This is a genomic window from Streptomyces sp. NPDC050619 (assembly GCF_040654815.1).
Lineage (GTDB): Bacteria > Actinomycetota > Actinomycetes > Streptomycetales > Streptomycetaceae > Streptomyces.
Window position 1 is genome coordinate 282474 of the sequence record NZ_JBFAIR010000005.1, and the last position, 56780, is coordinate 339253.

The 56780-nt window shown below is 71.5% G+C and carries 49 protein-coding genes and 4 pseudogenes (2 of these 53 cut by a window edge); 26 read left to right on the forward strand and 27 right to left on the reverse strand.

Features of this window, described 5'->3' with window-relative positions; genetic code table 11:
- A protein-coding gene (locus tag AB0I77_RS12070; RefSeq protein WP_363282340.1) for a pseudouridine-5'-phosphate glycosidase crosses the window boundary here: on the forward strand, positions 1–869 show its 3' portion. 40 nt of this gene lie to the left of the window's left edge; the window shows 869 of its 909 coding nt (coding positions 41–909); its start codon lies off the left edge, out of view; it ends in the stop codon at positions 867–869.
- A gap of 77 nt (positions 870–946) precedes the next feature.
- Positions 947–1837 carry a sugar kinase gene (locus AB0I77_RS12075; RefSeq protein WP_363282416.1) on the forward strand — a complete coding sequence of 297 codons (891 nt, stop codon included), beginning with the start codon at positions 947–949 and terminating at the stop codon, positions 1835–1837.
- An 89-nt stretch (positions 1838–1926) separates the two neighbouring features.
- Here the strand turns inward: AB0I77_RS12075 and AB0I77_RS12080 are convergent, their stop codons facing one another.
- A complete protein-coding gene (locus tag AB0I77_RS12080) occupies positions 1927–2721 on the reverse strand; it encodes a methyltransferase domain-containing protein (protein ID WP_363282341.1) in 795 nt (264 codons plus the stop codon).
- Positions 2722–3061: 340 nt separating this feature from the next.
- Here AB0I77_RS12080 and AB0I77_RS12085 point away from each other — a divergent pair, with 340 nt between their 5' ends.
- Positions 3062–4189 (forward strand): magnesium and cobalt transport protein CorA, encoded by a 1128-nt coding sequence (locus AB0I77_RS12085; protein WP_363282342.1) that lies wholly within the window; start codon positions 3062–3064, stop codon positions 4187–4189.
- Positions 4190–4269: 80 nt separating this feature from the next.
- Here AB0I77_RS12085 and AB0I77_RS12090 read toward each other — a convergent pair whose 3' ends face one another.
- From AB0I77_RS12090 to AB0I77_RS12100, 3 genes are all read right to left on the reverse strand, one after another.
- Positions 4270–4701, reverse strand: a complete 432-nt coding sequence (locus tag AB0I77_RS12090) for a CBS domain-containing protein (RefSeq protein WP_363282343.1) — start codon at positions 4699–4701, stop codon at positions 4270–4272.
- A 181-nt stretch (positions 4702–4882) separates the two neighbouring features.
- Positions 4883–5524: a uridine kinase gene (locus AB0I77_RS12095; RefSeq protein ID WP_363282344.1), complete on the reverse strand. Its 642-nt coding sequence runs from the start codon at positions 5522–5524 to the stop codon at positions 4883–4885.
- Positions 5525–5541: 17 nt separating this feature from the next.
- Complete coding sequence (locus tag AB0I77_RS12100; RefSeq protein WP_363282345.1) at positions 5542–5937, reverse strand: helix-turn-helix domain-containing protein; 396 nt, start codon at positions 5935–5937, stop codon at positions 5542–5544.
- 99 nt (positions 5938–6036) lie between these two features.
- Here AB0I77_RS12100 and AB0I77_RS12105 point away from each other — a divergent pair, with 99 nt between their 5' ends.
- From AB0I77_RS12105 to AB0I77_RS12140, 8 genes and pseudogenes are all read left to right on the forward strand, one after another.
- The gene (locus tag AB0I77_RS12105; protein ID WP_363282346.1) at positions 6037–6765 is read left to right on the forward strand and encodes an NAD(P)H-binding protein; all 729 of its coding nucleotides are present in this window, start codon (positions 6037–6039) and stop codon (positions 6763–6765) included.
- Positions 6766–6801: 36 nt separating this feature from the next.
- The gene (locus tag AB0I77_RS12110; RefSeq protein ID WP_363282347.1) at positions 6802–7515 is read left to right on the forward strand and encodes a DUF2293 domain-containing protein; all 714 of its coding nucleotides are present in this window, start codon (positions 6802–6804) and stop codon (positions 7513–7515) included.
- Positions 7516–7527: 12 nt separating this feature from the next.
- A pseudogene (locus AB0I77_RS12115) lies at positions 7528–7728 on the forward strand (MarR family transcriptional regulator); the annotation flags it as partial.
- 133 nt (positions 7729–7861) lie between these two features.
- Positions 7862–8341, forward strand: a complete 480-nt coding sequence (locus AB0I77_RS12120; RefSeq protein ID WP_363282348.1) for an anthrone oxygenase family protein — start codon at positions 7862–7864, stop codon at positions 8339–8341.
- Positions 8342–8489: 148 nt separating this feature from the next.
- Positions 8490–9977: a glutamate synthase subunit beta gene (locus AB0I77_RS12125; RefSeq protein WP_363282349.1), complete on the forward strand. Its 1488-nt coding sequence runs from the start codon at positions 8490–8492 to the stop codon at positions 9975–9977.
- Between the two features lie 256 nt (positions 9978–10233).
- Complete coding sequence (locus AB0I77_RS12130) at positions 10234–12915, forward strand: PEP/pyruvate-binding domain-containing protein (protein ID WP_363282350.1); 2682 nt, start codon at positions 10234–10236, stop codon at positions 12913–12915.
- Entirely contained in the window at positions 12912–13844 is a 933-nt protein-coding gene (locus tag AB0I77_RS12135; RefSeq protein ID WP_363282351.1) for a hypothetical protein, read from the forward strand. Before AB0I77_RS12130 ends, AB0I77_RS12135 begins: the two co-directional genes overlap by 4 nt.
- A 163-nt stretch (positions 13845–14007) precedes the next feature.
- Positions 14008–14712, forward strand: a complete 705-nt coding sequence (locus tag AB0I77_RS12140) for a dual specificity protein phosphatase family protein (RefSeq protein WP_363282352.1) — start codon at positions 14008–14010, stop codon at positions 14710–14712.
- Between the two features lie 62 nt (positions 14713–14774).
- Here the strand turns inward: AB0I77_RS12140 and AB0I77_RS12145 are convergent, their stop codons facing one another.
- The 3 genes from AB0I77_RS12145 to AB0I77_RS12155 are packed head-to-tail and all read right to left on the reverse strand — an operon-like array spanning position 14775 to position 16740.
- Positions 14775–15578, reverse strand: a complete 804-nt coding sequence (locus tag AB0I77_RS12145; protein ID WP_363282353.1) for an SAM-dependent methyltransferase — start codon at positions 15576–15578, stop codon at positions 14775–14777.
- Between the two features lie 46 nt (positions 15579–15624).
- A complete protein-coding gene (locus tag AB0I77_RS12150) occupies positions 15625–15879 on the reverse strand; it encodes a DUF397 domain-containing protein (RefSeq protein WP_363282354.1) in 255 nt (84 codons plus the stop codon).
- Positions 15880–16740, reverse strand: coding sequence for a helix-turn-helix transcriptional regulator (locus AB0I77_RS12155; protein WP_363282355.1), 861 nt, complete (start codon positions 16738–16740; stop codon positions 15880–15882).
- A 299-nt stretch (positions 16741–17039) separates the two neighbouring features.
- Between AB0I77_RS12155 and AB0I77_RS12160 the strand changes: the two genes are divergently transcribed.
- The 3 genes from AB0I77_RS12160 (at position 17040) to AB0I77_RS12170 (ending at position 20327) form a co-directional block, all read left to right on the forward strand.
- Positions 17040–17789 (forward strand): ATP-binding protein, encoded by a 750-nt coding sequence (locus AB0I77_RS12160; protein WP_363282356.1) that lies wholly within the window; start codon positions 17040–17042, stop codon positions 17787–17789.
- Positions 17786–18223 (forward strand): hypothetical protein, encoded by a 438-nt coding sequence (locus AB0I77_RS12165; RefSeq protein WP_363282357.1) that lies wholly within the window; start codon positions 17786–17788, stop codon positions 18221–18223. The genes AB0I77_RS12160 and AB0I77_RS12165 overlap by 4 nt, the downstream gene beginning before the upstream one ends.
- 136 nt (positions 18224–18359) lie before the next feature.
- Complete coding sequence (locus AB0I77_RS12170) at positions 18360–20327, forward strand: ABC transporter ATP-binding protein (RefSeq protein WP_363282358.1); 1968 nt, start codon at positions 18360–18362, stop codon at positions 20325–20327.
- 6 nt (positions 20328–20333) lie between these two features.
- On the opposite strand, the gene AB0I77_RS12175 is transcribed toward AB0I77_RS12170, so the two are convergent.
- The 3 genes from AB0I77_RS12175 to AB0I77_RS12185 form a co-directional block, all read right to left on the reverse strand.
- On the reverse strand, positions 20334–20519 hold the full coding sequence (locus AB0I77_RS12175) for a hypothetical protein (RefSeq protein WP_363282359.1): 186 nt from the start codon (positions 20517–20519) through the stop codon (positions 20334–20336).
- 170 nt (positions 20520–20689) lie between these two features.
- Entirely contained in the window at positions 20690–21379 is a 690-nt protein-coding gene (locus AB0I77_RS12180) for a DUF899 domain-containing protein (protein WP_363282360.1), read from the reverse strand.
- A gap of 94 nt (positions 21380–21473) precedes the next feature.
- Entirely contained in the window at positions 21474–22835 is a 1362-nt protein-coding gene (locus AB0I77_RS12185) for an amidohydrolase (RefSeq protein WP_363282361.1), read from the reverse strand.
- 136 nt (positions 22836–22971) lie between these two features.
- On the opposite strand from AB0I77_RS12185, the pseudogene AB0I77_RS12190 reads away from it, so the two are divergent.
- Positions 22972–23265 (forward strand): annotated as a pseudogene (locus tag AB0I77_RS12190) (hypothetical protein); the annotation flags it as partial.
- On the opposite strand, the gene AB0I77_RS12195 reads toward AB0I77_RS12190, so the two are convergent.
- Positions 23233–25461 (reverse strand): FUSC family protein, encoded by a 2229-nt coding sequence (locus AB0I77_RS12195; protein ID WP_363282362.1) that lies wholly within the window; start codon positions 25459–25461, stop codon positions 23233–23235. The pseudogene AB0I77_RS12190 and the gene AB0I77_RS12195 sit on opposite strands and share 33 nt — an antisense overlap.
- Before the next feature lie 392 nt (positions 25462–25853).
- Here AB0I77_RS12195 and AB0I77_RS12200 point away from each other — a divergent pair, with 392 nt between their 5' ends.
- The 3 genes and pseudogenes from AB0I77_RS12200 to AB0I77_RS12210 form a co-directional block, all read left to right on the forward strand.
- Positions 25854–29195 (forward strand): AAA domain-containing protein, encoded by a 3342-nt coding sequence (locus AB0I77_RS12200; RefSeq protein ID WP_363282363.1) that lies wholly within the window; start codon positions 25854–25856, stop codon positions 29193–29195.
- A 189-nt stretch (positions 29196–29384) separates the two neighbouring features.
- Positions 29385–30079 (forward strand): annotated as a pseudogene (locus AB0I77_RS12205) (helix-turn-helix transcriptional regulator); the annotation flags it as partial.
- Positions 30076–30222: pseudogene (locus AB0I77_RS12210) on the forward strand (DUF397 domain-containing protein); the annotation flags it as partial. The pseudogenes AB0I77_RS12205 and AB0I77_RS12210, both read left to right, overlap by 4 nt.
- A 14-nt stretch (positions 30223–30236) precedes the next feature.
- Here the strand turns inward: AB0I77_RS12210 and AB0I77_RS12215 are convergent.
- On the reverse strand, positions 30237–31013 hold the full coding sequence (locus AB0I77_RS12215) for a nucleotidyltransferase domain-containing protein (protein ID WP_363282364.1): 777 nt from the start codon (positions 31011–31013) through the stop codon (positions 30237–30239).
- Positions 31014–31172: 159 nt separating this feature from the next.
- On the opposite strand from AB0I77_RS12215, the gene AB0I77_RS12220 reads away from it, so the two are divergent.
- Positions 31173–31607: a Rid family hydrolase gene (locus tag AB0I77_RS12220; RefSeq protein ID WP_363282365.1), complete on the forward strand. Its 435-nt coding sequence runs from the start codon at positions 31173–31175 to the stop codon at positions 31605–31607.
- A gap of 59 nt (positions 31608–31666) precedes the next feature.
- Here the strand turns inward: AB0I77_RS12220 and AB0I77_RS12225 are convergent, their stop codons facing one another.
- Together AB0I77_RS12225 and AB0I77_RS12230 are read right to left on the reverse strand one after the other, a co-directional pair.
- Positions 31667–32386, reverse strand: coding sequence for an aspartate/glutamate racemase family protein (locus AB0I77_RS12225; protein WP_363282367.1), 720 nt, complete (start codon positions 32384–32386; stop codon positions 31667–31669).
- Positions 32387–32391: 5 nt separating this feature from the next.
- On the reverse strand, positions 32392–33870 hold the full coding sequence (locus AB0I77_RS12230; protein WP_363282368.1) for an NCS1 family nucleobase:cation symporter-1: 1479 nt from the start codon (positions 33868–33870) through the stop codon (positions 32392–32394).
- Between the two features lie 166 nt (positions 33871–34036).
- Here AB0I77_RS12230 and AB0I77_RS12235 point away from each other — a divergent pair, with 166 nt between their 5' ends.
- Positions 34037–34702: a GntR family transcriptional regulator gene (locus tag AB0I77_RS12235; protein WP_363282370.1), complete on the forward strand. Its 666-nt coding sequence runs from the start codon at positions 34037–34039 to the stop codon at positions 34700–34702.
- A 118-nt stretch (positions 34703–34820) separates the two neighbouring features.
- Here the strand turns inward: AB0I77_RS12235 and AB0I77_RS12240 are convergent, their stop codons facing one another.
- Positions 34821–35561: a uracil-DNA glycosylase gene (locus AB0I77_RS12240; protein ID WP_363282371.1), complete on the reverse strand. Its 741-nt coding sequence runs from the start codon at positions 35559–35561 to the stop codon at positions 34821–34823.
- Between the two features lie 103 nt (positions 35562–35664).
- Here AB0I77_RS12240 and AB0I77_RS12245 point away from each other — a divergent pair, with 103 nt between their 5' ends.
- Entirely contained in the window at positions 35665–36330 is a 666-nt protein-coding gene (locus tag AB0I77_RS12245) for an RNA-binding S4 domain-containing protein (RefSeq protein ID WP_363282372.1), read from the forward strand.
- 81 nt (positions 36331–36411) lie between these two features.
- Here AB0I77_RS12245 and AB0I77_RS12250 read toward each other — a convergent pair whose 3' ends face one another.
- The 3 genes from AB0I77_RS12250 to AB0I77_RS12260 all read right to left on the reverse strand — a co-directional run bounded on the left by AB0I77_RS12250 (position 36412) and on the right by AB0I77_RS12260 (position 38738).
- On the reverse strand, positions 36412–36876 hold the full coding sequence (locus AB0I77_RS12250; protein WP_363282373.1) for a DoxX family protein: 465 nt from the start codon (positions 36874–36876) through the stop codon (positions 36412–36414).
- A 119-nt stretch (positions 36877–36995) separates the two neighbouring features.
- On the reverse strand, positions 36996–37676 hold the full coding sequence (locus AB0I77_RS12255) for a class I SAM-dependent methyltransferase (protein ID WP_363282374.1): 681 nt from the start codon (positions 37674–37676) through the stop codon (positions 36996–36998).
- Between the two features lie 162 nt (positions 37677–37838).
- Positions 37839–38738 (reverse strand): acyltransferase domain-containing protein, encoded by a 900-nt coding sequence (locus AB0I77_RS12260; RefSeq protein WP_363282375.1) that lies wholly within the window; start codon positions 38736–38738, stop codon positions 37839–37841.
- 68 nt (positions 38739–38806) lie between these two features.
- Between AB0I77_RS12260 and AB0I77_RS12265 the strand changes: the two genes are divergently transcribed.
- Positions 38807–39082, forward strand: coding sequence for a DUF6343 family protein (locus AB0I77_RS12265; protein ID WP_363282376.1), 276 nt, complete (start codon positions 38807–38809; stop codon positions 39080–39082).
- Positions 39083–39153: 71 nt separating this feature from the next.
- Here the strand turns inward: AB0I77_RS12265 and AB0I77_RS12270 are convergent, their stop codons facing one another.
- The 5 genes from AB0I77_RS12270 to rpsA form a co-directional block, all read right to left on the reverse strand.
- On the reverse strand, positions 39154–39534 hold the full coding sequence (locus AB0I77_RS12270; RefSeq protein ID WP_363282377.1) for a tetratricopeptide repeat protein: 381 nt from the start codon (positions 39532–39534) through the stop codon (positions 39154–39156).
- A gap of 50 nt (positions 39535–39584) precedes the next feature.
- On the reverse strand, positions 39585–40214 hold the full coding sequence (gene coaE / locus AB0I77_RS12275) for a dephospho-CoA kinase (RefSeq protein WP_363282378.1): 630 nt from the start codon (positions 40212–40214) through the stop codon (positions 39585–39587).
- A 106-nt stretch (positions 40215–40320) separates the two neighbouring features.
- The gene (locus AB0I77_RS12280; protein ID WP_363282380.1) at positions 40321–41259 is read right to left on the reverse strand and encodes a PAC2 family protein; all 939 of its coding nucleotides are present in this window, start codon (positions 41257–41259) and stop codon (positions 40321–40323) included.
- Between the two features lie 123 nt (positions 41260–41382).
- Positions 41383–42990 (reverse strand): NAD(P)/FAD-dependent oxidoreductase, encoded by a 1608-nt coding sequence (locus AB0I77_RS12285; protein WP_363282381.1) that lies wholly within the window; start codon positions 42988–42990, stop codon positions 41383–41385.
- A 182-nt stretch (positions 42991–43172) separates the two neighbouring features.
- Positions 43173–44684, reverse strand: coding sequence for a 30S ribosomal protein S1 (gene rpsA / locus AB0I77_RS12290; protein WP_363282382.1), 1512 nt, complete (start codon positions 44682–44684; stop codon positions 43173–43175).
- A gap of 380 nt (positions 44685–45064) precedes the next feature.
- Here rpsA and AB0I77_RS12295 point away from each other — a divergent pair, with 380 nt between their 5' ends.
- On the forward strand, positions 45065–45886 hold the full coding sequence (locus AB0I77_RS12295) for a class I SAM-dependent methyltransferase (RefSeq protein WP_363282417.1): 822 nt from the start codon (positions 45065–45067) through the stop codon (positions 45884–45886).
- Between the two features lie 4 nt (positions 45887–45890).
- Entirely contained in the window at positions 45891–48401 is a 2511-nt protein-coding gene (gene hrpB, locus AB0I77_RS12300; protein WP_363282383.1) for an ATP-dependent helicase HrpB, read from the forward strand.
- Here hrpB and AB0I77_RS12305 read toward each other — a convergent pair.
- The 3 genes from AB0I77_RS12305 to AB0I77_RS12315 all read right to left on the reverse strand — a co-directional run bounded on the left by AB0I77_RS12305 (position 48391) and on the right by AB0I77_RS12315 (position 51464).
- Positions 48391–49380 carry a DUF3068 domain-containing protein gene (locus AB0I77_RS12305; protein WP_363282384.1) on the reverse strand — a complete coding sequence of 330 codons (990 nt, stop codon included), beginning with the start codon at positions 49378–49380 and terminating at the stop codon, positions 48391–48393. The genes hrpB and AB0I77_RS12305 overlap by 11 nt on opposite strands.
- Before the next feature lie 21 nt (positions 49381–49401).
- Positions 49402–49536: an SPW_0924 family protein gene (locus AB0I77_RS12310; protein WP_363282418.1), complete on the reverse strand. Its 135-nt coding sequence runs from the start codon at positions 49534–49536 to the stop codon at positions 49402–49404.
- 158 nt (positions 49537–49694) lie between these two features.
- Complete coding sequence (locus AB0I77_RS12315; protein ID WP_363282385.1) at positions 49695–51464, reverse strand: lytic transglycosylase domain-containing protein; 1770 nt, start codon at positions 51462–51464, stop codon at positions 49695–49697.
- A gap of 272 nt (positions 51465–51736) precedes the next feature.
- On the opposite strand from AB0I77_RS12315, the gene AB0I77_RS12320 reads away from it, so the two are divergent.
- Together AB0I77_RS12320 and AB0I77_RS12325 are read left to right on the forward strand one after the other, a co-directional pair.
- Positions 51737–52600 (forward strand): DUF4184 family protein, encoded by an 864-nt coding sequence (locus AB0I77_RS12320; protein ID WP_363282386.1) that lies wholly within the window; start codon positions 51737–51739, stop codon positions 52598–52600.
- Between the two features lie 17 nt (positions 52601–52617).
- Positions 52618–52872 carry a hypothetical protein gene (locus AB0I77_RS12325; RefSeq protein ID WP_363282388.1) on the forward strand — a complete coding sequence of 85 codons (255 nt, stop codon included), beginning with the start codon at positions 52618–52620 and terminating at the stop codon, positions 52870–52872.
- 1548 nt (positions 52873–54420) lie between these two features.
- Here the strand turns inward: AB0I77_RS12325 and polA are convergent.
- Positions 54421–56780 carry the 3' portion of a DNA polymerase I gene (gene polA / locus AB0I77_RS12330; RefSeq protein WP_363282390.1) on the reverse strand. 367 nt of this gene lie beyond the right edge of the window, so only the last 2360 of its 2727 coding nucleotides appear in the window; its start codon lies beyond the right edge, outside the window; the stop codon is at positions 54421–54423.

A 56780-nucleotide genomic window follows, 5' to 3' on the forward strand; every position in this document is an offset into this window, starting at 1 on the left:
ACGCGCGTCGACCCGTGGTGGCCCTGGAGTCCACGATCATCGCGCACGGCCTGCCGCGCCCGCGGAATCTACAGGTGGCGCTGGAGCTGGAGAACGTCGTACGGCAGGAGGGCGCCGTGCCCGCGACGATCGCCGTGCTGGACGGGCGGCCTCATGTCGGCCTGGACAAGGAACAGCTGGAGCGGGTCGCGAACGAGGACGGGATCCGCAAGCTGGGTCACCGGGATCTGCCCCTCGCGGTGGCCTCCGGGGCGAGCGGGGCGACCACGGTGTCGGCGACCGCGCAGCTGGCGGCTCTGGCGGGCGTACGGGTGTTCGCGACCGGTGGGCTCGGCGGGGTGCACCGGGAGTGGACGGTGACGCAGGACGAGTCGGCCGACCTGGGGCTGCTGGCGCGTACACGGATCACCGTGGTGTGCGCGGGCGTGAAGTCCATCCTGGATGTGCCGGCGACGCTCCAGCGGCTGGAGACACTGGGCGTCGCGGTGGCCGGGTACGGCACGGACCGCTTCCCGGGCTTCTATCTCTCCGACTCGGGACATCCCGTGGACTGGACGCTGGACAGCCCGCGGCAGGTGGCGGACGTGATGAGGGCTCAGGACGCGCTCGACGGGCCCGAGTCGGCGCTGATCGTCGCCAACCCGGTGCCCGAGGAGGAGCAGTTGGATCCCGGGCTGCACGCACGCGTGCTCGCCGAGGCGCTGCACGCGTGCGAGGAGGAGGGGGTCACCGGTCAGGCGGTCACGCCGTTTCTGCTCGACTACCTGGTGCGGCACACCGACGGCGCCTCGCTGAGCGCCAATCTGGCGGCGGTGCGCGGCAACGTACGGCTGGCGGGGCGGATCGCGGCGGCCTGGGCGGGGGCGTGACGGCGGGGCCGCCCCGGCATCGAGGCGCGGACACCTCGACGGATCACCGGCGAAGCCGAGTTCACCCGGGCGGCGCGCTGCTGGTCGTCGGGGACGTCGTCACAGATGTCGTCGCCCGGCACCGAGGGCCGCTCGCCGCGGGCACGGACACCGCCGCTGCCATCCGGACGGTCCCGGGCGGCGCGGGTGCCAATGTGGCGTGCTGGGCCGCTCACGGCGGCTGCGCGGACGTGCGGCTGCTCGGACGGGTGGGCACGGACGCGGCCACCTGGCACGAGCGGGAGCTGGTCGCCTGCGGGGTACGGCCCCGGCTCGTCGTCGACCCGCAGGCGCCGACCGGGACGGTGATCTGCCTCGTCGACGCGGGGGCGGCCGCCGAGCGGACGTTTCTCACCGACAGCGGCGCGTCGTTGCGGCTCGAGCCCGACGACTGGTCGGACGCACTGCTCGACGGGGTCGCACGGCTGCACCTGTCGGGATATCTGCTGTTCTCCGAACCGAGCCGTGCGCTGGTGACGGTGGCCCTGGAGGCGGCACGCGCGCGTGGGGTGCCGGTGAGCCTGGATCCCGCGTCGGCCGGTTTTCTCGTGGAGTTGGGCGTGGACCGTTTCCTGGGGCTCGTCGAGGGCGTGGACGTCCTGCTGCCGAGCCGGGACGAGGCCTGCCTGCTCACCGGGTTGCCCGATCCGGAGGACGCGGCGGCCAAGCTCAGCCGCCACGTTCCGCTGGTGGTCGCCAAGCAGGGCGCGGAGGGTGCGCTGGTGGCCCGGTCCGGCACCGTGTGCGCCCGCGTCCCCGCCCTATCAGCGACGCCCCGGGACACCACGGGCGCCGGGGACGCCTTCACCGGCGCGTTTCTCGCCGCCCTGCTCGCGGGCGCCGAGCCCGAGGACGCGGCGGCGCAGGGGTGCCGGGCGGGGGCGCTGGCGGTGGAGCGGGTGGGGGGCCGACCGCCGGGGCGGGGCTGACCGCCGGCGAGGAGCTGACCGCCGGGGCGAAGCTGACGTCAACTCCCGTTTCCCTCCTTGCCGCCTCTCGCCTCTCGCCTCTACCACTTCTATCCCTTGCGTCCCCACGCCGAGATCATCGGGGCCGTGGCCAAGTCCATACCGCCGGATGCGACGTTCGCGAGGTGGCGGTCGATGTCCTGGTCCGTGGCGAGGCCCGCGGCGACGAGTTGGTCGCGGATCTGCCGGATCGTGGCGGACTCCAGGGCGGCGCAGGCGGGCGAGGTGACCGGGAAGTACGCGTCGGCCTCCACCCGGCACAGACCGGCCTCGCGCAACAGGCGCGGAAGCCTGCGCCCGTAGGCGAGGTCGGCGCCCCGGTCCGCGAGCAGTCGGCGGAAGCCCTGCCGCAGCCGGTTCGCGAGCTGCTGCTCGGGCCCGTGCTCGTCAGGGCAGAGCAGGGGCTGGAGGGCGGGATCGGCGTCCTCGACCAGGAGCCGTCCGCCGGGCCGCAGGGCCTTGCCCATCGACCGCAACGCCCTTTCCCGGTCCGGCACATGAACGAGGACGAGCCGGGCGTGCACCAGGTCGAATCCCTCCCCCGGCGGTTCGTGCGCGCCGACGTCGTGGGTCCGCACCTCGACCGGCGGACGGGCGGCCACGGCGACCCGCGACGTGTCAATGTCGGTCGCGACGACCCGTCCGGTCGGGCCGACCTTCTTCGCCAGCCAGGACACCACGGACGTGCCGCCGGCCCCGACCTCCCAGCAGCGCCAGCCCGGTCCGACGCCGAACGCTTCGAGGTGCCGGAAGGTCGTGGGGTCGAAGAGGGCGGCGAAGGCGTCGAAACGCTCCCCCGCCTCGGTCTGCCGGTTGTCGAGGAGATACCCGTCGGTTCGCGTCATGCCGCGATCATCCCAGTTGCCCGGCTTGTGCGAAGCGGTCGACGCGACACCCACGCGAGATGCGCGACACCTGCGACGAGATGTGCGACACCCACGCGAGGTGCCCGACGCCTGCGACGAGACGCGTGACACCTGCCACGAGAAGGCCCACGTCCCGTCCCCCAGGTCCCTTCGTCCGGGCCCACTGCCCGCGGCCGGGAAAGGATCCGCTGTCCACAGCCGGGAACAAAGCGGAACGCCCTGTTCCCACAGGCTTACCCGCCCCTCACGCCGAGCTGGCAAACTGGCTCGCCAGGGCGCGGCAAGACGGCGCGGGGGAGTTCCACGCAAGGAGATCCAGATGTCCATGGCAGGGAATCTGCGGAAGGTCACGAGCCTCGGCAGGGTCGGCGGCCTCCGCAGGGTGGCACGGCTGGCCCGACGGCGCCCCCGCGTCGACCTGAGTCACCCGGCCCGGTCCCCCCTGGGTTCCTCGGTGGTGAACTGCGTGACGTACCAGGAGGGCGTCCGGGTCCCCTTGGACGGCGATCTGGTCGACGCCGTGGAACGGGTGCGCAAGAGCCGCGAGGGTTTCGTCTGGCTCGGCCTGCACGAGCCGACGAACCAGGAGTTCGCGGGCATCGCCGACCTCTTCGACCTGCATCCGCTGGCGGTCGAGGACGCGGTCGAGGCCCACCAGCGCCCGAAGCTGGAGCGCTACGGCGAAACGCTGTTCGCGGTGTTCAAGACGGTCTGTTACGTCGAGCACGAGGAGCTCACGGCGACCAGCGAGGTGGTCAACACCGGCGAGATCATGGTGTTCGTCGGCCAGGACTTCGTGATCACGGTGCGCCACGGACGGCACGGCTCCCTGGGTCCGTTGCGCGAGGACCTGGAGTCCGCCCCCGAGCAACTCGCCAAGGGACCGTCCGCGGTTCTGCACGCGCTCGCGGACCATGTGGTCGACGACTATCTGAACGTCACCGACTCGGTGCAGGAGGACATCGACGCGGTCGAGACGGCCGTCTTCGCGGAGAACGGCGCCCGGGTCGACGCGGGCCGCATCTACCAGCTCAAGCGCGAACTGCTGGAGCTGAAACGTGCGGTGGTCCCGCTCGGCCGCCCGCTCGAGGAACTCCACACCCGGCCGATCCGTGTGGTGGATCCGGAGATACAGGCCTACTTCCGCGACGTCTCCGACCACCTGCTGCGCGCCAAGGAGCAGATCGCCGCCTTCGACGAACTGCTCAACTCCATCCTCCAGGCGCACCTCGCGCAGGTGACGGTCGCGCAGAACGAGGACATGCGGAAGATCACGGCATGGGCCGCGGTGATCGCCGTACCGACGATGGTGTGCGGGGTGTACGGCATGAACTTCGACAACATGCCGGAGCTGCACTGGCGATACGGCTATCCCCTGATCATCGGCGTCATAGCCGTGGCCTGTCTGGTGCTGTACCGCGGTTTCAGGCGCAACGGCTGGCTCTGACCGGATCCGCGTCCGGCAGGCACGAGGATCCGCGGCGGGGATTGGTGACGGGGATCAGTGGCAGGGATCGGTGACGGGGATCAATGGCGGCCAGGGGTGCGGGCGTAGACGCTCTCGGCCCAGGTCCCGATCTGGTCCTCCGGCAGGTGCCGGGCCAGGTCGGCCTCGCTGATGATGCCGACCAGGCGCTTGTTCTCGATCACGGGAAGCCGCCGGATCTGGTGCTCCTGCATCTCCCGGAGCACATCGCCGACATCGGCGCTCGCTTCGATCCAGCGCGGGGTGCCCTGGGCCATCTCGCCCGCGGTCACCTGGGCCGGGTTGTGGCCCATGGCCACACAGCCGATGACGATGTCGCGGTCGGTGAGGATGCCGCAGAGCCGTTCGTTCGCGTCGCTGATGGGCAGGGCGCCGACGCCCAGCTCGCGCATCAGCTGGGCGGCGCGGTCCAGGGTCTCGTGGGCGGGGATCCACTGGGCGCCACGGTGCATGATGTCTCCGGCGGTGGTCATGGAGTACCTCCCGGTGCCGGACGGCCGGCGCGGCGCGGGGAAGCACCGCAAGTCCCGGCGTCCTTCATTCTCGCGGCGACGCCGGGCGCCCGCACCCGGAGTGAGGTCGGCGCGCGAGATCACGCGCGGATAAAACGCGTATACAAAACATACGAAAGCGGTTTGATCACATCGGATCGCGTCAGCCGTTCCAGGCCGGGTGGCGCGGGTCGTCGGCGCGGACCAGGACGTCGGCGGTGCCGGCCGGGTCGGTCTCGTCCGCGTAGCGCTCGAAGGCGGCGAGGGTCCATTGCTCGGACTCGGGGGTGCGGCGGCGCAGGGCGCCGGGTGAGAGGAGGACGTGGACGGTCAGGTCGAAGGGGAACCAGTGCCGCAGCAGGAAGGGACCATGCAGCAACAGGAAGCCGCCGGGCGGGAGTTGGACGTACGGGCTGCGGGTGGCGCGGTCGGTGTCCGGGTCCCACAGATCGGGCAGGACGCGGCCGTCGCCGCCGGGGTCGAGGGGGCCGAAGACCTCCCGCCACAGGGCACCGGTGTCGAACCAGCCGTCGTAGTAGGCCTCCACGTCCTGGTGGCCGTACTCCAGGCGGAGCGAGGCGGGGCGCAGGAAGCCGTGGCTGCCGACGACCAGCGAGGAACGTCCGCGTATGCGCAGCGCCTCAGAGACGCGCTCGGCGAGGTCCCCCGGGCGGGCGGCCGGGGCGCCGTCGAAAGCGATGCGCGGCCAAGGGCTGCCGTCGGCCGGCTTCAGGTCGAGCAGTCGCTCGGCCAGGAGGTCGCCGAGCCGGTCCCAGGTGATCGCTTCGAGTCGCACACGGCCCATGATGCGTCAGACCCCGGTCAGGATGCGTTCCGCTCGTGCGCGCGGCGGGCGGCGAGCAGGTGTGGGAGGTGGGTGTCGCTCCAGGTGCGGGCGGCGTCGAGGAGGGGGACCAGTGTGCGGCCGAGAGGGGTGAGGGCGTATTCGACGCGGGGCGGGTTCTCGTCGTAGGGGGTGCGGGTGAGCAGGCCGTCGCGTTCCATCGCGCGCAGGGTCTCGCTGAGCACCTTGGGGGTGACGGCCCTGAGCGGGACGCGGAGTTCGGTGAAGCGACGCGGGCCGCCTTCGAGGCACCGGATGACCATTCCCGTCCATTTGTCACCGACCCGGAAGGGCATCTCGGAGGAAGGACAGACCGGGTGGAACATGTCGGGATCCAGAGGGGCGAGCCGTGCGCCGTCCGTGGGGTCGGTCATCGGTCGAGGGTAGCGCCGATACCGTTGAAGTAACCGGGCATTCGGCGTCTAGCGTCCAGGTCAGGCCGTGAACGGCGGCTCCGGACAAGGAGGTTGGGCATGACTGGCGTGGAGGGCACCGGCGGCATCGTCGTCTTCGGAGCGGGCGGGCGGGCCGGGCGCGCGGTGACGGCGGAGGCACGTCGGCGTGGGTACCGGGTGACGGCCGTGGTGCGGGATCCCGGGCGGTATCCGGATCTCGGAGCGGAGGACGTCACGGTAGTACGCGGTGACGTCACCGATCCCGGGTCGGTCGCCGGGGCATCGGGCGAGGCGGTCGCCGGGGCCGCGGGCGGAGCGGTCGCCGCCGTGCACGCCGTTTCGCCCTTCAGCGGGCCGGAGCAGGGCTTCGACTCGCTCGACCCGGAGTTCTTCGTCAAGGCGGCGGACGCACTGCTGGGCGGGCTCGCCGCCGCAGGGGTGGGGCGCCTCGTCGCCATCGGGCTGGGCGCGAATCTCCTCGGGGCGGACGGCCGGCCCCTGATGGACGATCCCGCGATGCTGCCGCCGGAGATACGGCCCTTCGCGCTGGCACACACCGCCGGGCTGCGGCGGCTGTGCGAGGCGGAGGACACGACGATCGACTGGGTGATGCTCACACCGGCCGCGCAGCTGGAGCACGGCGGCCCGCGCACCGGGCGCTACCGCTTCGGCGGCGAGTCCCTGCCCGCGGGGGCGGCGAGTCTGTCGTATGCGGACCTCGCCGTGGCCGTGGTCGACGAGATCGGGACTCCGACGCGGCATCGCAGACGAGTGTCGGTGTTCATCCCGGCGGCGTGGCCGGCATGAAGTGGTCCGGGACCTCATCCAGGGAATGATCCCCGTATGGCGCACCTCGCGACTCCCGCTCCCCGGACCGGACTTCTCGTCATCCAGCCCCTCAAACGACGGCACTGCGCCAAGTGCCACGGCGGGCCGCTGTCGCTGCTCGTCGTCGAGGACGGCGCGCCACGGTGCCTAGACTGTGCCGACCTGGGGCACCTGGTGTTCCTGCCACGCGGCGACACGGCACTGACACGCCGGTCACGGGAGGAGAGTGCGCTGTCGGCGGTGGTCATACGGTTCAACCGGCGCCGGGGGCGGTACGAGCGACAGGGCGTCCTCGTCGAGGAGGCGGGGCTCGCCCGGGCCGAGGCGCGGTGTCTGGCGGACGCCGAGGCGCGGCGCCGGCGCCGGGTACGGGACGCGCGGCGGCGGGCGGCCGAGGACGTGCGGTTCACGGACGCGTTCGCGGAGGAGATACGGCGGCTGTTCCCCGGCTGCCCGGCGGAGCGGGCGCGGGCGATCGCCGCGCATGCGTCGGCGCGGGGCAGCGGGCGGGTGGGGCGGAGTGCGGCGGGGCGGGCGTTGTCCGAAGGGGCGGTGATATCGGCGGTCGTGGCGTCCATACGGCACGCGGACACGCCGTACGACCAGCTGTTGATGAGCGGGGTGCCGAGGCACGAGGCGCGGCGGCGGATCGCGGCGGCCGTGGAGACGGTGCTGAGGGGATGGCGGACGGCGGGGGTGAAAGCGGAGGCAGAGGCGGAGGCCGGTTGAGCGCGGGCCGAGGGTGTCACGGCGAGTGAGGTTGCCTCCGTCGAAGGAGTGCGGCATCAGTCGATGACGGCGACGGTCGCATCGCTTGCCGCGAGAGGGCCGGTGGAGCGGAGCCCCGACCCGGACGACGGGCGGCGCCTGCTGATCGCGCCGACCGCGGAGGGCCACCGTCGGGTGGAGGAGGGGCGGCAGGCCCGGGCGGAATGGCTCGCCGGCCAGGGGTCACCGTCCTGGCCGCAGAAGGTATGGCATGGTCGCCGTACTCGTGCGGGAATTCACTGGTGGTGACGGTGGTGACGGCGGCGCCGGGCAGGGGTCTCGGCTCGATGCGGGAGTTGGTGTGGGCATGATCGAGGGACCGTACTTCGTACTGACGGTGCTGGGTGTGCTCGGGACCGGGCTGGTGGCCGGGGTCTTCTGCGGGTTCTCGACCTTCGTGATGCGCGGGCTCGCCGCGTTGCCGCCCGCTCAGGGCGTCGCCGCGATGAACGCGATCAACGTGACCGCCGTGCGGCCGGCGTTCATGCTCGTGTTCGCGGGGTCGGCGGTGGTGTGCGCGGTGATCGCGGTGGTGACGTTCGTGTTGTGGCCGGACGAGGGGACGGTGGAGCTGCTGGTGGGCAGCGCGCTGTACCTGTTCGGCGTGTTCGGGCTGACCATCGCGGCGAACGTGCCGCGCAACGAGGCGCTGGGCAGGCTGGACCCGGGCACCCCGGAGGCGGCCGCGTACTGGCCGACGTACGTGCGTGAATGGACGATGTGGAACCACGTCCGCACGGTCGCCTCGGCCGCCGCGGCGGTGGCGTACGTGCTGGCCCTCACCTGAGGAACATGTGCTGTCCCAGCCCGCGAAAAAGCGCTGTCGGGCGCTCTGCACAAGGGGCCTTCGGGACGTATCGTGGCCGGAAGAAGTGCCCGAGGAGTGCCGCCCGATGACGCACGGCCTGTCGTACGCGTAGGCAAGGAAGACGGCCATGGCCGATCCCAAGGGATTCATGACCACGCCTCGCCAGGACTGGCCTCGCAGGCCGGTAGAGGAGCGGGTCCGGGACTGGGACGAGGTGTATGTCCCCGGGGCGCTGCTGCCTATCATCGGCAAGCAGGCCGACCGCTGCATGGACTGCGGCATACCCTTCTGTCACGAGGCCTGTCCGCTCGGCAACTTGATCCCCGAGTGGAACGATCTGGTGTCCAGGGAGGACTGGCGGACGGCCGCCGACCGGCTGCACGCCACCAACAACTTCCCAGACTTCACGGGCCGGTTGTGCCCGGCACCCTGCGAGTCGGGGTGTGTGCTCGCCATCAACCAGCCCGCGGTCACCATCAAGAACGTCGAGGTCGCCATCGCCGACCGCGCCTGGGAACTCGGGTTCGCGCCGCCGAGCCCGCCGGAGCGGCTGTCCGGGCGGACGGTCGCGGTGATCGGATCGGGACCCACGGGGCTCGCCGCCGCTCAACAGCTGACCCGGGCAGGGCACACGGTCGCCGTGTACGAGAAGGACGACCGGCTCGGCGGGCTGATGCGGTACGGCATCCCCGAGTTCAAGATGGAGAAGCACCATCTGGAGCGGCGGATCGAGCAGATGCGGGCGGAGGGCACGAAGTTCCGCACCTCGACCGCCGTCGGAAGGGACATCGGCGCCGCCGAACTGCGGGCGCGCTACGACGCCGTGGTGATCGCCACCGGGGCGACGGCGTGGCGTGATCTCGCCGTCCCGGGGCGGGAGTTGACCGGCATCCAGCAGGCGATGGAGTACCTGCCGCTGGCCAACCGGGTGTGTGAAGGGGATCTGGACGCCTCGCCCCTGTCCGCCGCCGGGAAGCATGTCGTCATCGTGGGCGGCGGTGATACGGGGGCCGACTGTCTGGGCACGGCTGTTCGGGAGGGCGCCGCGTCCGTGACCCAGCTGGACATCTACGCCCAGCCGGGCACGGAGCGTGACGAGGACACCGAGCCCTGGCCGACGTATCCGAAGATCTACCGGCTGTCGGCCGCGCACGAGGAGGCCCGCGACCTGCGGACCTCGTCGGCGGCGGACGCGGACGCGCGGCTGTTCGCGGCGTCCACGCTCCGCTTCACCGGTGACGCCGACGGCCATGTGCGCTCGCTGCACCTCGTCGAGGTGGACGCGGAGCGCCGGCCGGTGCCGGGCACCGGGCGGACACTCCCCGCCGACCTCGTGCTGCTCGCCCTCGGCTTCTCCGGGCCCGACCGCGAGGACGGGCTCATGGACCAGCTGGGGCTGGAGCTGGAACCCCGCGGGACGATCACGCGGGACGCCGGATTCGCGACGAACGCCTCCGGCGTGTTCGCCGCGGGGGACGCCGCTCGCGGGCAGTCGCTGATCGTCTGGGCGATCGCCGAGGGGCGTGCGGTGGCGGCGGCCGTCGACCGGTACCTGACGGGAAGCTCCCGGCTGCCGGCGCCCATCGGGCCGTACGACCAGCCGATGACCATGTAAACGCGGGGCATCGCCCTGGGTACCATCGCCTGATTTTTTCTCATCTACCCGAAAAGTGGCTTACGGGCTACATGGAACTGAACTGTGGTGGGATCATCGAATCAGGAGGCGTGCTGTCGTCGTATCCAGATCCAGATCCAGATCCAGATCCAGATCCGGGTCGGCAGCGGCCCGCCCCATCCTTCGTTCCGCCGTCAGGCGTAGGGCCACTCCCGCGCGTCCCCCCTGGTTGGCGGTCGGTCCGGGAGGGTGTTCGATGACGACGCTCGACGAATGTCATGGAGAAGGTGCGCGAGACGGGGGCGAGCTCCCGGGCGAGGTCTCTCTCGGCCTGGTCGAGTCGGCCGGCCCGGCCGTCGTCCCGCTGGATCAGCCCGGCGCCGCGCTGCCCCGACTGGCAGGCTCCAAGGCCGCGAACCTCGCCCGCGCGGCCCGCGCCGGACTGCCGGTGCTTCCTGGGTTCGTGATCCCGCACCAAGAGGGCGGCGACCTGGTCGCCCTGCGGCGCGCCTGGCACGAGCTCTCCGACGGCGGCGCCCGCCCGCTCGTCGTCCGCTCCTCGTCGCCACAGGAGGACACGGACGAGTCATCCCTGGCGGGCCAGTTCGCCTCCGTGCTCGACGTACGCGACTGGCGGGACTTCCGTACGGCAGTACGGACCGTGCTCGACTCCGCGCACCGGCCCGACGGGTCCACGGCTCCCATGGCGGTGCTTGTCCAGCCGATGCTCACGGCCCGTGTCGGCGGGGTGATGTTCGGTGCCGATCCCGTCGAGGGGCGGGCCGACCGGATGCTGGTGAGCGCGGTCCGCGGTGGTCCGGACAGCCTGGTCAGCGGGGAACAGGCGGGGACCAACTACTGGCTGAGCGAACGCGGCCGGGTCCTGCGGACGGAGCCGCCGGAGACCGGCGCACCGTCCCGCCCTGCCGGGCCCTCGGAGGCCCGCGCGCTGTCCCACCTTGCCGAGCCCTCAGAGGCCCGCGCGCTGACCCACCTTGCCGAGCCCTCGGAGGCCCGCGCGCTGACCCACCTTGCCGAGCCCTCGAAGGCCGGCGCGCTGACCCACCTTGCCGAGCCCTCGGAGGCCGGCGCGCTGACCCACCTTGCCGAGCCCTCGGAGGCCCGCGCAGCGGCCGTCCGTGCCAGGCATCCGGAGGCCGGAGGGCCGCCCTTCCCCGCCGAACACCTGGAGGAGGCCGGAGCACCGCCCAACCTCGCGGGGCACCCGGAGGCCGACGCACCGCACTCCCCCGCCAAACACTTCCCCGCCAAACACCCGAAGGCCGGAACGCCGCCCGACCTCGCCGAGCACCCGGAGCCCGGCGCGCAGGCCGCCGCCCGCACCGCGCCGCCGGAAACCGGCTCGCTCCTCACCCGTACCGAACTGTTCCGGCTGGCGCGTCTCGCGCGGCATGGCCGGCGGATCTTCGGCGGGCCGCAGGACATGGAGTTCGGGTTCGACGAGGACGGACGGCTGTGGCTGTTCCAGAGCCGTCCGATCACGGCGATGGCGGCGCGGCCCGCGCGCAGGGCACGGCTGCTCGGGCCCGGCCCGGTCGCGGAGACGCTGCCGGAGCAGCTCCAGCCACTGGAGGAGGACCTGTGGGTGGCACCCATGGCCCGCGGGATCGCGACCGCGCTCGACATCGGGGGCACCGTGCCACGCCGGCTGCTGCGGACGGTGCCGGTGGTGACCACGGTCGGCGGGCGGGCCGCCGCCGATCTGCTCCTCCTCGGCGCCGTCGCGCCCCGGCACAGGTGGCTCGCGCTGCTCAACCCGGCGCCAGGGGCGCGCAGGCTCGGCGCGGCCTGGCGGGTGGGCCGCCTCAGGGGGGCGCTGCCCGGCCTGGCGACGGACCTGGTGGCTGACGTCGACCGCCGGCTGACGGAGATCCCGCCGCCGGCCGGACTCGCCGGTCCCGACCTGGCGGCGGAGCTCCGCTGGACCCGCACCCTCCTGGTCTCCCTGCACGCCCAGGAGGCACTCGCGGGCGCCCTGCTCAGCGACGAGCCGCAGCACAGCCGTACGGCGGCGGGTGCGGCCCTGGCGGCCCTTGCGGAGGCCCGCACCCAGGGCATCCCCGACGACCGGGTGGTCGCCGCGAACCCCCTGGTCCTGGCCCTCACCGCGCCGAGCCTGCGGGGGCGGGGGCGGCTGCCGCAGGCGGTCGCGCCCAGCCGGGACGGTGTCGCAGCGGATCGGGCGGCGGCCATCGTCGACGAGTCCGGTCTACGCACCACCGGCACCCACCTTGGCGCCACCGCGACCGCCACCAACCGATCCGCTACCCCCACCCCTATCTCCACCCCCGCCACCGAGCACCCCGCCCCCCGTCGGTCCCCCACCGCAGCGACCGCCGCCCTTCCGCCCCGGGAAGCCCTCCGTCTACGTATCCGCTGGGTTCAGGAGCTTCAGGTGCGGCTCGTGCGGGAGGTGGCGCGGCGAGTGGGCCTGGACGTGGAGCGCGTCGGGCTGCTGCGCTGGCGGGAGCTCGTTGCCGTACTCGAAGGGGGCGCGCTGCCCGGCGATCTGCACGCGCGCGTGCCGCAGGCCGAGTCGGCTCCGTTGCCGGACACCTTCCGGCTCGCGGAGGGCAAGGTCGTCGTCGCCGAGCGGGACGGCGATCGCGGCGACGGGGTGCGAGGCGTGTCCGGTGGGCGTGCGGTCGGGACCGTCTGGGACGGGAGTGGTCGGCGGCCGGCGGACGCGGTGCTCGTCGTGCGCAGCCTCGATCCCGCGCTCGCCCCGCTGCTGCCCCGCCTCACCGGCCTGGTCGCCCAGACCGGCAGTCCGTTGTCCCATCTCGCCGTACTGGCCCGGGAGTTCGGTCTGCCCGCGGTCGTCGGCGCCAAGGACGCCGTACGCCGTTTCCCGTCCGGCTCCCGCCTCACCATCGACGGGACCACCGGTGACATACGGCTGGGGGATGCGCCATGAGGAAGATCGCCTTCGTCTTCGGGAGCCTCGCCGCCGCCGGGGCGGGGACCTACCTCGTCGTCTATCTGTACCGGTGGCAGTGGCAGCGGGCCCTGCTGTGCGGGGTGCTGCTGCTGGTCGTCGAGGTGTTGCTGCTCGGACTCGTGCTGCTGGGACGGCTGGCGCGGATCGAGGGGCGGCTGCGCGACTCCGACCGGCGGCAGCGGGAGCTGGCCGCGCGGCAGGACGACGTGCTGGCCCGGCTGCGTACCGCACCCGAGCCGGAGCCCAGCGGCGGCGCCCGGTTCCGTTGGCTGGAGGAAACGGCGGAACGTACGTATGTCTTCGTGCCGGTCCTCATGGTCACCGGTGTGCTGCTGTCCGGGCTCGCCTGGGTGGTGCAGCGCGTCGCGTCGGCGACGTCCCGGCCGGCCGAGCGGCGGCTCGCCGGGCGGCTGACGGTCCTCGCGGCACCCGACCCGACCGCACCCGGCACCCAGGACGACCTGGACGACCTGCCGCCGCTGGGCGCCTGGCGCTCGCGGGGCCGCACCGCGCGCGGGGCCGCCGTCGGCGTGGTCGGCGTCGCCCTGGTCGGCGGGCTCGTCGTGGGGCTCGCCGATCTCACCCAGACCCGCGCGGAGGGTCCGAACGAGAGCGCGGCGACCTCCGTGGTCGTCCAGGTCGACCTGCGGGGCACGGAGATGACGGCCGAGCGGCGGTCACTGGCGGCGCAGCAGGTCTGGGAGCGGTGCCGGGACTCCACGTCCGTGCCGCTGAGCCACGCGGCCCTCGGTGACCTGGGAGACGGCTTGTACGCCGGGGTAGTCCGGCCCGCCCTCACCAGCCACGACCAGTTGCGGCTGCGCGGCTGCCTCGAGGACGCGACCCTCGAACGCGCCCACCTCACGGTGGTCGGCATCGGTGACGCGGACATGGATGACAACTGACAACTGCCGACTCGTGATTCACGACGACTGACGCGGACTGACTCGACGAACGAGACCAACGCGACCGTAGGATTCGCATATACACACGTACACGGACAAGACCGCCATACACACCCCGGGTTACGATGCGAGAAGCCCCGTCCCCTAGACCGTCTGGTCGCCCATGGCTGTCGTCACCGCAACCCTGCCCCCTCCTGCCCTTCGCAAGCGCACCGCACCGCGGCGCGCACTGCGGATCCTCATCGCGGTGGCCATCGGCTACCTCGCCCTGTGGGCCTGCGGCGCACTGGGCATCCTGGCCCTGTCCTACTGGGCGCGCGAGGAGACAGCGGCGCCCGCGGGGACCCGTACGGTGCAGGGTGTGCACCACTTCCAGCCGGTGGACGACGACGGACGGCTGTGGCGCGGCGCCGCACCCTCCCCCGCCGGATACCGGGCACTGGCGAGCATGGGATTCGCCACGGTCGTCGACCTGCGCGCCGAGGACCTGAGCTCGGCGCAGCTGGCCGAACCGCGGCAGGCCGGACTGGACGTCATCCACCTGCCCATCCGTGATGGGCAGACGCCGAAGCCGGAGCAGGTGCAGCGTTTCTTCGACATCGTCGCCCGGTCGTCCGGACCGGTGTTCGTGCACTGCGGTGCGGGCGTCGGGCGTACGGGCACGGTGGCGGCGGCGTACCTCGTGAAGTCCGGGGAGGAGTCGTCGTTGACAGCGGTCCGGCGCAACCTCGCGGTCGGACCGCCGTCGATCGAGCAGATCTACTACGGGCTGAACCTCAGCCCCAGCAAGGCGGAGCAGCCGCCGCTCCCGGTGGTCGTGGTGAGCCGGCTGGTGGATGCTCCGCGGCGGATGTTGTCCTGGGTGTAATTACTGGGTGCAACTACTGGGTGCAACTACTGGATGTAACTAACGGACTGTGATGCCTGCCCTCAGGGCTTGCGCCCCACCGCCCCGTAGCCGGGAATGACCCCGTCGTCCTGTCCCGGGATGGGTTCGCCCAGCTCGGGGTGCCATTGGTGGGGCACCGCGACGCCGGGCTCGACGAGTTCCAGGCCGTCGAAGAAGCGGGTGAACTCCTCGCGGGAGCGCAGCGCCAGTGTGACGCCGGCGGCCTTGAGCTTCTCGGTGGCCGCCTTCGACTCCTCGGGCGTGAAGTCGGCCGTGGCGTGGCTGACCACCAGGTGGCTGCCGGAGGGCAGCTCGGCGAGCAGTCGGCGGACCAGCTCGTGCGCGCCGTCCCCGTCGGGAACGAAGTGCAGCAGCGCGACGAGCGAGAGCGCGACCGGCCGGTTGAAGTCCAGGACCTTCCTGGCGCCTTCGAGGATGGTGTCGGGCTCCCGCACGTCGGCCTGGAGGTACTCGGTGACCCCCGCGTCCGTGCCGCGCAGCAGGGCGGCCGCGTGGGCGAGCACGATGGGGTCGTTGTCGCAGTAGACGACGCGTGCGTCGGGCGCGGTTTCCTGGGCGACCTGGTGCAGGTTCGGCTCGGTCGGGATGCCGGTGCCGATGTCCAGGAACTGGCGTACTCCGTGCTCGGCGAGCCAGCGCGTGGCCCGCTGCATGAACGCCCGGTTCACCCGCGCCATCACCGGCACACGCGGGTCGAGGGTGAGCATCTGGCGGCCCATCGCCTCGTCGACGGGGTAGTTGTCCTTGCCGCCGAGGTACCAGTCGTACATCCGCGCGGGGTGGGGCTTGCTGGTGTCGATCTCAACCATTAATTCAGTACCCATCAATGCAGCCAACACAGCCAATTCAGTTAATTCAGCCAATTCAGTATCAAGACAACAGGAAGTCGGCCTCCCCCGATTTCGCACCTTCGATGAACGCGGTCATCTCGTCCGTGGTGTAGATCAGCGCCGGACCGTCCGGGTCGGTGGACTGGCGGACGGCGATCCGGCCGTCGGCGAGCTTCATCGCCTCCAGGCAGTTGCCGCCGTTGCCGCCGCTCCACGGCTTGTGCCAGCCTTCGCTGCCCAGTTCCCGCGCGGGCATGCCGTTGTAGACAGGTATGCGCGGCTTGATGCGATCCATTCACAACTCCTTGCGGAGACCCCGGAGGATCTCCTTCGTGCGATGTGCTGTAGCGGCCTGCGCCGCCATGCGGTCCATGACCTCGAGGTGGGTCGCCACCTCGGCACGCGCGTCCAGATAGACGGCGCCGGTCAGGTACTCGCTGTAGACCATGTCCGGAAGTTCCGGCATGGCGAATCGGAACAGCACGAAAGGCCCGTACGTGCCCGGGTGCGGCCCGTTCTCGAACGGGGCGACCTGCAAGGTCACGTTGGGCAGCTTCGTGGCGTCGAGCAGTTTGTCGATCTGCGCACGCATCACCTCGGGGCCGCCGACGGGGCGGCGCAGCACGGTCTCGTCCATCACGACCCACAGCCGGGGCGCTTCCTCACGGGTGAGCAGGTCCTGGCGCCGCATGCGCAGGTCGACGTGGCGCTCGATGTCGTCGGGGCTGGTCTGGCCGACGGCGCCCGAGCGCAGGACCCCGCGCGCGTAGTCCTCGGTCTGAAGCAACCCCGGGACGAAGTGCGGCTCATACTGGCGGATGAGGGCGGCCGCGCCTTCGAGGCTGACGTGCATCGAGAACCAGCCGGGCAGGACATCGTGGAAACGCTGCCACCATCCGGGCTGGTTGGCCTCCTCCGCCAGTTGGACGAAGGCCTCGGCCTCCTGGTCGGAGATTCCATAGGCCTTCAGGAGGAGTTGGAGGTACGGGATCTTGAGGCCGACCTCGGCCATCTCCATACGGCGGACCGTGGCCGGGGCGACGCGAAGTATGCGGGCGGCCTCCTCACGCTTGAGCCCCGCGCGTTCGCGCAGGTCCAACAAGCGCCTGCCGAGGACGACCTGACCGACCGTCGGCGCCGACCGCGGTTCGCTCACCCTCCACCTCCACAAAGGTCCCTGACCGGACGGCCGCAGGGAATTCGGGCCGGCCACCGAAGCACGCCGACGGCCCGACGACAGCGTCATGAAGCGTCATGACCGGCCTGCGGCAGCATGCTGACAGCCCTGCGGCGCCGTTCGAAGACCTCTTCGAAGATCTGTACGGATCTCCGTCGATCCCAATTGGCGCCGCTCGACGTGCTGTTGCGAGCAGTGTGCCACGGCCCTTCACCGCGTCACACAGCACTCTGCATTTTTCAGAGTGACTCTTGCCAAGTGTTCATGGCGGGGCGATAGTGGCAAGCGTGATTCCGTCCGCGCCCTTAGGAACAGACGCTGCCGCAGGCCGCCCCCTCGGTCTCGGCGCCGCCGCGGCAGTCGAGCCCGACAGGGCCGCTGCGGAGCGCCGGTTCCGCTTCGAGCTGGCCGCCCATCCGGGTTCTCCCGCGCAGGCCAGACGCCTGACGCGGGCTCGGCTGGCCGGCTGGTCGGTCGGCGCGGACACCTGCGACTCGGCGGCTGTGGTGGTCTCCGAGCTGGTCACCAACGCCATCGTGCACACCGTGAGCAGCCGCGTCGTGTGCGAGCTGCACGACGAGGACGACTTGGTGCGCATAGCCGTTCGTGACGAGGGTTGCGCGCCGGGTGAGCCCCACCCGTCGCCGCAGCGGCCCGAGGAGGAGCACGGGAGGGGACTGCTCCTCGTCGACGCCCTGTGTCACGCCTGGGGTGCCCACGAACACGGCCCCGGACTGCTGGTCTGGGCCGAGCTGCCGCGCCAGGCCGCGTTCACGGGCACCCCGGGCGCGGACGCCCTCCCCCGCAACGACCTGGGCTGGGGATCCCGCCCGAAGCCCGGCCCGACCGGCACCCCGGGCGATGAGGACGACGCGGAAGCGCACCACGAGGGGGGAGCGCGCCAGCGGCCCGAAGCGCACCACGCGGCGGAAGCGCACCACCAGGCCGAAGCGCACCACGAGGGCACGGGCGCGGGCGCCATGGGAATCCTGCCGATCGGGCGGAGCCGGGATCGGGGGAGGGTGTGAGGGCAGGCTCCGGCAGCCGTCAGGTACTGAACCTGGACACGCTGGTCCGCCTTCGGCGCGGGCTGCGCGCTCCGGGAACCCCCCGGCGACTGCCCGTGCCCGACGACATGGCGGTCCCGCTGGGCTGCGACGCGGTGGCGGTGCCCGCCCGGTTCGGCCCGCTGCTGATGCCGCGACTGCCGCGCGTGGGGTGCGTCTACGCCGATGAGGCCTACTGGTGGTGGATCGTTCCGTCCGACTCGGACTACGCCCTGGAGTGGCCCGCCCCCGCGCAGTACGCCACCGGGGCGGTCGTCCCGGACGCCCCGCACGCCCCGGACCTGATCCACCGGCCGGACGGCATGCTTCCGTACACCCCGCCGATACCGCTGTATCTGGCCGTGTGCCGGCTGACGGGCACCCCTCCGACATGGTCGAGGCCGGTCAGCGCGTAAACCCGCCCCCTGTCGACCGGTGCGCGCCCGTCTCCATCGGTGTGCGCCCGCGCGCTTCGACCGCTCCGGCCTGCGCCCTGCCCGCGACGAGTCCGCCCCGCGATAGTGGCCGTTCGTCGACGATCGGAGGGCCAGGGTGCGGAAGAAGCGCGAGGCGGGCACACCGGAGGTCTCCGAGTCCGAGCGGCTGCTCTTCGGCGGCCCCCTGCGCTACGACACCGGCTGGAACTCGCACTCGGACGCGTTCCTGGAGCTGAACTTCCGGGCCATGGTGACCCGGCTGCCCGCCTTGCTGACGGCCAGCTTCCAGCTCGCCTGGCAGGCCGACCGGCGGGCCGCGCGGACCGTACTGGCCGCCGAGGTGGGCCGGGGCCTCACCCAGGCCGTGAGCCTGCTCGCGGTCAACAGCGTGCTGGGCCGGCTGATCGGCGGCGGCGCCATCGAGGACCGGCTGCGCGACGCCGCCCCCGCGCTCACCGTCATGGCCGCCGTCATGCTGGTCGGGGCGCTGCTGCGGGCCGCGTCGACGTACGCCACCGGGCGTCTGGAGCCCAAGGTGGAGCGGGTGGCGACCGAGCGCTATCTGGAGCGGGCGGCGAGCGTGGAGCTGGCCGCGATCGAGGACCACACCTTCCACAAACTGCTGGACACCGCGCAGTACGGCGCCGTCTCCGCCCGTCGGATGATCGCGTACTCCACACGCGTGGTGAACGCGATGATCTCGCTGATCGCGGCGGCGGGCGTGCTGACCGTGCTGCATCCGGCGCTGCTGCCGCTGCTGGTGACGATGACCCTGCCGAGCGCCTGGGGCGCGCTGACGAACGCGCGCCGCCGCTACGAGTCGTTCCACACGTGGGTGCAGCACGTGCGCGCGGGCCGCCTGCTCGGCGCCCTGCTGATCGAGCCCGAGGCGGCTCCGGAGATCCGGGTGCACGGAGTGGGCCCGTTCCTGCTGCGCCACTTCCGCGCGATGTCCGAGACGGCGGAGGCGGAGCAGGCCCGCCTGGCCCGGCTGGCCGCCCGTACGGGCCTGATCGCGGCGGCCTGGACGGGGCTGGCGACGGCGGCGACGTACGCGACGCTGGCCGGGTTGCTGATGGCGGGCGCGATGGCGCTGGCGGTGGCGGGGACGGCCGTGATCGCCATCCGCACGGGTTCGCAGAGCCTCGACACCCTCGTCGTGGAAGTGAACTCCCTGCACGAGGAGGCGCTGTTCGTGGGCGATCTCCAGCGGCTCTACACGGAGGCGGCCGAGTGGGCGATTCCGGTGGGCGGAGCGGCGCTGCCCGAGGATCCGCGCGAGATCCGGTTCGAGAACGTCACCTTCACCTACCCGGGTGACGCGACCCGGCCCGCCCTCGACGACGTGACGCTCACCGTCCCGCTCGGCAAGATCGTCGCGCTGGTCGGCGAGAACGGCTCCGGCAAGACGACGCTGGTGAAGCTGCTGGCCGGCCTGTACGCGCCCGACAGCGGCCGGATCCTGTGGGACGACGTGGACGCGGCGACCGCGGACCGGCACCGCCTCGCCGAGCGCATCGCGATGGTGGCCCAGGACTTCAAGCGGTGGCCGTTCACGGCCCGCGTCAATGTGGCGGTCGGCCGCTCCTCGGCGCCGCTCACCGACGAGCGGGTGAGCGGCGCGGTAGCGGAGGCCGGGGCCGAGGACGTGGTCGTGGACCTGCCGCGCGGTCTGGACACGCTGCTGGCCCGCAACTTCAGCGGCGGGCACGAGCTGTCCGGTGGGCAGTGGCAGCGGCTGGGGATCGCCCGGGCCGCGTACCGGCACGGGCGCATCCTGATCGTGGACGAGCCGACGGCGGCGCTGGACGCACGGGCCGAGCTGGAGGTCTTCGAGAAGATCCGCGCCCTGGCCGGCACCGGTCAGACGGTCATCCTCATCACCCACCGGCTGGCGTCCGTACGCCACGCGGACCTGGTGCACGTCCTGGACCAGGGCCGGCTCGTGGAGTCCGGCACCCCCGACGAACTGCTGGCGACCGGCGGGGTCTACGCGGAGCTGTACTCACTCCAGGCGGAACAGTTCACGACGAAGGTGCCTGCGAAGGTGCCGACACAGGTGCCCGCCCCGAAGGCGGGCTGACGGACGTCACGCCGCGGCGTCCGCGGCTGCCTCCCCGCTGCGGACGATCACCAGGAACATGTCCGTCGCGAGGTCCATGACGACCTCCGCGGGCAGGCCCTCCAGACGCCGAGCCGTCGCGAACTCCTCCGCCGGCCAGGATCCGCGCGGCCCGCCGGCGGGAAAGCGCTCAAGCACCGTTCGCCCGTTCACCCTGTTACCTCCATGTGGCGCTGCACTCGTCGATGAGTACTCACTGAGTTAAACGCCAACCATGGGGTGAACGCCTCGCGAAGTGACGGTACTGAGACGTAGTTGACACTCGTTCACCCGTTGAGTGTGAGGAGGCTCTCAGCTTTCAGGGGTTTTGGTCACTCTCCGCGTCAGTCCTCGTACTCGTCGTGATAAAGGACGCGCTCGCTGCCCGCAGGCGCACCAAGAGCCGACGCGCGCCCCTTGGGTTCCTCCCACTCCTCCTGCCGGCCCAGCGCGGTGAGGTCCAGCAGGCTGGTGGTCGAGCCGAGCCCGTCCAGACCGCGTTCGTACGTCGAGTAGGTGTGGAAGACCCGGTCGCGGTCCCGCAGGAAGCAGCTGACGCCCGGCCGCTCGACGAGCTCCCCCTCGTGTTCCAGCGTCACCTGGAAGTCGTGGTTGAAGTCGCTCGCGTACGACGAGTACCAGGGCACCGTCCAGCCCATCCGCGCCTTGAACGGCAGGATCTTCGTGTACGGCGCCCGGGACACGGCGGCGAACGTCGTCCCCCGTGCGTTCAGATGGGCGAGGTGCCCGATCTGGTCCAGGAAGCCCGAGCAGCTGCGGCAGCCCGCGTTCCACTCAGGCGCGAACATGAAGTGGTGGACGACGAGCTGGAGACGTCCCTCGAAGAGGTCGAGCAGCGTGGTCTTCCCGTCGCCGCCCTCGAACACGTACTCCGTGTCGACCTCGACCATGGGCAGCCTGCGCCGCTCGGCATTGAGCACGTCCCGCGCGCGCGTGACCGCCTTCTCCTTGAGCAGCAGCTCCTCACGCGCCGCACGCCACTGCGCACGCGAGACGATCTCCGGAAGCGACATGGGCCCCTCCTGTGTGACGGTCCGTTATGGGTGGTGACCGACGGGCGGGGCGGAACTCATCGCTGTCCCGGAAGATCTCTTCGCGGACGGCGGCTCAGGTGTCGTACTCCTGGATGCGCCTGCCGTGGCCGCGGTCGACGAGTGCGGGCAGCCGCTCGCCCAACTCCCCCACCACCGCGGGCACATCGATGGTCAGCAGCTCGCGGTCGCGCATCAGGATCCGCCCGTCGACGATCGTCGTGCGGACGTCGGAAGATCGGGCGCTGTGCACGAGGGTCGCGGCGAGGTCGTGGACGGGCTGGGTGTGCGGGCCGGTGAGGTCGACGAGGACGAGGTCGGCTCGCCGGCCCGGCGCGATGGAGCCGACGGCGTCGCCGAGGCCGACCGCGCGGGCGCTCTGCAGCATGGCGTGGTGCAGCGCTTGACGGGACGTCAGCCAGCGCGGGTCGCCCGTCGTGGACTTCTGGACCAGGGCGGTGAGCGCCATCGACTCCCATACGTCGAGGGAGTTGTTGGAGGCGGCGCCGTCCGTGGCGAGTCCGACGGGGATGCCGATGTCGTGCAGGGCGCGGAGGGGTGTGGTGGTGGGCCAGGCGAACTTGAGGTATCCGCGGGGCGCGGTGGCGACGGCCGTACGACCGCCCGCCCGCTGGAGGACGGGCAGGTCGCGGTCGAGGATGCCGGTGCCGTGCGCGATGAGGACGTCGGTGTCCAGGATCCCGGTGCGCTCCAGGACGTCGATCGGCGTGACGCCGTGCCGGGCGAGGCTGGTGTCGGCCTGGTCGCGGTTCTCGGAGGCGTGGATGTGCACGGGCAGGCCGTGGTCGCGGGCGAGTTCGGCGGTGGCGGCGAGGTCGGCGTCGTCCACGGTGTAGGGGGCGTGCGGGGCGAGGGCGGTGGTGATGCGGCCGTCGGCGCCACCACGGTGCCGTAGTGCGAACTCCACGGATTTCTCCCGGCCTTGGGGACCCTGCGAGGAGAAGTAGGCCTCCCCCAGGTGGGCGCGGATGCCGCACTCGGCGACGACGGCGGCGACCGCGTCCATGGAGAAGTAGTGGTCCGCGAAGCAGGTGACCCCGCCACGGATCATCTCGGCGCAGGCGAGCCGGGCCCCCAACTCGACGTCCTTCTCGGTGAGGTTGGACTCGACGGGCCAGACGACGTCGTTGAACCACTCCTCGGTCGGCAGGTCCTCGGCGAGTCCGCGCAGGGCCACCATCGGCGCGTGCGTATGGCAGTTGATGAGCCCGGGCAGCGCGACCTGGCCGCGCGCGTCGAGGCGTTCGGCGGCGGGCAGGTCCACGACCGCGGCGGCGGTCGTCACGGACTCGACGACTCCGTCCCGTACGACGATCGCGGCGTCCTCCTCGAACCCGATGGACCCGATCCGCTCCTGATCGTCGTGCACGAGGACGGTGCAGCCGGTGATGACGAGATCGGCGGGGGGCTGGGGCACGGGCGGCTCAGTCACGGGAGAGCGAGTCATCCCGCCAACGTACGACGGGGTCGTCGGGTGGCGTGAGCCGAACCGCGCATCCCCTCGCGGCTCTGTCGGGGGGCGGCCGGCGCGGGCACCCTGGATTGTGCCTGATCCGCCGGACAGGCCCTACTCGCGCGTCAACTCCGGGCGCCGCGAGCTGATCGACCACATCCTGGTGAGCCACCGCCTGATCCACCGGGTGACACAGGCGGGGACGGGGCTGCCGGGCGGCGGGACACCGCGGCTGCCGTCGGTGGGGACGGATCCGGCGGAGCGGCGGGGGGCGGCGGGGTCGGCGGGGTCGGATCACGCGCCGGTGTGGGTGCGGGTGGGACAGGTCCGGGCCCCCATGGGGACCGGGCAGCTCGGCGGGCTACACGGCGAGGGGCAGTTCGGGCAGCCGTAGCCCCACGCGCTCGCGTTCCTTGGCGAGTTCGTCCAGCAGTTCGTTGAGCCGCTCGGTGTGCCGACGCGTGAGCCGGCCGGAGTCGTCGAGGTGCACGGCGCACGCGGTGGTCGTGTCGACGAGCCGTTCGAGGAGGACGACGACCTCGTCCGCTCCTTCCGAATGCCGGGCCAGCGCGGGGAGTTCGGCCGCGGCGAGGGCGATGGCGGTACGGGCCTCGGCGAGGGTGCGGTAGGCCTCCCGGCGGAGGGTCCAGCGGACGGCGCGGGCGTCGGAGGCAGAGGCGAAACCGGTGCGGGTGCCGGTGCCGGAGCTGGAGCTGGTGCCGGAGGCGGAGGCGGAGTTGGTGCCGGAGCTGGTGCCGGAGGCGGAGGCGGAGTTGGTGCCGGAGGCGGAGGCGGAGTTGGTGCCGGAGCCGGAGCTGATGCCGGAGCCTGAGCCGGAGGCGAAACCAGAGCCGGAGCCTGAGCCGGAGGCGAAACCGGTGCGGGTGCCGGAGCCGGAGGCGAAACCGGTGCCGGTGCCGGTGCCGGCGCTGGCGCTGGTGCTGGTGCTGGTGCTGGTGCTGGTGCTGGTGCCGGCCCCGGCGCCGGTGCCGATGTTGACGCCGGTGCGCAGGACATAGCCGTCGGATTCGCGCAGGACGTGTGCGAGGTAGGCGTGCGCGGCGCCGCTCGCCGCGGCGAGCCGGGCGCGGACGCCCCCGCCCCGCTGCCCCGGCATCGGCAGATGCCCCACGATCAGCACGATCGCGCAGGCCAGCAGGGTCTCGCCGATACGGCCGGCGGAGGCCTGCGGCTCACCTCCCACCATCACCAGGGCCAGGACGAGGACGGTGACGACGGCGGTCTGGGCCGCGAAGTGCCGGGTGGCGACGGGGATGAGGGCGCCACTGAGGGCCACGAGCGCGATGAGCCCCTCCGGCCGGGGCAGGACGGTGGCGAACCCGGCGAAGACAAGGGCCCCCAGCACGGTCCCGGCGGCACGGCACAGCACGCGCGAGACGAGCGGCCCGAGGTCGGGCTTGACGAGGAAAACGGCGGTGGCGGGCAGCCAGTACCAGTGCTCGTGCTGCCCGTACCAGCGGGTGTGGTGCAGCGCCTGGGCGACGGCCGCGCTGGCCCCGAAGCAGAGGGCGACGCGCAGCCCGTACTCGCGCCCGCCGGTCCCGAAGACCGAGCGGAGCACATCCCTGGCCGCACGCGGACGGGTGTGCAGGTCGCTCGCGTTGCCCCGGTCGAAGGCCTCGGCGGCGTGCAGGAGTGCGTCGTCGAGGGCGCGCAGTCCGGGCGCGGAGCGGGCGGGAGCGGGCAGTGGCCCGGTGTGGCTGCCCCCGCGCACGGCGTCGGCGAGCCGCCGCGGCCCCTCGGACGCCCGCCCGGAGACCACCTCTCCCGCCCAGGCGAGCGCGGTCGCTGCCTCGGCGAGCGGCAGCGCGGCGGCGTACTGCGCGTGCAGCCGCCGCTCCGCCGCGGAGCTGGCGTACCGCCGCAGCCGGGGCCCGGCGAGGGCGTCCTGCGCGTGATCGAGCGCGGCGGTGAGCGCGGCGCGCCGGGAGGTGGCCTGCGGGGTGCCCGCTGCGTCGAGAAGCTCCGCCACGGCGTCGTAGACGGCGGCGACGGCGGCCCGCTCCCCGTCGAACCGGAAGTCACCGGCCCGGAAGTCCCCGGCGAAGGCACCGGGCGTGGGAAGGACCAGCCGCAGCCCGAGCAACCACCCGGCCCCCGCGACGAAGGCGAGAGCGCGCAGCCACCCCGGCTCGGGCAACGGCATCCCGGCCCCGATCGCGGAGGCGACGAGCAACTGCGTACCGGCCCCGGAGGCGACGGGCCCGACAGCGCTGACACTCCCGGCGACCAGCCCGACCAGCGTGAGCAGCAAGGTCAGCGTCACCGCCCCGACATGCTCCCCGGCATACGTCCCGAGGAGCAGCCCACCCGCCCCCGCGAGCGCGGGCACCCCGAGCCGCCGGACGGAGGCCCGCCGGCTGCCGGGCCGGTCGTTGATCCCGGCGAGCATGGCGGCGATGGCGGCGACGACACCGAGGTGCGTACGCCCGACAAGGACGGCGACAAGGAGTAGCGGCCCGGCCGACAGAGCCCCCCGCACGACCGCGTTCCAGGGCACGGGCCCGCGCTGGGCACGCAGGGTGTGGGCAAGCCAGGGCGGAAGGGTCAGGGCGGCGGGGCGTGACACGGGGCTCCTGTCGTCTGTGCGAGGCGGGGGTGTGCCTTCGGGCGACGGTGGCCGGGCTGTGGGCTGTGTGTCCACGGTAGATCGCGTTCTTGGAGGCGATGGAACCGTCGTATTTCAGAGATGTGACGGTTCGCGGGAGGGGTGGGTTCTTTATGAACGCAATCGCGATGAACGCAATCGCGCCAATGCATCGATGCGCTCTGGACATCCCATGCTCCGCAAACCGATCATGCTCATCTCACGGGGAGCGGGGAGTGGGGGAGCGGGGAGAGCGGGGAGGCCGCATGGCGCGCTGGCTCGAAGAGATGACACAGGCCGTCTCACGTCTCTTCGGCGACCGGACCGCTGCCTCATCCTCTTCTGCCGAGGGGAAGTTCAAGTACCACGGCGATGTGAGCCACCTCGAAGACGGCTGGTACGCCCTGCCCACCTACGAGCGGTCGGTCAACCCCGATGACCTGACAGACCTCTGTCTGGCACCTCGGACCGCCTCGCCGGGCACCGACGGCACGAGCTACCGGGTGATCTCGTACACGGTGGAGCCGGAGCGTCTGAAACTCCAGGTCGGCGCACACGCGCCGAGGACCGGGCTCGGGCTGTGGGCGATCGGCCGTCCACCTGACTTTCTGGAGAGGTCCCTCCACGAGGCGCTGACCGCGATGGGTGACCCCGGCCTCGCGGAGCGCCTTGTCACCGGCCGTCTCGACCCGGTCGCTCCACCCACCAGCACCGCGTGTGAAGGAGTGCTCCAGGGAGCACAGGCGCAGGCCTATCTGGCCTGCACCACCCCGGGCGTCCGGATGGTCTGGGGCCCGCCGGGCACCGGCAAGACGACCGTCCTCAAGCGTGCGCTGGACGATCTGGTGACCAGGGGCAAACGGGTGCTTCTGGTCTCCGGTACGAACATCGCCGTGGACAACGCGCTCGAGGGTGCCGTCCGGACCAGGGCAGGCCTGAAGCCCGGGGAGATGGTCAGGGTCGGCACGGCCCATCTGGCTTCCGTGGCCGAGGACGCGCGGGTGTCGCTGCCGTTGCTGGTGCGTGCGCGCTTGGAGGAGACCGAGAGCAGGCGTGCCGCAGCCGAGGCCGAGCTGATCGAGCTCACGAACTCGCCTCTGCTCACCCGGCTCCGCGACCTCGGCCACCTCCTTTCCGGCTATGACCCCGATGCCTACCGCCAGGCTCGGCAGCGGCTGGCGAACGGCCGTCTTCTCGACGAACTCGCCGAGAAGACCGAGGACATACGAACGGCGGTGACCGCCGCCGCAGATGTCCACGACCGTTGTGCCGCCGTCACGCGCCAGCGCCTGGAGGCGCTGGAGGCCCTTGCCCCGCAGCGAGCGCTGCTCGACGAGGCGGCGCGGCTGCGGAGTGTCCTCGACGGCATGGAGAGCGAGACCCTTCAAGCCCAGTCCGCTGCCCGCAGCGCCGAGCGCCGGCTGAGTGAGGCCCGACTCGAACTCGGCGCACTGGAGCAGGAGAAGGGTCTACGTGCCCGGCGCCGCACCAAGGCGCGTCGCAATGAGCTCGGCCGACTGGTCTCGGCCCTGGACACCGACTGGCAGCAGGTCGGCGCCTCGGCATCCCAGGCGGTGGCGCAGTACGAGCGGCAGCACAGCCTCCTTCAGCCGCAGATCCAGGCGGCGCGCGCGGCCGCCCGCCCTGTCGACGAGGCCCGGGTGGCACGCCACATTGACGCCGTGGAACTGGCGCGCAAGGAGGAAGGCAACGCGCTCACGCGGCTGTCGGCCGAGAAACGCGAGCTGGCAGGGGCGGCCGCCGAACTCGCCACGGCCCAGGAGCGGTACCCGCGCCCCTCACCGGACGACCGGGCCACGGTCGACGCGGCGGGGCGAGCGGGTCTGCCCGGACTCGACGAGGAGAGGCGGAGGCTGACGCGGGAGGCCGAGCCGTTCGTCGAGCAGTGCCGAGGCCTGGAGCGGCGCCATGAGCAACTCCTCAAGGAACTGGACCGGTTGCGGGCACGGGCCGAGCCGGACATCATCCGCGGGGCCCGTGTCGTGGCGACCACTCTGGCCCGGACGCGCATCCACAAGACGGTGGCCGAGGGACCCTACGACGTGGTCCTGGTGGACGAGGCAGCGGCAGCGGCGCTGCCGGACATCGTCGTGGCAGTCGCCAAGGCCGAGGAAACAGCCGTACTGCTGGGCGACTTCTGCCAGTTGGGTGCCGTCAAGCACAAGCGGACACCCAAGGAGGAGCACCTCGCCCGCTGGCTGACGCGCGACTGCTTCGAACTCGTGGGCATCCGTACACCGGACGAGGCCCGGGCACACCACGGTTGCGCGGCGCTGCTGACCACGCACCGCTTCGGCCCGGACGTGACGGAGCTGGTCAACCGCATCGCATACGGCAGCGATCGCGCGGACGGTCCGCGGCTCGTGTCCGCAGTGGCCGCACGGGATCGAGACACGGATCCCGAGATCGTGTTGATCACCACGGATCAGCTCGACGACGGCGGACTCGGTCTCGTCCGTACGCCCAGGAAGGGAACGGGCCGCTGGTGGACCGTGGGCAGCGTGATCGCGCAGGCGCTGGCCGAGCGCCACCGTGACCAGGGTGAGTCCGTGGGCATCGTGACTCCTTACAAGGCACAAGCGGACATCACTCATGACTGGCTGGCCGATCAGGACAGCCTGAACCGCTCACCGGCGGTCGAGGTGGGTACGGCCCACCGCTTCCAGGGACGCGAGTTCGACGTGGTGGTCCTCGACCTCGTCGAGGACGGTCGGCGTCCCGGCTGGACCGTCAAGGGGCGGATGGACGACGCCGACGCCTTCAATCGGGACGGCGCCCGTTTGTTCAACGTCGGGGCGACCAGGGCCAGGCGACGCGTTTACATCATCGCTTCCTGGGCCGCCATATCCCGCGCGGATCACGGCACGGTCCTCGCTCATGTGCGCGAGCTGGCCACGCCCGGCCCGGAGCGGCGCGTCCTGGGCGTACGGGCGGCCCAGTTGCTGGGCCTCGACGAGCTGGACGTGCCCGAGGAGTTCACGCCTGTCCAGCACGAGATCTGGCAGGCGTTCGACGGCCATGTGCGATGGGACGCGATCTACGACGAACACAGTTACTTCCCCGCCGCACTCGAAGCGATCGACAGTGCCCGGCACACCGTGTGGCTGTGGGCACCGTGGTACTACAAGCGCCTGTGGGAGGTCCTCCCCCATCTGCACGCGGCGCGTCAACGGGGCGTACACGTCGTCGTGTTCGTGGTCGAGGACTCCGACAAGGGGCTGCGGCAGCAACTGCACGATCCCCGGACCGCGCAGGACGCCCAGCGGCGGCTGCCCGAACTGATCGCGGCCGTGAGCCGGGTGGTCCGTATCCGCACCATGCACCAGAAGATCCTGGTCGTGGACGACCGGACGACCTTCCTCGGCAGCCTCAACACCCTTTCCACTCCCACGGGAGGCGGCGCGCGGCGCGAGGTCATGGTCCGCTTCCGCGGCTCCCGCTTCGCCCGTTCCCTCCTGGAGCACGAGCACGCCGAGGAGTTCTCGCGCCCGGTGCGCTGTCCCAAGTGCCACGTCGACATGGAGCTCAGGAAATACAGCGCCAAGGGCAAGGGCAACGGCAAGTCGCACTACTGGGCGTGGGCCTGTCCGGAACGGCGGCCCGACCCCACGTCGGGCACGAACAAGGCGTGCGGTGCGCTCCGCGAGGTGTACGGCGAGGACGCTGTGCTGGTGCCGAGGGGGCGTCGCGTCTGACCGGCGGCTCGCACGGGAAGGAGCGAACTCGGCGCGCACCGTCTTGAAACGCTTGAGCACCGGCTCACCGGCGTGTACCGCGTACGCTGCGGCAGCGTACGCGGTCACGCACTGGACAGTATCGGTGACGGTTCGTAACCATGAGCAGGTTCGATGTGTGCAGCGGGGCGGGTGCGCAGGAGGTTGCCGATGGTGGCGGACAGCACGATGGGGACGGGCACGGGCGGCGAGCCCGAGTCCTCGGACAGTCTGCGGACGTTCGGGGCGGTGGTCCAGGCGTTGCGGGAGCACGCGGGACTGAGCCGGGCGGAGTTGGGTGATCTGGTCCGCTACTCCAAACACACCGTGGCCTCTGTGGAGTTGGGACGGCGGATGCCGGATCCGGCGTTCGTTGAGCGGGCGGATGAGGCGTTGGGGAACTTCGGGGCGTTGCTCAAGGCTGCGCCTTATCTCGTGCGACGACCGGGGATTGCGGCGTGGTTCAGGCAATGGGCGAGGCTGGAGGAGACGGCGATCAGCCTGTACTCGTACGAATGCCGCGTGGTGCCTGGCCTCTTGCAGACCGAGGCGTATGCACGGGCCATGTCACTGAGCGTGCCGCCGATTCCGGACGAGGAGGAGCTCAACGAGCGGGTTACGGCGCGGCTGGCCCGGCAGGAGCTCGAGGAGGCGGTGCTGAAGCGGGGCACGGGCGGGGAGGAGGTCATGCGGGAGCAACTGGATCACTTGCTGGATGTGATCGACCGGCACTGGAATGTGGAGGTGCAGGTCATGCCGTTGTGGGCGCCCGTGCATGCGGGGCTGGGCGGGCTGATTCGGTTGCTGGAGACACCGGACAAGAGATCAGCCTCCTCCAGCAGCGGTATGCGAAACTGCGCTCGCAGGCTCGCAGGGCGACGACTGCGTGGAGGTCGCCCTCACGCCTGCCACGGTCCACGTCCGGGACTCGAAGGACGAGCAGAGCCCGCAACTCGCTCTCTCTCCCGCGACCTGGACCGACTTCGTCTCGTACGCCGCTCAAGGCTGACGCATGCCGGCGGACTACCGCCTTTCCCACAGTGCCTCGGCCTCGGTGACCGACCGCCCCAGCCCCTCGCGGTCCCTCCCAAGGCTCGCGACGACGTCGTCAACGCCCCGCAGCCCTGCCCGCTCCAGCAACCGCTTCTCGTTCGTCACCCACTCCCCCCGAGCCGCGAGCACACCGTGCGCGGCCTGCACGGCAGCCGTGGCGATAGCGCCGGCGACCTCCGTGAGACGGCCTGCCGGGGCGTGGTTGGCCCTGGCGTACGCGAGGGTGGCGAGGGCGGTTCCCCGCCAGCGCTCGGCTGCGGAGACGCGAAGCTTCTCGGGATAGCCGGCCGGGCACGGGAGTTCACCCCGCAGCACCCGGTTGATCGCCAACTCCGCGACCACCAAGTAGCTGGGAATCCCCGCGAGGTGGAAGAGCAGCGGTTCCACCCGGAAGCGCCCCTCCTCCGCCTCCGCCAACTCCCGCTCGACCACGTCGAGATCCCGGTAGTGCACGTCCACCCGCCGCCCGTCGATCGTCAGCCACGCACCCCCGTTGAACACCCCGCCACCCCAGCCGCCGACCTCGGAGACCTCGCCCTCCCAGCCGAGGGCGCGGAGGTCGGCGGGGTCGAAGGGGCCGCGGTAATAGACGGCCAGGTCCCAGTCACTGTCGGGCTGGTGGGTGCCCTGTGCACGGGAGCCTCCGAGGGCAACGGCCTGGACGGTGGGGAGGGCGGCGAGGCGATCGGCGGTGGCGTCGAGGAAGTCGGGGTCGGGGAGGGAGGGGGTGGTGGTGTGGGAGGACATGAGTGCAGCGTAGGCAGCCGTGTGTCGTAGCTCTACGCAATTGTGTCCGAGCCTCGCTGAACACAGGTCTCGTGAGGCGGGCCCGGGGAATTCGGATGCGGGCAAGGCTCGATGCCCGGATGATCGGCGGGTTGCCCGCCACCCGCCCCAGGAGCCGTCATGATCCAGCGTGTCACCGCCCCCTCCCTCTTCCCGCCGCCCACTTACTCCCACGCCTCCGTCGTCGAGGCCGGCACGAAGCTCGCCTTCCTGGCCGGGGCCGTCCCCCTGGACGCCGAGGGGCAGTTGGTCGGCGAAGGAGATCCGGTGCGGCAGGCCGAGCAGGTGCTCGCGAACCTTGGTGAGCAACTGCGCGTCGTCGGCAGTGGCTTGGGGGACGTCGTGACGACCGACGTGTATGTCGTGAGCGGTGAACCCGCGGTGCTCTCCGCCGTGTGGGACGTCGTCGAGGCGTCCGGACTCAGCGCCGGCCCGCACTCGTCGACGCTCCTCGGTGTGGCCTGCCTCGGATATCCGGGGCAGTTGGTGGAGATCACGGCAACGGCAGTCATCCCGGACAGCGAAAAGGATGTGCGGTACGTACGGCAGCCGTAGGCATCCTCATCACCCTGAGACCCGAGCCTTGAGACCCGAGCCTTGAGACCCGGTCACCCTCACCCCGCCGGCCGCCCCCACACCCGCCCCTTCGGCACCGGCTTCGCGTAGCTCCCCGCCCGGCTCGTCGTCAGTCCCAGCGCGACCAGGGATTCCGCGAGCTTCACCGCCCCCGCGACCCCGTCGACGACCGGAAGCCCCAGCTTCTCCCCCACGGCCCGCTGTAACCCGGTCATCCCGGCGCAGCCCAGTACCAGCACCTCGGCCCCGGCGCGACAGGCCTGCTCGGCGGCCGTCAGGAACGCCGCCTCCGTACGGTCCGCGTCGCCCAGGTCGAGGACGCTCAGCCCCGTCCCGACCACCGCCGCGCAGTTGCGGCCCACCCCCGCCAGCTCCAGGCTGTCCTCGATCTGGCCGCACGACCGCTCCAGAGTCGTCACCACGCCGTATCGCCGCCCGAGCAGGCACGCCAGGTGGGCCGCGGCCTCGGTGATGTCGACGACGGGTACGTCCACCAGCTCCCGCACGCCTTCGCGTCCGTGCTCCCCGAAGCCGGCCATGACCACGGCGTCGTACGGCGGCCCCTCGTAGGTCCGCAGCAGGTCGAGGACCGCCGCGGCCGACAGGTAGCTGTCGAGCCAGCCCTCCGCCGACTCGGGTCCCCAGGCCGGGGTCAGCCCGGTCACGGTGGTGCCCGGGCCTGCCGCGGCCCGGGCACCTCGTACGATCTCTTCGGTCATCTCCTGCGTGGTGTTGCAGTTGGTGACGACGATCCGCACGTCTCTCAGACCTCCACGGGCTTCTCGGCGACGGCCGCGGCGCCGGCCGTGCGCTCGGCGCGGCACAGCGCCACGTACAGCCCGGCGGCCAGCGCCGTGCCGATGAACCAGGAGTACGGCGCGACATCGCTGAACGCCTTCACCAGCGCGAGCACCGCCGCGACCGCCGCCGCCGGCAGGAACGCCCACAGCGCCTTGGGGTTGACGCCCTTGCGGTAGTGGTAGCGGGAGCCGGGCTGGGCGTTGAACAGTTCGTCCACGTCGATGCGGCCGCGCTTGACCCAGTAGTAGTCGACCATGATCACGCCGAACAGCGGGCCGAGGAAGGCACCGAGGCCGCCGAGGAAGTAGTTGACCACCGTGGGGTTGGAGAAGAGGTTCCACGGGGTCACCAGCAGCGCCACCACCGTGCTGATCATGCCGCCGATCTTGAAGGTGATCTTCTGCGGCCAGACGTTGGCCAGGTCGTACGCCGGTGAGACGAAGTTGGCGACGATGTTGACGCCCATGGTGGCGATGGCGAAGGTCAGCGCGCCCAGCACCAGCACCCAGGTGTTGCCGATCTCGGCGACGAGGTAGGCGGGGTCGGTGATCTCCTTGCCGAACACCTCGTACGCGCCCGCCGTGACGATGACCGACACGATCACGAAGGCCGTCGAGTTGACCGGCAGGCCCCAGAAGTTGCCGCGCCGGACGGTCTTGTAGCCGGGCGCGAAGCGGGAGAAGTCGCAGAAGTTGAGCATCAGCGTGCCGTAGGTGGCGAGGATCAGGCCGACCGCGCCGAACCACTGGCGCCACTGCTCACCGACGGAGACCGGGTGAGGGGTGGAGGTGAGCGAGATGGTCCAGCCCGCCTTGGCCAGGATCCAGACGGCCAGCGCGATCATCACGACCCAGATGGCCGGGCCGCAGAAGTCCTGGAACTTCCGGATGGATTCCATGCCCTGGCTCATGATCGCCGCCTGGACCAGCCACAGCGCCACGAACGACACCCAGCCGAGCGCGTCGAGTCCGAGGAACGAGTTGTGCGTCCAGGACTCCAGGCCGGGCCAGGCCGCCAGCAGCATCACGTTGACGGCGACGGAGGCGAGGTACGTCTGGATGCCGTACCACATGATGGCGATGACGGCCCTGATCAGGGCGGGGATGTTGGCTCCCCAGACGCCGAAGGCGATACGGCTGACGACCGGGAAGGGGACGCCGGTGCGCTGCCCGATGCGGCCCATCATGTTCATCCCGATGTAGATGATCACGAAGCCGACGAGCAGCGAGGTGAAGACCTGCCAGACGTTCATGCCGAGGAAGAGCAGGCCCGCCGCGAAGGTGTAGTTGCCGAGGTTGTGGACGTCGGACATCCACATGGCGAAGAGGTCGAAGACCTTCCAGTTGCGCTTGCCCGCGGGCGCGAGGTCTTCGTTGGTAAGCCGGGGGTCGGGGACGAACGCTGCTGTGCCGGTGGCTTCGGCACGGTCGGCGAGGGACACGGGGAGCCTCCATGAGCAACCAGGGGACGGAGGAGGAGGAGGAGGAGGAGGAGGAGCGCGTTTGGTATACCAAACTGCGGTCATGCTCCTCCCGTCAACCGTTCCGGCCGATGTCGCTGTTGTTAACGCTCCGTAAAACACCCCGGGAGTCGGCGAAGATGGGCCCATGAGCTCCATCACGAAGATCGAACCCCTCGGCGCGGTGCGCGAGCGCGTACTGGCGACCCTGCGACAGGAGATCATCGCGGGCCGCCTCCGCCCCGGCGACCGGCTGGTCGAGCGGGAGCTGGCCGAGCGCTTCGGGGTCTCCCGGGTACCGGTCCGCGAGGCGATCCGCGCCCTCGTCGCCGAGGGATTCGTCCACTTCGAGACCCCGCGCCGCACGGTCGTGCGCCGGCTCACCCCGAACGACGTCAAGGAGCTCTTCGAGCTGCGCGAGGCGCTGGAGGTCTACGCCGCCGGACTCGCCGCGGCCAACGCGACTCCCGAGGACCTGGCCGAGGTCGAGGATCTCCTGGCCCTCGCGGCCACCGCGACCGAGGCGGGGGACGCGGAGGCGATCACCGACATCAACAGCCGCCTCCACGACCGCATCGTGGCCATGGCGGGCAACAGCCTGCTGATCGCCGCCCTGGAACCGGTCGCCGGCCGCCTGCGCTGGATGACCCGGCGCAACGAGGAATGGCCCCAACTCCTCGTGGAACACCGCGAGTTGTACGAGGCCATCGCTTCCGGCGACCCGGAGCGGGCGCGGGCGCATGCGCTCGCCCACGTGCGGACCAACTACCGTTCGACGGTACGGCAGTTGTTCGGCGAGGCCGAGCCTGCCTGAACGTCTCCGGCGGGCCACGTACTTGTGCCCGGAGGTTCCCCTACGACCCTGTGCCCGGCAGGTCTCCCTACGACCTTGACCTGCCTGTCTCCCTACGACCTTGTGGCCTGGGGTCTCCCTACGACGATGCCGGCAGCCCCGCCGCCCGCGCCGCCGTCCGCAGTACGTCCCGCAGCATCGCGGGCGTGAGCCGGCCGGTGAAGGTGTTGCGCTGGCTGACGTGGAAGCAGCCGAAGAGGTCGAGTCCGTCGAGCGACACCTGTGCGCCGTGCGCGAAAGCGGGGCGCGGCCGGGGCACACTCCAGCCCGCCTGGGCGAACGCGGGCAGCGCGGCCTGCCAGCCGAAGGCGCCGAGCACGACCACGGCCCGCAGCGTCGGCCGCAGCAGGTTCAGCTCCTGGACGAGCCAGGGCCGGCAGGTGTCCCGCTCCTCGGGGGTGGGCTTGTTGGCGGGCGGAGCGCAGTGCACGGGTGAGGTGACGCGTACGCCGTGCAGTTCCAGGCCGTCGTCGGCATGGACCGAGGTGGGCTGCGAGGCGAGTCCGACGTCGTACAGCGCCTCGTACAGGACATCTCCGGAGCGGTCGCCGGTGAACGTCCGGCCGGTGCGGTTCCCGCCGTGCGCGGCCGGGGCGAGGCCGACGATCAGCAGACGGGCGTCCGGCGGTCCGAACCCGGGCACCGGCCGGCCCCAGTACGTCCAGTCGGCGAAGGCGGCACGCTTGGTACGGGCCACCTCCTCGCGCCAGTCGACCAGCCGCGGACAGGCCCGGCAGCCCGCGATCCGCTCGTCCAGGCCGGCGAGGCCTACCTGGCCGACCTCGCCGGCATCGCCGACATGCCCGCTGGTGGTGTCCATGCCTCCACCGTACGGAAGGCTACGGAAGGGCCGGACTCGCCCGGTGCCGGGCGGCCCGGAAATCCCCGCCCGGCCTGCCCGGCATGGGCATAGGGTCGGAGGCATGGCTGTGGAGCACGCGGACGAGGACAAGACAGGCGGGACGGGCGGGACGGCCAGTACGGGCAGTACGGCCAGTACGGCCAGCACGGCCAGGACCAGCGATCCCGCCGGTTCCGACACCGCCGGGACCCGCGCGGAACGGACCGGCGCGGAACGGTCCCACGCGGAACGGACCGAAGCCGAGGGGACCGGCCGAGAGGCCGACCCCAAGGGCCCGGATCCCGACCCCAAGATCGCCGCTGCGGTGGCCGCCGCCGAGGCGGCCGGCGTGAAGAACGGCGAGACCGTACGCCTCGACAGCTGGATCTGGGCGGTCCGGCTGGTCAAGACCCGTTCCATGGGAGCCACCGCCTGCCGGGGCGGCCATGTACGGGTGAACGGCGAGCGAGTGAAGCCCGCCTACTCCGTGCGCATCGGCGACGAGGTGCGGGTACGGCAGGAGGGCCGGGAGCGGGTCGTCATCGTCAAGCGCCTGATCCGCAAGCGGGTCGGCGCCCCGGTCGCCGCGCAGTGTTACGTCGACAACAGCCCGCCACCCCCGCCCCGCGAGGCCGTCGCCCCCGCCGGTATCCGCGACCGCGGCCTGGGCCGCCCGACCAAGCGCGACCGCCGCGAGATGGAACGCCTGCGGGGGCTCATGGGAGGAAGCCGCCCGGAGGAACGCTGATCGCGCGGACGCGGGTGACGGCGGTGGCGCCCGGGGCGAAGAGCCGGCCCGGACACCACCGCCGTCACCCGCGCGGCACGGTCACGCCCCTCGTCGCACCAGCCGCAGCAGCCGAGCGTTGTGGTCCCGCCGCACCCAGGCGATCAGGGCGAGGGGCACGATCAGGATCAGCGGTGTCGCCGCGTTCTCTCCGTCGAAGGAGGTGAGGACGACGACGAACGCGCCCACCATCAGCGCACTGAGCGCCATCGCCGCCACCGACTGCAGCACCGGGATCAACAGCGCGACGCCTCCGGCCAGTTCGAGGGCGCCGATCGTGTACATCCCCGCGCTGCCCCAGCCGATCGTGTCGAAGGCCTCGACGGCCGAGGAGTGCGCGATCAGCTTGGGCAGCGCGCTCGCGATCACGAAGAAGAGGGCGAGCACCACCTGGAGAGTGCGCAGCGCTATCCGGGCGCGGCGACCGCGGGCGCTGCTGGACTCGGCGACGACGGGGCGGAAGGCGGCGGAAGAGGCGGAGCCGACGGGGACGGTGTTCTCGGACATGAGGGTCTCCTGTGCGAAGCGGTCCGGGGTGCTTTCACAGAGGTAGACCGATGCTCCCTCCCAAACTCATCGCCGCCCCGACAACTCGCCGCCCGACAACTCGCTTGCTCCGGCCCGTTCTAGGCCACGGGAACGGCCCGCACCCAGACTCGGTCCTCCGTGAGATACCGGTCCACCCGCAGCCCCGCCTCCGCCAGCGCCTCCTCGAACTGCTCCTTCGTCAGCGGACGGGCCAGGAACGTCTGGGTCCAGGTCGCGTCCGGGAACTCGTACTCCGCGCGCACCGAGTTGACGCCGTCTCCCACCGGCTCCGCCGACACGATCCGCACGGTGTAGCCGCTCGTGTCGACGTGCTCGCGCGGCAGGTCGGTGTGGTAGTCCTCGCCCTCGCGCTGGATGAGCACGCAGCCGTCCTCCGCGACGTGCCGTGCACACGTGCTCAGCAGTGCCTGCCGCTCCTGGACGTCGCCGGTGTGCACGAGGAACGACGCGAGCATCACCACGTCGAACCTCTCGCCGAGGTCGAGGTCCTCGATCGTGCTGCGTATCGTGCGCGCTCCGCGGACGCGCTCCAGCATCTCGGCGGACTCGTCCACCGCCGTGACCGTGAACCCCCGCTCCACCAGCGCGTGGGTCATGCGCCCCACGCCGCAGCCCAGTTCCAGGATGCGCGCGCCCGCCGGAACGGCCGCGGCGATGATCTCCGGTGCGTCCCCCACGGACAGCCGTGAATAGACCTCGACAGCGCAGCCGTCCGGCGTGATCGGCCCGGGTCCCGTCCCCTGATGTCCCACTCGCATTTTCAGCTCCATGCCCGTCCAACGGACCGCCCGCGCCCGCCCGTTCCCACTCGCCCCCGGTTCACCCGTCCGAGTTACGGCAGAACCAGCCATGGCTACAGCGGGAACCAGCCGTGGGCTACAGCGGGAGCCGGCCGTGGCTACAGCAGTAGTCGGCCATGGTCACAGCGGGAACCAGCCGTGCCCGATGTACCAGTGGCCGCCGGCCCGCAGATGGTCACCGACGGCCCGCTCCACGCGCGTGCGCCGCGGCAGGCGCTCGATCGGCAGCTCCGGGTCTCCGAACACGAACTGGACCGGTTCCGTGTCTGACGGCTCCGTGTCCTCACGGGCGACCCGGAAGCGCTCCTGGAACCGGATGACGTTGGATTCCTCGGGCAGGTACCGCTTCAGTTGGGGGTCGAGCAGCCAGGAGTGGCAGAGGACGGCCCGGTACCTCTCCTCGGGGTAGTGCCGCATGAAGAACTCGCGGGCCAGCGCCAGCGAGCGGTCGCAGGCGGCCGGTGACAGCGGGCCGAGGAAGTCGGGGATGTGCAGGTTCAGACAGGGCGTGCCGGGGGCTACGTCCAGCCCGGCCTCCGCGAGCACCCGCGCCGTACGCTCCCCGTGCCGCGCCCGCTCGAACTGCAGCCGGCCCAACTGGTACAGCTCGCCCCGGAAATGGTGGGTGAGCCACCGCGGGGCCTGCACCCCTGCCCTGCCGTGGCGTCTGCGGTACACGGCCATGTTCCGCCCGAGGTCGGCGAGGGTGAGCCGGGAGACATCGGCAGGGATGCCACGCGCCTGGTGGTAGGCGCGGATGTGGGGCAGCGCCGCCACGAACACGTACGCGGGGAAGCAGCGCCGCATGGCGCCCGCGGCCCAATCGAGATCGGGCAGGTCGATCATGCCGCGCGGCTCCCCCATGCCCCGGACGAGCTCCTCCACGGCGCTCTCCAGGCACCGCAGCAACTCCGGGTCGTCGGTCACCCGTCTGCCCATCCGTACGAGTTCGTTGATGTCTTCGTGCGGCACCGCCAGGTCGAGGAGCACCTCGGCCAGCTCATCGGCATCGGGAAGCACGCGCTGAACCTCCTCTGCGGACCGTTTGGAGGGCGTCCACACCGAAGAGTACGTTGCAAGCAGGAGTAGTGATCAGGGTGCGTACGGGCAGTGAACCGAGGACCGCGCGCAGTGCACTGCGTGTGCGTTTCTGGCTGAGCATGTGGGGGCTGGTCTGGGCGGTCTTCGGCACCGTCGCCTTCGCCCTCGCCGGGCGCCCCGGGTGGGCGACCGCCTGCGGGGTGCTGCTGCTGGTGGTCGGCGTCGACATGGCCCTGATCCTGCGGCACATCCATCAGGGTCCGCACTACCAGCCGGGCCCCGACGTCCCGCCGTACCGGCCCCCGGAGACGCGCCGCCGCTGAGGACCTGTCCGGCCGGGCTCACGGGACGAGCTGCCTTCGGCTCACGAGACGAAGCGTGCTGTGGCTTCGGCTCACGACTCGAAGCGCGCCGCCTTCAGGAACTCCGGCTTCGGATCCAGCGCGGCCGCCAGGCGGAAATGGCGCCGGGCCTCGTCGGGCCGGCCCTGGCGTTCGTAGGTCCGGGCGAGCGCGAAGTGGGCGAACGCGTTGTCCGGCTCCCGCTCCAGGACGATGGTGAATTCCAGCTCGGCGGGCCTCAGTTGCGCGGCGGCGAAGAAGGACCGCGCGCGCAGCAGCCGTGCGGCGGTGTTCTCGGGATGCGCGGCGACGACCGAGTCGAGCAGCTTCACCGCGCCCCGCGGGTCCCGCGCGGCGAGCAGCTGCTCGGCGGCGCGGAAGTCGATGACATGCGTCTCCGGAGTACGTCCGGTCGATCCGCTGATCTCGGGCACGGCAAAGTCCTTCCCTCACTCGAAGAGTTCAACGCCCGGACCGGGGGCCGCTATTCCTGGGATGCCCGAGGCGGTTCCTGGGGCGCGTGGGCTCGGCGCACGAGATCGGCCCATACCTCCCGCACGCGCCGCCGCAGCTCTTCCAGGGGTACGTCGTTGTCGATGACGATGTCCGCGATCTCCAGGCGCTTCTCGCGTGTCGCCTGGGCGGCCATACGCGCGCGGGCGTCCTGCTCGGTCATGCCGCGCAGCCTGACGAGCCGGTCCAGCTGGGTCTCGGGGCTCGCGTCGACGACGACCACGACGTCGTACAGCGAGGCGAGAGCGTTCTCCGCCAGGAGCGGGACGTCGTGGACGACCACGGCGTCCTCGGCGGCGGCGGATTCGAGCTCACGGGAGCGGGCGCCCACCAAGGGGTGCACGATCGAGTTCAGGACGGCGAGCTTTGCAGGGTCGGCGAAGACGATCGAGCCGAGTCTGGGCCGGTCCAGGCTGCCGTCGGCGGCGAGGACCTCCGTACCGAAGGCCTCGACGACCGCGGCGAGGCCGGGCGTCCCCGGCGCGACGACCTCACGCGCGATGCGGTCCGCGTCGATCAGCACGGCACCGCACTCGACGAGCAGCCGCGACACCTCGCTCTTGCCGGCACCGATCCCACCGGTCAGGCCCACTTTCAGCATGGGCCGAAGCTTAGGGCCTGCCACCGACAACGCACCCTGCGGGAGCCAGGAAGCCCCCCGGCACGAGCCGGGGGAAGCCTCCACCCGGCGGAAGCCGGGCGAAGCCCTAGCCGTCGCCCTCCCGCTCCGCCAGGAACCGCTCGAACTCGAGCCCGATCTCGTCCGCCGACGGGATCTCGACGGGCTCGGCGAGCATGTTGCCCCGGGTCTCGGCGCCCGCGGCGGCGTCGTACTGGTGCTCGAGCCCCTGGACGAGCGCGACGAGTTCCTCGTCGCCCTCCTGGATCTGCCGGTCGATCTCGGTCTGCGTGCGGTGGGCGTCCGTGCGCAGGGAGTGCGCGATCCCGGGCAGGACCAGTCCGGTCGCCCCCGTGATGGCCTCCAGGACGGTCAGCGCCGCGTCCGGGTACGGAGAGCGGGCGATGTAGTGCGGCACGTGCGCGGCGACGCCCAGGACGTCGTGTCCGGCCTCCATGAGGCGGTATTCGACCAGGGACTCGGCGCTGCCGGGCACCTGGGCCTCCTCGAAGGGGCTGCGGTGGCCGGGGACGAGATCGTTGCGGTTGCCGTGCGGGGTGAGGCCCACCGGGCGGGTGTGCGGCACGCCCATGGGGATGCCGCTGAAGCTCACCGAGAGGCGGACGCCGAGGCGCTCCACGATCTGCTGGACGGCCGCGGCGAAGCGTTCCCACTCCACGTCCGGCTCGGGGCCGGACAGCAGCAGGAAGGGCGCTCCGGTGGCGTCCTGGACGAGCCGCACCTCGAGGGTGGGCTCCTCGTAGTCGTCCCAGCGGTCGCGCTTGAACGTCAGCAACGGACGGCGGGCACGGTAGTCCACCAGCCGGTCGTGATCGAACCGGGCGACGACTTGGTGGGGCAGCGAGTCGAGCAGCCGGTCGACGATCTGGTCGCCGGTCTCGCCCGCGTCGATGTATCCGTCGAAGTGGTAGAGCATGACAAGACCGGCCGACTCCTGGGCGAGCGCCATGTCGACCACGGCGAGGCCCTTCGGCTCCCATGCGTACAAACCCTGCGGATCAAGCACTGTGACCGCTCCTCCTCGTGTTCGTACTGCACAACGCGGTGCGGGACGTGGGCATTCCCGGCCCACGCCCCTGATCAGCCACCTCTCACTGGCTCTTCATGCGTCACACCGAAGCGTCACCGGTCACGACGCCAGCACGCGCGCGTGGACCGCGGTCACCGCCTTGCGCGCGGAGGTGAACGCCCCGTGCTGCCAGGCATCCGTGTAGCTGAGCCAGTCGCCGGCGAAGTAGACCCGCCCGGTGGGTTCGTTCAGCGGCTTGTAGCGGACGTCGTCGGGGCCGCCGGGCGTGTCGTGCCAGGCGGCTTCGAAGTGGGGTGTCTGGCGCCAGTGGTGCGAGAAGGAGGAGGCGAGTTCGGTGCGGTACTTCTCGCCGAAGATCTTCACGCCCGCGGCCACCGCCCGCTCCTCGCGCCCCTTGAGGCTGAGCTTGGCGTAGCTCTCCGCGTCGTCGTCGTAGTTGTAGTAGCCGATCACGACGCCGCGTTCGCCGTGGAAGCCGTACGACGGGTGCCAGATGTGGGTGACGTCCTGGTCGGTCTCGGTGATGCCGCCGTAGATGCGGTGATCGAGCTCCCACCAGCGGGACCTGTACTCCAGGCCGATCTTCGCCGCGGACGACGGTGTGATCGCCTTCAGCGCGCCTTGCACGTCGGAGCCCAGGTTGTGCGGCACCTTGGCGAGGATGTTGGGCGGCAGCGCGGCGACGCAGTAGTCGGCGTCGACGACCTTCGTACGGCCGCCCTGGGTGTACGTGACCAAGACGCCGCTCCCGGTGTCGGTGATCTTCGAAACCGCCGCCCCGGTCCGCACACGGCGGGCGCCGATCGCCCGCGTGAGCGCCTTCGGTATCTGGTCCATGCCACCGACCGGCTGGAACATCAGCATGGCCTGGTCGAAGCCGAACTCGAAGGAGAAGTAGCGTCCGACGCCGCTGGCGAAGACCTCGGAGGCGGCGGGGATGTCACCGAGCATCACGCCGGGCGTCCCAGCCGCGGCGGGCACCGCGGAGTATCCGCGCCGCTCCCCGCCCTCGTACGTCAGCTTGTCGCCGAGTTCACCCCAGTCCTGGAGGAACTCGACGAGCTGCTCCTGGTCACTGGCCGTCAACTCCTTGTCGAGCGCGCCCTTGTCGGTGGCCTTGGCGAGCAACTCGGAGACATAGCCGTAGACATCGGCCTTCGCGGTGCGATAGCGCATGGGCTTCGTCATTCCGGCCGACTCGTTGTAGATGTACGCGTCGGCGTTGACGTTGGTGAACGCCTCGATGGGGACGCCGAGTTCACGGCAGTAGTCGAGGGTGACCATCCACTGCGGGATGCGTGCGGGGCCGGCGTTCATGTAGTGGCCGGCGGCGAATCGGGCGGTCTGCGTGTTGCCGTAGAGGTCGGTCGTGGTGTCGCCGCCGCGCACGGTGAAGTTGCGGCCGCCGGTGCGGTCTCTGGCTTCCAGGACCGTACAGTCGTAGCCCGCCTTGCCGAGTTCGTACGCGGTGGTCAGCCCGGCGATGCCGCCGCCGATGACGACCACCTTGGCGGCGCCGCGCCCGGTGAGCGTGAAGTCGCTCGCGCCCAGGGCGCGGAAGGGCTGTTCGCGCTGGGCGGCCTGGGCGGTGGGGGCGAGTCCGAGGGCTCCCATGGTGGCGAACATGGTGCCGGCGCCGCTGGTGAGACCGACGTTGCGCAGGAACGCCCGCCGATTGGTGCCCGGGCCGCTCTGAGTCCGTGCCATGTGTCCGGCTCCCCTCTCCGATCATGAATGACCGGGGAAGCCTCCCAATGGCCGGTTACGACCCATCGATTACTCGTGTAACCCACACGTTTCTACAACTGTGTATCCCACACGTTTCTACAACGCCGAAGGCCCGCATCCCCAGGATGCGGGCCTTCGATTCAAGCGTTACCGCTCAGTGATCAGCTCTGGCCGCCGGCCAGCTTCTCACGCAGTGCTGCCAGCGCCTCGTCCGAGGCCAGCGCACCGGAGTTGTCCGCACCCTCGGAGGAGTACGAACCGCCGCCGCCACCACCGGACGCGGCCGGAGCCGCACCCACGGTTTCGCCGCCACCCTCGGCAGCGGCCTTCTCGTCCGCCTCGCGGGACTTGATGACCTGCTGCTGGTGCTGCTCGAAGCGGGTCTGCGCCTCGGCGTACTGGTGCTCCCAAGCCTCGCGCTGGGTCTCGTAGCCCTCGAGCCAGTCGTTGGTCTCGGGGTCGAAGCCCTCGGGGTAGATGTAGTTGCCCTGGTCGTCGTACGACGCGGCCATGCCGTACAGCGTCGGGTCGAACTCGACCGAGGCCGGGTCGGCACCGAAGGACTCGTTGGCCTGCTTCAGCGAGAGGCTGATGCGACGGCGCTCGAGGTCGATGTCGATGACCTTGACGAAGATCTCGTCGTTGACCTGGACGACCTGCTCCGGGATCTCCACGTGGCGCTCGGCCAGCTCGGAGATGTGGACCAGACCCTCGATGCCCTCGTCCACGCGGACGAACGCACCGAACGGAACCAGCTTCGTGACCTTGCCGGGCACGACCTGGCCGATCTGGTGGGTCCGGGCGAACTGCTGCCACGGGTCTTCCTGGGTCGCCTTCAGCGACAGGGAGACACGCTCGCGGTCCATGTCGACGTCGAGAACCTCGACGGTGACTTCCTGGCCGACCTCGACAACCTCGGACGGGTGGTCGATGTGCTTCCAGGAAAGCTCGGAGACATGGACCAGACCGTCGACGCCACCCAGGTCCACGAACGCACCGAAGTTGACGATCGAAGAGACGACGCCGGAGCGGACCTGGCCCTTCTGCAGGGTGGTGAGGAACGTCTGGCGCACCTCGGACTGGGTCTGCTCGAGCCAGGCGCGGCGGGACAGGACCACGTTGTTGCGGTTCTTGTCCAGCTCGATGATCTTCGCCTCGAGCTCCTTGCCCACGTAGGGCTGGAGGTCGCGGACACGGCGCATCTCGACGAGAGAAGCCGGCAGGAAGCCACGGAGGCCGATGTCGAGGATGAGTCCACCCTTGACGACCTCGATGACGGTACCGGTGACGATCCCGTCCTCTTCCTTGATCTTCTCGATGGTGCCCCAGGCACGCTCGTACTGGGCGCGCTTCTTCGAGAGGATCAGGCGGCCTTCCTTGTCCTCCTTCTGAAGGACAAGGGCCTCGATCTCGTCACCGACGGCGACGACCTCGTTCGGGTCGACGTCGTGCTTGATCGAGAGCTCGCGGCTCGGGATCACACCTTCGGTCTTGTAACCGATGTCGAGCAGGACCTCGTCCCGGTCGACCTTCACGATGACGCCGTCGACGATGTCGCCGTCGTTGAAGTACTTGATCGTCTCGTCGATCGCGGCGAGGAAAGCTTCCTCGTTACCGATGTCGTTGACCGCTACCTGCGGGGTGGTGGCGGTGGTCTCGGTGCTGCTCGTCATGTGGGAAAGGGCTCCGGTACGGACATTGAAGTCGTAGGTACTGCTTTACGCCGGGAGCCCGTTTCGCTCTGCAGAAGCCGGACAGCCAAGGAAGCGCCGCACAAACCTGGTGGGCGCCTCGACAACCGAGGGGACATACATACAGATGCGAGCGCAGCCTGCTACGTCTGAGGTGCGCAGGCCCGCAGCGCAACTTGTAGCATACGGGGGCAGCCGGACAGGGTCAATGCGCGAAGGCGCACACCCGGGGCGGATCGCCGCATTCCCGGCACAAGTCCTGTCTCGGGAGGCCACACGGGCCGCAAGACGTCCCTCTTTTGGCGTCATCGTGAGGGGCAGCGCCGCTGAGGTGGCGGAAGAGTACGACGAGGGAGCCGATCATCCAAGAGCCCGTATCGTCCGAGCCGGCCTTCGAGCCGCAGGCCACCCGACGTGACTCCGATGTCACGGAGAGCGCCCGGGCCAACCGGGGCTGGTGGGACCGCAACGCGGACGAATATCAGATCGAGCATGGCACGTTCCTCGGCGACGACCGCTTCGTGTGGTGCCCCGAGGGCCTCGACGAGGTGGAGGCCGAGTTGCTCGGCCCGCCGGAGGACCTCAAGGGCAAGGACATCCTGGAGATCGGCGCCGGCGCGGCCCAGTGCGCGCGCTGGCTGGCCGCCCGGGGCGCCCGCCCGGTCGCCCTGGACCTGTCCCACCGCCAGCTCCAGCACGCCCTGCGCATCGGCTCCGCCTTCCCGCTGGTGTGCGCCGACGCCGGTGCCCTGCCCTTCGCGGACGGCTCCTTCGACCTGGCGTGCTCGGCGTACGGGGCGCTGCCGTTCGTGGCGGATCCGGTGCTGGTGCTGCGGGAGGTGCGGCGGGTGCTGCGGCCGGGGGGCCGCTTCGTGTTCTCCGTGACGCACCCGATCCGCTGGGCCTTCCCGGACGAGCCGGGACCCGAGGGGCTGAGCGTGTCCGCCTCGTACTTCGACCGCACGCCCTACGTCGAGCAGGAAGAGGGCGGCGGCGCGGTCTACGTCGAGCACCACAGGACGCTCGGCGACCGCGTGCGCGACATCGTGACGGCGGGCTTCCGCCTGGTGGACCTGGTCGAGCCGGAGTGGCCGGCCTGGAACACCACCGAGTGGGGCGGCTGGTCGCCGCTGCGCGGGAATCTCATCCCGGGGACGGCGATCTTCGTGTGCGTACGAGACTGAGCGCGTGATCCGTTACGACGCCCTGGACGCCCTGCCCGTACGCGGTGCCCTGCCCGGTCTGCACGACGCCCTGGAGGGCCACGGCACCGCCGTCCTCGTCGCGCCGCCCGGCACCGGCAAGACGACGCTGGTGCCGCTGGCGCTGGCGGGGCTGCTGGGCGAGGGGCCCAAGCGGCGGGTGGTCGTCGCGGAGCCGCGGCGGATCGCGGCACGGGCGGCGGCCCGGCGGATGGCGTGGCTGCTCGGCGAGAAGGTCGGCGAGAGCGTCGGGTACACGGTGCGCGGCGAGCGGGTCGTCGGGCGGCACGCGCGCGTGGAGGTCGTCACGACCGGTGTGCTGTTGCAGCGCTTGCAGCGGGACCAGGAGCTGTCCGGGGTCGACGTGGCGGTGCTCGACGAGTGCCACGAACGGCATCTGGACGCGGACACGACGGCTGCCTTCCTGTGCGACGTGCGCGAGACCCTGCGGCCGGAGCTGCGGCTGGTGGCCGCGTCGGCGACGACCGACGCGCAGGGGTGGGCGCGGCTGTTGGGCGGGGCGCCGGTGGTCGAGGCGGCGGGGGTGTCGTATCCCGTGGAGGTGGTGTGGGCACCGCCGGTACGTCCCGTACGGCCGCCGCACGGGATGCGGGTCGATCCCGCGCTGCTGACGCATGTGGCGGCGGTGGTGCGGCGGGCGCTGGCCGAGCGGGAGGGGGACGTGCTGTGTTTCCTGCCGGGGGTGGGCGAGATCGCACGGGTCGCGGGGCAGCTGGGCGATCTCGGCGGGGTGGATGCACTTCAGGTGCACGGGCGGGCTTCGGCGGCCGTGCAGGACGCGGTGCTGGCCGCCGGGCAGCGGCGGCGGGTGGTGCTGGCGACCTCGGTGGCCGAGTCGTCGCTGACGGTTCCCGGTGTGCGGGTGGTCGTCGACTCCGGGCTGGCCCGGGAGCCGCGGGTCGACCACGCGCGCGGGCTGAGCGCGCTGGCGACGGTACGGGCCTCGCGGGCGGCGGGGCGGCAGCGGGCGGGGCGTGCCGGGCGTGAGGCGCCAGGCTCGGTGTACCGGTGCTGGACGGAGGCGGAGGACGCCCGTCTGACGCGGTTCCCGTCGCCGGAGATCAAAGTGGCCGACCTGACGGCGTTCGCGCTCCAGACGGCGTGCTGGGGCGATCCTGAGGCCACTGGGCTGGCGCTGCTGGATCCGCCGCCGGCGGGCGCCATGGCGGCGGCGCGAGGGGTGTTGTCGGCGATCGGCGCGGTGGACTCCGCCGGGCGGGCCACTGAACGGGGGTCGCGCCTGGCCCGACTGGGGCTGCACCCCCGGCTGGGGCGGGCGTTGCTGGACGGGGCCGCGTCGGTGGGGGTGCAGCCGGCCGCGGAAGTGGTCGCGCTCCTGAGCGAGGAGGCTCCGCGGGAGTACGGGGACGACCTGGCCGCTGCTTTGCGGGCCGCTCGGCGTGGAGGTGACGCCTACGGGGCGCGGTGGCGGGCGGAGGTACGGCGTCTGCGGGCCGTCGTCAAAGACATTTCCCAGGCTTCGCCGGGTGCCGGTGGCTACGGGGAGGACAGCGTCGTCGGGCTCGTCGCCGCCCTCGCGTTCCCCGAGCGTGTGGCCAAGGCCGACAGCGGCTCCTACCTGATGGTCTCCGGCACCCGCGCCGAGGCCGGCGGGGGCACCGCCCTCCGTGGCGCTGAGTGGATCGCGGTCGCCGTCGCCGACCGCCCCGTCGGCAAGGGGCACGCGCGCGTGCAGCTCGGCGCCGTCGTCGACGAGGAGGTCGCCCGGCTCGCCGCCGGGGCGTTCACCGAGGAGCGGGACGAGGTGCACTGGGGCGACGGGGACGTCGTCGCGCGGCGGGTGGAGCGGCTGGGGGCGGTCGAGCTGGCGGTGCGGCCGCTCAAGAACGCGGACGCCTCTCTCGTACGGGAGGCGCTTCTTGAAGGGCTGCGGCAGGAAGGGCTCGGGCTGCTGCGGTGGTCGGCGGACGCGGTCGTACTGCGGCAGCGGCTCGCCTTTCTGCGCCTGCACCGCGGGGAGCCGTGGCCCGATGTCGGTGACGACGCTCTGCACGCGCGCGTGGACGAGTGGCTGGAGCCCGAGCTGGGGCGGGCCCGGCGGCGTGCCGACCTCGCCCGGATCGACGCCGGGGCAGGGCTCACCCGGCTGCTGCCCTGGGCTTCGGGGGAGGCCGGGCGGCTCGACGAGCTCGCCCCGGAGCGGATCGCCGTACCCAGTGGGTCCAGGATCCGGATCGACTACGGCAATCCCGAACAGCCGGTTCTCGCGGTGAAGTTGCAGGAGATGTTCGGATTGCAGGAGTCGCCCCGGGTGGCGGAGGTGCCGCTGCTCGTGCATCTGCTCTCCCCCGCCGGCCGTCCGGCCGCCGTCACCGCCGACCTCGCCTCCTTCTGGAAGGAGGGCTACAAGGGCGTACGGGCGGAGCTGCGCGGCCGGTATCCGAAGCATCCGTGGCCCGAGGACCCGGCCGGCGCCGCGCCGACGCGGCACACCACCGCCCGGCTCAGGCGGTGACCGGCTGCGGCTCCGCGGCCTCGGGGGCCGGGTCGCCGGGACGGCGGCCGCGGGCCTCCAGGTAGAGGGAGAGGGACGCGAGCAGGACGCCCAGGGTCAGGAAGCCCCACGGCAGGTACGACGTCAGCAGCAGGACCAGGGTGCGGTTGGAGTTGACCATGTCGACCGTGTACTCGATGTAGTCCTCGCGCATCTTCACGTGCCCCGCGAACGCCGTCACCTTCTCGCGGCCGCCGAGCAGGCTGCCGCCGCGCAGTTCCTCCTTGTGGATCTCCTCGCCGTAGACCGGGGCGCCGGTCAGGGGTTCGACCCAGAACTTGCGGACCGTGGTGTACCAGCGGGTCGTGCCGGTCTTGGCGACCGATTCGGGGGTGATGCCGGCCACGGGCATGACCTTGGGCATCGGCACCTTGGTCCAAGGAATGGTCTGCTCGAAGTAGTAGACCTCCACGCCGCGGAAGTTCTGGGTGCCCTCGTAGTGGATGGGGGCCGTGACGCGGGCCTGCGCGTCGAAGTACTCGTAGTCCCGTTTCTCCGTCAGGAAGGGCCACTTGAACTCGATGCCCTCCCGGGTCACCGGGTCGCCGTCGACCATCTCACCCGTGGCGTGGACGGGCTCCTGGGTGTGGGCGTCGAAGATGTAGCGCTCGGGGATCTTGGAGACCATCTTGCCGTCGGGGCCCTGGACGTAGGACAGGCCGTCCCACACCACGACGTCCTTGCCCGCCGTCTTCTCGATCTTCTCGGAGGCCTCCACGTTGCCCTTGAGGGTCTGCACCATGGTGACCTCGGGGACCTTCCTGGCCTTCATCGTGCCGTAGTCGAGGAGAGTGGCGTCCTTCGCCTCCAGGACCATGTCCTGGTACTGGTTCGCCGGGATCTTGGCCAGGCGCGGGAAGGCGTACCAGCGCAGCAGCGGGGACATCGTCGCGAAGAACACGGCGAGGGCGAGCAGGATCAGACTGGCCTTGCGGCGCATCTCGGCCTCCTTCCCGGGCGGTTACGGGTGTGCGGGCACCGTCGTCAGCAGCGGTTTCGGGGACGTCTCGCCCGTCGGTGAGCCCACCGCCGTGATCGTCAGGACCAGGGCGAGCGCGACGGCCACACCGGTCGCGGCGGCGATCAGGGCACGCATGCGGGCCTCCCGGCAGACCAGACCGACGGACGGGAACTGATACATCGTCAGGTTCGGCACCGTAGCAACGGGCGGGTGAGATGAGAACACGTCGCACACACAACGGCGGCGCCCCTCCCGGAGGAGGAGCGCCGCCGTGGCCGTACTCGTACGGAGGGTTACGCGGTGGGGCTCGGTGACGGGCTCTCCGACGGGCTCGCCGAGGGGCTCTCCGACGGGCTGGGCGACGACGACGTCGCGGCCGCCGTCACGGTCAGCATGACGTTGAGCGTCGCGCCGCCCGCCGTGTTGATGCGGAGCATGAACGTGCCGGTGGTGTCGTCCGCGTACAGCTTCGGCAGTTTCAGCAGGCCGTTCGCGTCCGTCTCCAGGCCCTTCAGAGTGCGTACGGCCTTGCCGTCCGCGTCCTTGAAGTAGGGACCCTCGTCGTTCTCGGTCGGGTCGAGCACCGACTTGATCAGCGTGGCGGTGGCCGCCACGTTGTCCGCGACCGCACCCTTGTAGGTGGCCTTCACCTCGACCTGGTCGGCGAACGCCCCGCCCGCCGGGCAGGTCAGCGCGGTGGCGCTGGTGCGGGTGAGCGTGTCGGCGGCGCGCTGGGTGACGGTGGCCGCGTAGTCGAGGCCGGGGATCGAGCGGCCGACGACCGTGGCGCGGACAGTGAAGCCGCCCGTCTTCTCGCCCGCCTTGAGCGTCGGTGCGACGGCCACGCCGGTGCTGTTGGTGACGACCGTGGCGACGCTCTCGCCGCCGCTGAACGTGGTGTCGGTGTCGCCGGCGATCGTGAAGCGGATCCGGACCCTGGCGACGGCCTTGCCGGTCTCGGTCTCCGCACGGGTGCGGATCTTCTCCGTGAACGCGTCGCCCGCCGTCGCGGTGAGCTTCGCCGTGAACGCGTCCTTCAGGCGGTCCACCGTGTCGGTGGGGGTCTGCGGAGCGGTGGGCGGGCTCGTGCTCGGAGGGGTGGTCGGCGGGGTCGATCCGGGCGGGATGGTCGGGCTCTGGGAGCCGCCGCCGGGCTTGGGGGGCTTGGGTGTGTCCGAGGCCGGGGGCGACGGCTTGGGGCTCGCCCCGTCGCTGTCGTCGCTGCGGCCTCCGGGCAGGGTGCCGGTGCCGTCCGGGATCTCGTGGGTGCCCTTGCGGTAGTACTCCAGCCACGACAGGACGGTGTTCAGGTAGTCCTGCGAGTTGTTGTAGCTGAGGATCGCGCTGTCGAGGTCGCTCTGCGAGGACAGGTCCCAGCCGTAGCGGCACAGGTAGTGGCCGGCCGAGAGCGCGGCGTCGTAGACGTTGTTGGGGTCCTTCGTGCCGTCGCCGTTGCCGTCGCGGCCCGCCCACGCCCAGGTGGACGGGATGAACTGCATGGGGCCGACGGCCTGGTCGTACGCGCTGTTGCCGTCGTACCGCCCGCCGTCGGTGTCCCTGATGAGCGCGAAGCCGTTGCCGTCGAGCTGCGGGCCGAGGATCGCGGTGGTCGTGTTGCCGTTCGCGTCGACGCGGCCGCCGCTCGCCTGGCCCGACTCGACCTTGCCGATCGCGGCGAGGAGTTCCCAGGGCAGGTTGCAGCCGGGCTTGGCCGTCCGCAGTTCGGCCGCGGCCTTCTTGTACGCGTCGAGGACGGTCGCGGGGATGCCGGCCTCGGCGGATCCCTGCGGTGCGGTGGTGGCGCCGGCCGTCGGCGAGGGGCTCGGATTGGGGCTGTTGAGCGGCGGCAGGTCCGTGTAGTACGGCGAGTTGCCGGTCGCGCCGCCGCCACCGTCGTCGGCGGTCGCGTCGGGTGCGGTGTCGGCTCCGGCGGCGGTCGGCCTGTTCTGGTCGTCGTCCGTCACCCCCGGGGCCTGGGAGGCGGCCAGAGCCGCGACCGCGACCGCGGCCACGGCGGTGGTTGCCGCCCCCTTGCGCAGCCTCCTGCCGAATTGCGCCGCCATAGAGTGAACCCCTCCCGTGGACGCCCGAGCGCCCGTGTCTGTTGGTCGGACCGTACTCGACGTTTCTGTTCGTCTGTTCGACCGACGCTCCCCAGCGCCGTGACCCAGGTGACCCTACGACAACTTCCTTTCCTGAGGCACCCATTCCTGCCCGATTTTCACCCCTTGGCCATATCCGGTTGGGGCATGGTTGGTCACTGATACCGAGCGGAAGCGATCACCTGGTCCGACCTTTCGCACATGTCCGCCAACGTCCGTCGCGAGGAGCCCTGTTGCCGTTCACCCTGAGCCATGCGGCGGCGGTGCTGCCCGCCGTGCGCACCGACGGAACCGGCCGGGGACCGCTGGTTCCGGCCGTACTCGTCGCGGGATCCTTCTCTCCCGACATGACCTATTTCGCGGGGAGTGTCCTGTCCGGCGCGATGGAGTTCGGTGTGGTGACCCACTCCTTCCCGGGCGTCTTCACGGTCGACGTGCTCGTCGCCTGGGCGCTGGTCGGGCTGTGGGTGCTGGTGCGCGAGCCCCTGGTGGCGCTGCTTCCGTCTGCGCGGCGGGGCCGGGTGGCAGCGCTCCTGCGCTGCGGGGCGCCACGCGCGCGCGTACGGCCGTTTTCGGTGCTGTGGTGGTACGTGTCCGCCGCGCTCGGTGCGCTGACCCACGTCGTGTGGGACGCGTTCACGCATCTCGACCGGTGGGGGGTGCGGCTGCTTCCCGCCCTGGGCCGGGAGGTCGGGGGCTCCCCTTTGTGGTGGTACCTGCAGTACGGCGGTTCGGCGGTGGGCGCGGTCGTGATCGCCGTGTTCGTGGCCTACGCGCTACGGCGGATGCCCGGCACCGCCGAGCCGGTCGGGGTTCCCGTGCTGTCGCTGCGGGACCGGTGGTGGGCCGGTGCCGTGATCGGCGGCTGCGCGCTGGTCGCGGCGGTGGGGCAGGCGACGCGCTGGTGGTCGTCCCAGGACCAGGTGACCACCGTGAAGCCCTGGGAGCTGATTCCGGCACTGTGCTTCGGGGCGGGCGCGGGGCTGGTCCTGGCAGTGGTGCCGTACGCCGTGGCGGTCAGGAGGTGGCGTCCGGCGCCTCTGCCCCCGAACGGTTCGGGAGCGGACGGCCGGGAGCGCAGCGGGGCCGCTCGCTGACGGTGCCGAGTGCCGCCGTGAACACCGTGATGGTGGGGAGCGGCCGGGACGGCAGTAGCGGCAGCGGGGTGCGGCGGCAGCTGGGTGCGGGCAAGGGCCAGGTAACCGCGCCGGAGATCACCGCACCGCCGCAAGACGGCCGCCTCGCGCTGTCGTACGGCGCCCCGCCCGGCCACGGCGGCCGAGCCGAAACCGGAGCCGGAGACCTGCGGTCGCGTGGCGCGGGATCGCCGCGAGGCTGGTGGGGATGCGGGCTGCGCCTGGCCTGGTGAGTCGGCGGCACAGGGCTGCCGCCGGACCGGTGGGGATGCGGGCAGTGCTCGCCGTGCTGGCCCGGCGCAGAATCATCACCTGACCGGTGGGGACGCGGGCAGTGCTGGCCCGGCGCAGAATCATCGCCTGACCGGTGGGGACGCGGGCGGCGCCGGGCGCTGTAAGGCGGCGGAGGGCTGCCGCCGAACCAGTGCGGGTGCGGGCGGCGCTTGCGATGACACGGCGCACAACCGCCGCCAGATCAGAGGGACACGGGCAGCGCTCGCGATGGTGACGCGGCGCAAGACCGCCGCCAGATCGGCGGGGATCCGCGCCCTGCTTGCGGCAGTGACACGGCGCAAAACCGTCCCCAGGCCGACGGGAATGCGGGCCCTACTCGCGGCAGTGACACGACGGCGCAGGGCTGCCGCCGGATCAGCGGGGACGCGGGCGACGCTCGCGATGGTGACGCGGCGCAAGACCGCCGCCAGATCGGCAGGGATCCGCGCCCTGCTTGCGGCAGTGACACGGCGCAAAACCGTCTCCAGGCCAACGGGAGTGCGGGCGATGCTTGCGGTAGTGACACGACGGCGCAGGGCTGCCGCCAGATCGGCGGGGATCCGCGCCCTGCTTGCGGCAGTGACACGGCGCAAAACCGTCCCCAGGCCGACGGGAATGCGGGCCCTACTCGCGGCAGTGACACGACGGCGCAGGGCTGCCGCCGAACCGGTGCGGGTGCAGGCAGCGCTTGCCGTGACACGGCCGAAAACCGCCGCCAGATCAGCGGGGACGCGGGCGGCGCCTGCGGCGGTGCCGCGCCGCAGAAACCATCCCCAGGCCGACGGGAATGCGAGCGATGCTTGCGGTAGTGACACGACGGCGCAGGGCTGTCGCCGGGCCGGTGGGAATCCGGGCCGTGCTTGCGGTGGCCGCGAAGGCCGGGACCGGCGGCGGGGGCGGTGCAGGCGGGGCCGCGTCGGCGCGCGCCTGGGCCTGGGCCCGCGCGTGGGCCGTCCGGCGATGGAGCATGCGTATACCCATGCCCGCATCCTTACGGGCGGAGGCGGCGAGGGGCGTCTTCGCCGGGGCCACGCGAGTGACGGGGCCCTCCTGGGCGGGAGCGAGGTGGCGCGGGGTGGGCGGGCCCATGCGTACGGGTTCGGGTCGCTTCGGCAACGCCGGGGCCCGTGCGTGCGCAGGAGTTCCGGCCGCTTCACCAACGCCGGGCCCCGTGCGTGCGCAGGAGTTCCGGCCGCTTCGGCAGCGCCCGGGCCCCGCAGTGCGGGGCGCGTGCACAGCGGCGCACGAGCGACAGGCTCTCGGCGCCTCAATGTGCCGAAGCCCCTGGTCACTGACCCGAGACCGAATCCGCGCAGCCCCGCCGGAAGGCTTCCGCATCCCCGCCTACACCTCTCGCAGCCCCACCAAAGGCTTCCGCACCCCCGCCTACACCTCCCACAACCCCACCAAAGGCTCCCGCACCCCCGACAACACCTCCCACAACCCCACCGAAACCTCCCGCACCCCAACCAACCCCTCCCGCACCCCGCCGAAGGCCTCCCCGGAAGCTAGTGCGCCGCCGATTCCCAGTCCGCGCCGGAGCCCACCGAGACGTCCAGAGGGGCGCGCAGTTGGACGGCGTTCGCCATCTCCGCGCGGACCAGTTCCTCTGTGGCCGCTCGCTCGCCGGGGGCGATCTCCAGGACGATTTCGTCGTGGACCTGGAGGAGCATCCGGGACTTGAGGTCCACCGCGCGCAGAGCGTGGTCCACCTTCAGCATGGCGATCTTGACGATGTCCGCGGCCGTGCCCTGGATCGGCGCGTTGAGGGCCATGCGCTCGGCCGCCTCACGCCGCTGACGGTTGTCGCTGTTGAGGTCGGGGAGGTAGCGGCGACGCCCGAAGAGCGTCGCCGTGTAGCCCGTCGCCCGCGCCTCGTCGACCGCCCGGCGCAGATAGTCCCGCACGCCGCCGAAGCGCTCGAAGTACGCCTCCATCAGCGCACGGGCCTCGGCCGCTTCGACATTCAACTGCTGGGACAGGCCGAAGGCCGACAGTCCGTATGCCAGGCCGTACGACATCGCCTTGATCTTGCGGCGCATCTCCGCGTCCACAGCGGCGGGCTCGACCGAGAACACCTGCGCGGCGGCCGTCGTGTGCAGGTCCTCGCCCGAGGTGAACGCCTCGAGCAGGCCCTCATCCTCGGACAGGTGGGCCATCACGCGCAGTTCGATCTGGCTGTAGTCCGCCGTCATGAGCGATTCGAAGCCCTCGCCGACCACGAAGCCGCGGCGGATGGCCCGGCCCTCGTCGGTACGGACGGGAATGTTCTGCAGGTTCGGGTCCGTCGACGACAGGCGGCCGGTGGCGGCGACCGTCTGGTTGAAGGTCGTGTGGATGCGGCCGTCCGTCGCGATCGCCTTGATCAGGCCCTCGACGGTGACGCGCAGCTTCGCCTGCTCGCGGTGCCGGAGCATGATCACCGGCAGTTCGTTCTCCGTCTGGGCGGCGAGCCAGGCCAGGGCGTCCGCGTCCGTGGTGTATCCGGTCTTGGTGCGCTTGGTCTTCGGCAGGGCCAGTTCGCCGAAGAGGACCTCCTGGAGCTGCTTGGGCGAGCCGAGGTTGAACTCGTGCCCGGCCGCGGCGTGCGCCTCCTTCACGGCCTGCTGCACGGCGCCCGCGAACATCTGCTCCATGGCCTCCAGGTGGGCCTGGTCGGCCGCGATGCCATGCCGCTCCATACGCGACAGGAGGATCGACGTCGGCAGCTCGATGTCGCGCAGGAGGTCCGCGGCGCCGACCTCCGCCAGCCGGCCCTCGAAGGCCTCGCCCAGGTCGAGGATCGCGCGGGCCTGGATCATCAGGGCCTCGGCCTCGGCGCCCTCGTCCGTGCCGAAGGCCAGCTGGCCGTCGGCCGCGGCGGCGGGCGCCAGCTCGCGGTGCAGGTACTCCATGGACAGCGCGTCCAGATCGAAGGAGCGGCGGCCCGGCTTGACCAGGTAGGCGGCCAGTGCCGTGTCCATGGCGACGCCCCTTATGGTCCAGCCGTGCTCGGCGAAGACCCGCATCGCGCCCTTGGCGTTGTGGAAGATCTTGGGCCGCTCCGCGTCGGCCAGCCAGGCCGTCCATGCCCGCTCGTCGGCCTCGTCCAGCTCGGACGGGTCGAACCAGGCGGCCGCTCCCTGGGCCGCGGCGAGCGCGACCTCGGTGACCGAGCCGGTGCCCAGCGCCCAGGTGTCGACCGTGGACACGCCGAGGACCTGGGTGCCGTGCTCGGTGAGCCAGGGGGCCAGCTCACCCGTGCCGAGGACACTGCCGTCCAGCTCCACGCCGTCCGTGACGACCGGGGTCGTCTCGGCCTCCTCGGCGCCCGGGTCGACGGCGTAGAGCCGCTCACGCAGCGAAGGATTGCGGATCTCCAGGGTGTCCAGGATCATCGCGACGGCCTTGCGGTCGTACGCGGCCCGCTCCAGGTCGGTGACCGTCCTGGGCAGCTCCACCTGGCGCTCCAGCTCGGTCAGGCGCCGGTTGAGCTTGACCGCCTCCAGGTGGTCGCGCAGGTTCTGCCCGGCCTTGCCCTTGACCTCCTCGACGCGCTCGACCAGCTCCGCGAACGAACCGAACTGGTTGATCCACTTCGCGGCCGTCTTCTCGCCGACGCCCGGGATGCCCGGCAGGTTGTCGGACGGGTCGCCGCGCAGGGCCGCGAAGTCGGGGTACTGCGCCGGCGTCAACCCGTACTTCTCGAAGACCTTCTCCGGGGTGAACCGGGTCAGCTCGGAGACGCCCTTCGTCGGATACAGCACCGTGGTGTGCTCGCTGACCAGCTGGAAGGAGTCGCGGTCGCCGGTGACGATCAGCACGTCGAAGCCCTCGGCCTCGGCCTGCGTGGCGAGCGTGGCGATGACGTCGTCCGCCTCGAAACCGT

Excerpts from the sequence above, each read along its gene's own strand:
- AB0I77_RS12095 (WP_363282344.1), bottom strand. The coding sequence starts at position 5,524 with ATGGGCCGTGTGCGACTCGAAGCGATCACCTGGGACCGGCTCGGCGAC.
- AB0I77_RS12145 (WP_363282353.1), bottom strand. The coding sequence starts at position 15,578 with ATGGGTACTGAATTAATGGTTGAGATCGACACCAGCAAGCCCCACCCC.
- coaE (WP_363282378.1), bottom strand. The coding sequence starts at position 40,214 with ATGCTGAAAGTGGGCCTGACCGGTGGGATCGGTGCCGGCAAGAGCGAG.
- AB0I77_RS12255 (WP_363282374.1), bottom strand. The coding sequence starts at position 37,676 with ATGCGAGTGGGACATCAGGGGACGGGACCCGGGCCGATCACGCCGGAC.
- AB0I77_RS12235 (WP_363282370.1), top strand. The coding sequence starts at position 34,037 with ATGAGCTCCATCACGAAGATCGAACCCCTCGGCGCGGTGCGCGAGCGC.
- AB0I77_RS12085 (WP_363282342.1), top strand. The coding sequence starts at position 3,062 with ATGTCCATGGCAGGGAATCTGCGGAAGGTCACGAGCCTCGGCAGGGTC.
- AB0I77_RS12120 (WP_363282348.1), top strand. The coding sequence starts at position 7,862 with ATGATCGAGGGACCGTACTTCGTACTGACGGTGCTGGGTGTGCTCGGG.
- AB0I77_RS12310 (WP_363282418.1), bottom strand. The coding sequence starts at position 49,536 with ATGCGTGCCCTGATCGCCGCCGCGACCGGTGTGGCCGTCGCGCTCGCC.
- AB0I77_RS12090 (WP_363282343.1), bottom strand. The coding sequence starts at position 4,701 with ATGACCACCGCCGGAGACATCATGCACCGTGGCGCCCAGTGGATCCCC.
- AB0I77_RS12125 (WP_363282349.1), top strand. The coding sequence starts at position 8,490 with ATGGCCGATCCCAAGGGATTCATGACCACGCCTCGCCAGGACTGGCCT.
- AB0I77_RS12220 (WP_363282365.1), top strand. The coding sequence starts at position 31,173 with ATGATCCAGCGTGTCACCGCCCCCTCCCTCTTCCCGCCGCCCACTTAC.
- AB0I77_RS12245 (WP_363282372.1), top strand. The coding sequence starts at position 35,665 with ATGGCTGTGGAGCACGCGGACGAGGACAAGACAGGCGGGACGGGCGGG.
- AB0I77_RS12240 (WP_363282371.1), bottom strand. The coding sequence starts at position 35,561 with ATGGACACCACCAGCGGGCATGTCGGCGATGCCGGCGAGGTCGGCCAG.
- AB0I77_RS12135 (WP_363282351.1), top strand. The coding sequence starts at position 12,912 with ATGAGGAAGATCGCCTTCGTCTTCGGGAGCCTCGCCGCCGCCGGGGCG.
- rpsA (WP_363282382.1), bottom strand. The coding sequence starts at position 44,684 with ATGACGAGCAGCACCGAGACCACCGCCACCACCCCGCAGGTAGCGGTC.
- AB0I77_RS12110 (WP_363282347.1), top strand. The coding sequence starts at position 6,802 with ATGGCGCACCTCGCGACTCCCGCTCCCCGGACCGGACTTCTCGTCATC.
- AB0I77_RS12080 (WP_363282341.1), bottom strand. The coding sequence starts at position 2,721 with ATGACGCGAACCGACGGGTATCTCCTCGACAACCGGCAGACCGAGGCG.
- AB0I77_RS12315 (WP_363282385.1), bottom strand. The coding sequence starts at position 51,464 with ATGGCGGCGCAATTCGGCAGGAGGCTGCGCAAGGGGGCGGCAACCACC.
- AB0I77_RS12140 (WP_363282352.1), top strand. The coding sequence starts at position 14,008 with ATGGCTGTCGTCACCGCAACCCTGCCCCCTCCTGCCCTTCGCAAGCGC.
- AB0I77_RS12285 (WP_363282381.1), bottom strand. The coding sequence starts at position 42,990 with ATGGCACGGACTCAGAGCGGCCCGGGCACCAATCGGCGGGCGTTCCTG.
- AB0I77_RS12215 (WP_363282364.1), bottom strand. The coding sequence starts at position 31,013 with ATGTCCTCCCACACCACCACCCCCTCCCTCCCCGACCCCGACTTCCTC.
- AB0I77_RS12250 (WP_363282373.1), bottom strand. The coding sequence starts at position 36,876 with ATGTCCGAGAACACCGTCCCCGTCGGCTCCGCCTCTTCCGCCGCCTTC.
- AB0I77_RS12150 (WP_363282354.1), bottom strand. The coding sequence starts at position 15,879 with ATGGATCGCATCAAGCCGCGCATACCTGTCTACAACGGCATGCCCGCG.
- AB0I77_RS12305 (WP_363282384.1), bottom strand. The coding sequence starts at position 49,380 with ATGCGCCGCAAGGCCAGTCTGATCCTGCTCGCCCTCGCCGTGTTCTTC.
- AB0I77_RS12130 (WP_363282350.1), top strand. The coding sequence starts at position 10,234 with ATGACGACGCTCGACGAATGTCATGGAGAAGGTGCGCGAGACGGGGGC.
- AB0I77_RS12105 (WP_363282346.1), top strand. The coding sequence starts at position 6,037 with ATGACTGGCGTGGAGGGCACCGGCGGCATCGTCGTCTTCGGAGCGGGC.
- AB0I77_RS12100 (WP_363282345.1), bottom strand. The coding sequence starts at position 5,937 with ATGACCGACCCCACGGACGGCGCACGGCTCGCCCCTCTGGATCCCGAC.
- AB0I77_RS12180 (WP_363282360.1), bottom strand. The coding sequence starts at position 21,379 with ATGTCGCTTCCGGAGATCGTCTCGCGTGCGCAGTGGCGTGCGGCGCGT.